Consider the following 55933-nt stretch of genomic DNA (forward strand, 5'->3'; position numbering starts at 1 on the left):
CGCCCAAGTGATTGCCCCGGCGATCAAGCTGGCGGAAAACGGCTTTGACCTGGAGCAGGGCGATATCGACCTGTTGCACACCGCCACCGGTGAGTTCGAAAAAGACCAGGATATGCGTGGCATCTTCCTGCATAACGGCGAGCCGATGCAGGTAGGCCAGAAGCTGGTGCAGAAGGACCTGGCCAAGACCCTCAAGGAAATCTCGGCCAAGGGCACCGACGGTTTCTATAAAGGCTGGGTCGCCAAGGCGGTGGTGGATTCCAGCCAGGCCGGCAAAGGCATCATCACCCAGGCTGACCTCGACGCCTACAAAACCCGCGAACTGGCCCCCATCGAGTGCGACTACCGTGGCTACCATGTGGTCTCGGCGCCGCCACCCAGCTCGGGCGGTGTGGTGATCTGCCAGATCATGAATATCCTCGAAGGCTACCCGATGGCCGATCTGGGCTATCACTCGGCCCAGGGCCTGCACTACCAGATCGAAGCGATGCGCCACGCCTACGTGGACCGCAACAGCTATCTCGGCGACCCGGACTTCGTGAAGAACCCCATTGAGCACCTGCTGGACAAAAACTACGCGGCCAAGCTGCGCGCGGCGATCGAACCGCAGAAGGCCGGTGACTCCCAGGCGATCAAGCCAGGTGTATCGCCCCATGAAGGCAATAACACCACCCACTATTCCATCGTCGACCAATGGGGCAACGCGGTCTCGGTGACCTATACCCTCAACGACTGGTTTGGCGCCGGGGTGATGGCGAGCAAGACCGGGGTGATCCTCAACGATGAAATGGACGACTTCACCGTCAAGGTCGGCGTACCGAATATGTATGGGCTGGTGCAGGGCGAAGCCAACGCCATCGCACCGGGCAAGGCGCCGCTGTCGTCGATGAGCCCGACCATCGTCACCAAGGACGGCAAGGCGGTGATGGTGGTCGGTACACCGGGGGGCAGTCGCATCATCACTGCGACTTTGCTGACCATCCTGAATGTCATCGACTACAAGATGAATATCCAGGAAGCCGTGGACGCGCCGCGTTTCCACCAGCAGTGGATGCCTGAGACCACCAACCTTGAGACGTTTGCCGTGAGCCCGGATACCCAGAAGATTCTCGAGAGCTGGGGCCATAAGTTTGCAGGTCCCCAAGATGCCAACCATTTGGCCGCGATCCTGGTCGGTGCGCCTTCTCTGGATGGCAAGCCGGTGGGTAACAACCGCTTCTATGGGGCCAATGACCCGCGACGCAATACGGGGTTGTCGTTGGGCTACTGAAGCCTGGTACGGTAAAAAAATGTGGGAGCGGGCTTGCCCGCGAAAGCGGTGGGTCAGTCTATGCATGTGCTAGCTGATACAGAGCATTCGCGAGCAAGCCCGCTCCCACAGGGGGCAGTGTGTCAGGGCTTGAGCAGCTGGGTTACTGCGGCAAATGCCGCCTGGCGCCGTTGTTCCCAGTCTCCACCAATCACCACCCGTGGCTGTCGATGCTCCTGCATCCACTCCAGGCTGGCCTGAAAAAACGCCCGGCGATCCGCCAGTTCCGGCTGGCAGCGCTGGCCGTCGGCACTCCATTCCACGTCTTCGGGGGAGAGCAGCAGGTGCAGGTCGTAATGCCGCGCCAGGAGTTCGTCATCAAGCCAGCCGGGGTAATCGCCGAACAGGGTCTGGCTCCAGAGTTTGTTGGTCAGCAGGTGGGTGTCGAGGATCAGCAACGCGGGGCATTTGGCGCGGGCGGCATCCTCCCAAGCCAACTGGCCTTCGGCGATGGCCGGGATATCCGCCAGGGTGGTGTCGCGCTGATGCTGATCGATGAAGTACCGCACATATTCCCCCACCATCAACCCGCCGAAGTGCGCGTGCAACTGCGCCGCCAGCCAGCTCTTGCCGCTGGATTCGGGGCCCGCCAATACCACCACTTTCATGTGCGCAACGCCGGGTCGGCGCGCCACTCGCGCCAACCTTGCACGGCAATCACGGTAAACAGCGCGTAGAGCGCGGCGGTGAGGTAGAGGTCTTTGTAAAGGAACAGGCCGACGAAGATCACATCGACCACGATCCATAATGCCCAGCACTGCACGCGTTTTTGCGCCATCCACATCTGCGCCACCAGGCTGAAACCGGTGAGCGCGGCGTCCAGCCAGGGCTGGGCGGCGTCGGTCCAGTGGGCCATGGCGGCACCCAGCAACAGGCTGCCGACGGCGCCAACAGCCAGGCTGGCCATGATCGCCGGCACGCCCAGGCTAGTGACCTGGCGGCCCTGCTTGACCTCGCCGGCGCGGGTCCACTGCCACCAGCCGTAGACCTGCAAGGCCGCATAGACCAATTGCAGGAGCATGTCGGAGTAGAGCTTGACCTCAAAGAAAACCCAGGTGTAGAGCAACACCATCACCAGGCCGATGGGCCAGCACCAGGGGTTTTGTTTGACCGTCAGCCAAACGGCGATCACCCCCAGGGCGGCGGCAAACAGTTCAAGCCCGGACATGGCGGATCCTTGGGGGAGTGGGAGAGGGCGGTGATTGTACCTAGAGCCCAGCGATCTTCAAACGTGCACCACCGACACTAAGGCAAGCCCCCGCCCATCGGGGTATACCGGCTTCAGTTATCCATTGCACTCAAGATCGCATAAGCCACTTTCACCCGTTCGGCATTCGGGTAGTTCTTGTTGGCGAGGATTACCACACCCATGTCCTTGCTGGGTACATACGCCACATAAGCGCCAAAGCCGCCGGTGGAGCCGGTTTTGTTGTAGAGCACGTTGGCGGGCTGCGGCTGGGCGGGTTTGAGCCAGTTAACCTTGTGCGGCTCCATCGCCATCGGTGTGGAGTTGCCGTCAAGCAACGCTTGCAGGGCGATGGGGTAGGGGTAGCGTTCCCAGCCCAGGCCCTGGGTCATGCCGTTGACGGTGTAGTAGCCGGCGTGAGTGGTGGCAAGGGCCTGCTGCACCGGTTGCTCCAGGGTTTGCGGGTGCATGTTCGCGATCACGTAGCGGGCCAGGTCCTGGCTGCTGCTCTTGAGGCCATAGGCTTCGAAGTCCAGGGCGCCGGGGTTGACACGTACCGGCTTCTGCTGGCTGTCATAGCCCTGGGCGTACTGGCCGGCCTTGTCGGCGGGGACGCGAGTGTAGGTATTGGTCAAGCCCAGCTTGGGCAGCAGGGTTTTTTCCATGGCGACGGTGAACGGCTGGCCCAGGCTTTTTGCGGTCACGTAACCGAACAGGCCAATGCTGGGGTTGGAATACAGGCGTTGTTCCCCCGGTGCGTAAGTGGGTTTCCACTGCCGGAAATAATCCATCATGGTGGTTGCACTGTCGGCGGCATCCGGAAACTGCAGCGTCAGGCCGCCGGCGGTATAGGTGGCCAGTTGCAGCAGGCTGATGCGATCGAACGCGCTGCCAGCCAAAACGGGCAGATGTTGGCTGGTCATGTCCGACAGCTTGAGCTTGCCGATGGCCTGGGCATACCCGCCGAGGGTGGCGTTGAAGGTTTTGCTCACTGAGCCGATTTCGAACAGGGTGTTTTCAGTGACGGGTGCCTGGGTGTCTTTGGCGGCGACGCCGTAGTTAAAGTATTGCACTTTGCCGTGCTGGACGACCGCGACCGTCAGGCCCGGGATGCCTTGCTGTTTCATCAGAGGGGTGACGTGGCTGTCCACGACCTGGCGCATGTCGGTGGCGGCCATGCAGCTGCCGGCGCCCAGCAACAGGGCTGAAACCGCATATTTTTTCAGGGTGTGTTTCATGGTTCGCTTCCATGTAAATAAGGCAGTGGCGATGGTGGCCTGCGCAGGCGTGGCAAATGTAGGTGGATTTCCCGACGTGGGCAAACGATGATATCTCGCACCAGCCATTAGAAAAATTTGGGTCATGTCATGCTGCGTTCCCACCTGCCGCTCAATGCCTTGCGCGCCTTCGAAGCGTCGGCGCGTCATTTGAGCTTTACCCGTGCGGCCATTGAGCTGTGCGTGACCCAAGCGGCAGTCAGTCATCAGGTCAAAAGTCTCGAAGCGCAACTCAACGTCACGCTGTTCAAGCGCCTGCCTCGGGGCTTGATGCTCACCAGCGAAGGCGAATCCCTGCTGCCCGTGCTGCGTGACGCCTTCGACCGTATCGCCCTGACCTTGGATCAGTTTGAAGGCGGCCATTACCGTGAAGTCCTGACGGTGGGGGCGGTCGGTACCTTTGCGGTGGGCTGGTTGCTGCCACGCCTGGCGGATTTTCATAGCCGCTACCCGTTGATCGACTTGCGCTTGTCCACCCACAACAACCGCGTGGATGTCGCCGCCGAGGGCCTGGATTATGCCATCCGCTTTGGCGCCGGCGCGTGGCACGGCACCGATGCGTGCCCTTTGCTTGAGGCACCGTTGACGGTGTTGTGCGTGCCGCAGATTGCCGAACAACTGCGCAGCCCGGCTGACGTGTTGAAGCATACCTTGCTGCGTTCCTACCGTGCCGATGAGTGGAACCTGTGGTTCCAGGCCGCCGGTTTGCCCAGCGATACCCGGGTGCCGCGCAGCGTGGTGTTCGACTCCTCGCTGGCAATGATGGAGGCCGCGCTGCAAGGTGCCGGCGTGGCACTGGCGCCAGCTCGTATGTTTTCGCGGCAATTGGAGAACGATGTGATCCGCCAGCCGTTCGAGATGGGGATCACCACCGGCAGCTATTGGTTGACGCGCTTGCAGTCGCGGGCTGAGACACCCGCGATGGTGGCGTTCAAAGGGTGGTTACAGGCGAGTGTTGCCTGAGCTGACGCCGATCAGTCTAGCGAACGCAATGCCCAAAGCAATGAAGATCAAAGGTGGCAGCTGGCTTGCCTGCGAAAGCGGTTGTGCAGTCACAGGTGCAGCGACTGACACACTGCCTTCGCGGGCAAGCCCGCTCCCACCGTCAGCGCTTGGCTAGGCGAGGTATTGGCGGAACCATCCCAGGGTGCGTTCCCAGGCAAGGTTCGCCGCTGCTTCGTCATAGCGCGGTGTCGAATCATTATGGAATCCGTGGTTGGCGCCCTTGTAGATAAACGCCTCATACCTCGTCCCCGCGGCCTTCAATGCCTGTTCATACGCCGGCCAGCCTTCATTGATGCGCGTATCCAGTTCACCGAAATGCAACAGGATCGGCGCCTTGATGCGCGGTACGTCCTTGGCGTCGGGTTGGCGCCCGTAGAAAGACACTGCCGCGCCCAGTTCCGGGTAGGCCACCGCCGCTGCATTGGTCACGCCACCGCCATAACAGAACCCGGTGATGCCGACTTTGCCCGTGCTGCTGTCGTGGTGCATCAGCCATTCGATGGCGGCGAAGAAGTCGTTCATCAGTTTGGTCGGGTCGACGGTCTGTTGCAGTGCCACGCCTTTTTCATCATTGCCAGGGTAGCCGCCCACCGAGGTCAGGCCGTCCGGGGCCAAGGCGATAAAGCCGGACTTGGCCAGGCGTCGGGCGACGTCTTCGATATAAGGGTTCAGGCCCCGGTTTTCATGCACCACCACCACGGCTGGCAGTTTGCCTGCGGCCTTGGCTGGGCGTACCAAGTAGCCGCGCACGGTGCCGTTGCCTTTGGGCGAGGGGTAGGTGATGTAGTCGGCGACGATATCCGGGTCGGTGAATTTCACCTGTTCGGCCAGGGCGTAATTGGGGCTCAGGGCCGCGAGCAATGCCGAAGCGGTGAGGCCACCGAGGGTGAACAGCGCGGCGCGGTCGAGAAATTCGCGGCGGTTGATCTTGCCGTGGGCATAGCCGTCGTAGAGTTCCAGCAGTTCGGGAGCAAAGTCTTTCGCGGTCAGACGAGTCATCGGTGCAGTCCTCGATTAGCGGTTGCCGTCACTGTAGACCAGGATCAAACCTCGCGGCCATGGGCAGCGGCGGCCAGTTGCCCGGTGTCGACGCGCACGAACACCGAGTCGCCGACGGCGGTGAGCACGCTGCCTGCATACACTTCGCAGACCACACGGCTTTTGCGGCCGATTTCGCCTTCGACCCGAGCCCGCAGGACCAGGGGCACCCCCATGGGCGTGGGTTTGATGAATTTGATCCCCAGATTACCGGTGACGCAGTCGATGCGCGGCAGGCTGCCGGGTTCACGCTGTTCGGCGCGGTAGTGGTAGGCCATGGCGGTCCAGTTGGAATGGCAGTCCACCAGCATGGCGATCAGCCCACCGTAGACCAGATCCGGCCAGCCGCTGTATTTGGCCTCGGGTTGGTGCTCGGCAATGACGTGCACGCCATCGTCATCCCAGCGGCTCTTGATGTGCAGGCCATGGGGGTTGCTGCTGCCGCAGCCGTAACAGATGCCGTCCGGCGCCGTGGTGTCCTGGAGAGAAGCGCTGTGCATGCAGAGTCCTTGTTATTTTTGGGGCGATGCCTCTATTTAGCAGGCCAGGGGTCAGCGAGCAAACTTCTTCGCCCCGGCCACGCAGCCGATCACCGCCACCGTCACCAGCACCATGCCCAGGCTGACCTGTTCATGCAGCAAACCCGCTGCCAGCGCCAGGCCGAAGAACGGTTGCAGCAACTGCAACTGGCCGACCGCGGCAATCCCGCCCTGGGCCAGGCCTCGGTACCAGAACACAAAGCCGATCAACATGCTGAACAACGCCACATAGCCCAGGCTCAGCCATGCCGGCAAGCTGATACCGCTGAGGGTGGACGGCGCCAACAACAGGCTCAAGGGCGCCACCACCGGCAGCGACACCACCAGCGCCCAGCAGATCACCTGCCAGCCGCCCAGGTTGCGCGACAGCTTGGCGCCTTCGGCATACCCCAGGCCGCATGCCAGCACGGCCAACAGCATCAACACATCGCCCGCGGGTGCGGCGCTCAAGCCTTGAGCAATGGCATATCCCATCACCAACAGGCTGCCCAGGACCGAAAACAACCAGAACACCGGCCTCGGCCGTTCACCGCCGCGCAGCACACCGAACACCGCCGTAGCCAGTGGCAGCAGGCCGATAAAGACGATGGAGTGGGCCGAGGTCACGTACTGCAGGGCCAGGGCCGTCAGCAGTGGAAAGCCGATCACCACGCCAAGCGCGACGATAACCAGCGGTGCCCATTGCTGGCGTGTGGGGCGTTTTTCCTTGAATACCCCCAATAGGCACAACCCCAATAGTGCCGCGAGGGTGGCGCGGATCATGGTCAGGAACACCGGATCGAATTCCATCACCGCCAGGCGCGTGGCTGGCAGCGAGCCGCTGAAAATCACCACGCCGATAAAACCGTTGATCCAACCCTGGGTGCTGCTGTCCAGAGTGCCGAGAGGAGAAGTGCGTTCCATGGGGGACCTGTCCGAAAATGGCAGTTGCGTGCTGGGCATCCTAGGATTGAAGATTAAGACAATCAAAAAATTGTCATGGATACAACCCTATGCCCCGTGCTCGCTACAAGACGCTGGTCGATACCTTCGCCGAGGCCATCCGCAGCGGCCAATTGCAGCCCGGCACGCGCTTGCCTACCCATCGGCAATTGGCCGCCGAGCATGGCCTGGCACTGGTCACCGCCAGCCGGGTGTACAGCGAGTTGGAAGCCATGGGCCTGGTCAGCGGCGAAACCGGGCGCGGCACCTTCGTGCGTGAAATCGCGTTGCCGCCAGGGCAGGGCAGCGGGCAGATGACGGTTACGGCGGGTGTGCTCGATCTGAATTTCAACTACCCGTCCTTGCCGGGCCAGGCCGAGCTGTTGCGCACGGCGTTGCGCCAGCTCGCCCTGTCTGGCGATCTGGAGGCGCTGCTGCGCTACCAGCCCCATGCCGGGCGTGTGCACGAGCGCGCCGCCGTGGCCCGGCACTTGTTGAACCGAGGGTTGGCGGTGCAAGCCGAGCAGGTGCTTGTCGTCAGCGGCGCCCAGCATGGCCTGGCGGTGAGCATGATGACCTTGCTCAAGCCTGGGGATGTGGTGGCGGTGGATGCATTGACCTATTCGGGGTTCAAGGTACTGGCCGAAACCCTGCACCTGGAACTGGTCGCCATCCCAGTCACCGCCAGCGGCCCGGACCTGGACCACCTGCACAGCTTGTGTCGCCAGCGCCCGGTGCGAGCGGTGTACAGCATGCCGACCCTGCATAACCCGCTGGGCTGGGTGATGAGCCTGGCGCAGCGCGAGCGTTTGGTGGCAGTCGCCCGGCAGCACAACCTGATGATCATCGAGGATGGCGCCTATGCGTTTCTCGCCGAAGAAGCGCCGCCGCCCTTGGCGACCCTCGCACCCGAGCGCACGGTGTATATCGGCGGGCTGTCCAAAAGTGTTGCCACCGGGTTGCGTGTGGGCTTTATCGCTGCGCCTATGGCGTGGGTAAGCGGGTTGGAACGCACGATCATGGCCACTACCTGGAACGTGCCGGGGGTGATGAGCGCGATTGCGGTGGGCTGGCTCGACGACGGTACGGTGGCGCAACTGGAGGCGCAAAAGCGCGCCGATGCCCAGGCCCGCCAGGCGTTGGCAGCACAGGTGCTGAGGGGTGTGAAGACCATCAGCCACCCGTCATCCTACTTTCTGTGGCTACCGTTGGCGGAAGACGCCCGCGCCGATCAGGTCGCCATGACCTTGCAGCGGGCGGGCATCTCGGTTTCAACCGCCGAACCGTTCGCGGTCTCGGCCCAGGTGCCCCACGCGCTGCGCCTGGCCCTGGGTTCGGTGCCGATGGCGGCGTTGCGTGAGGCGCTGGTGAAGGTGCGCAAGGTGGTGGCGTGGTGAGCGATCTTCAGTACTTGTAAGCCTGGCGACCAATCAGCAGCCATTTGCCATGCTGTTTTTGCCAGACCTGGAAGTTATCGATATCGGTTGGTGTGTCCACACCGCTGTTCACTGCCAGGGCGTGGAAGTGGTTGCGCACCAGGGCGGTATCGCCATTGAGGGTGATGGTCTGGTTTTGCATCTCCAGGGTTTTGAATGCGCTGGTATGGGTTTCCAGGTCGGCAATGAATTGCGCCTTGTTCTGCACCTTGCCGCTGGAGTGGCCGTAGGTGAGCTTGTCGGACGTCAGTGCATGAAGCTGCTTGAGGTCCAGGTGCAGCATGGCTTGGGTCAATTGATCGACTGCCTGGGCTACATCCTTCTCGGCTGCGCCGGGCGCGGCGGCGACGTAGCCGCAGAACAGGCACAGAAATCCGATCAGCACTTTGAAGTTGGGCATGGGGGTTTTCCTTATTGTTGTTGGGAAATACGACGAGGTATGTCGTCGTACAACCATGCAATATTCTCAAGGGGGAAGGAAAGTGAAATTTGCAGGAGCTTGAGGTGAGGAGGCGCTAGAGTGTTAATCACCATCCGCGCAGCCGAGGTACATCATGGATTTTGACTGGCACAGCGACGTCATCACCCGTGCTACACCCGTCACCCCTAGCTACAAAAACACCCAGAACGTGCGCCGCTTTATGCTTGAGCAGTGCGGCCCGGCGTTCAAGTTCAACCGTCCATTCATGGCGTGGATTCGTAATGGCGCACCCAAGACCTTGGGGGAAGTGGTGGAGGAGTGGCAGCGTCGCAACGAGGTTCTTCGGTCGTCGCACCACGGTGTTTGAACTGAAATATGAACAAAAAGTGTGGGAGCGGGCTTGCTGTGGCGAGGGAGCTTGCTCCCGCTCGACAGCGCAGCTGGAGCCGGCTTTTTTGGGGCGCTACGCACCCCAGCGCAAGCAAGCTTGCTCGCCACAGCAAGCCCGCATTTGAATGAGGAGCCCAGCTAGATAGCCGCCAGCGGTGGCGTACGCGGCGGGATCATCCGTTTGCTGCCGGTGGCTTCGAACGCCGAGGCAAAGCGCAACAGCGCCGAATCGTCATAGGCACGCCCGGCGAAGGTCAGCCCCACCGGCATGCCAATGTCCGCCATCACGCCCATCGGCACGGTGACGGTGGGTACGCCCAGGTGGCGGATGGCGAGGTTGCCGTTGGCGACCCATACGCCGTTGCTCCAGGCGATATCGGCAGACGCTTCGTTCACATCGGCATCGGCCGGTCCTACGTCGGCCACGGTGGGGAACAGCACGGCGTCAAGCCCCAGGGTGTCCATCCAGTCTTCCAGGTCCAGGCGCCGGGTTTGCTCCAGGCCGCGCAGGCCATCGGGCACGGTGCTGATCTGGTCCCATGAGGTGATGCCGCGTTGGGCCATGCGCACGTATTCGTCCATGCCGGCGGCCAGGTCGTCTTCACGGTTGGGCAGGGTGCCGGGGTCGTGGGGGAAGATGTTCGGCCCGTCCACATCGGCCAGGCGGTTCAGGTGCGGGTCGCCGTTGGCGCGCAGGAAGTCATCGAAGGCCCAGGCTGACAGTTCCCACAGTTCGTCGTGGAGGAACTCTTTAGAGACCAGGCCACGGGTAAACACCGTCGGTGCGCCGGGGCGGTCGCCTTCGCAGTTGGACACCAGCGGGAAATCCACTTCGATCACTTCGGCACCCGCCGCTTCCAATGCCTGGCGCGTGGCTTGCCACAGTTCAATCACCGTGGCGCGGGTGTGGATTTTTTGCCCGGTCGGGCCGCCGATACCGGGTTTTTCGCTGGTGCCAGCCTCCGGGTCGGCGTTGATGTACATGCGCGGCACGCCAAAGCGCTTGCCGGCCAGGCTTTCGCTGTTGACTGCCAGCGCCGCGTAGGACTCCGGGCGCACCGAGGTGACGCTGGGGATTGGCACCCAGGGTTGCAGGCGCCACAGGTCGCCTCGTGTGTCCGGGTCTTCGGCCACCACGACGTCGAGCACTTCCAGCAGGTCGGCCATGGTGCGAGCGTAGGGCACTACCACGTCCATGGTCGGGGTCAGCGGCCAGTTGCCGCGCACGGAAATCACCCCGCGTGAAGGCGTGTAGGCACACAGGCCATTGTTGGAGGCCGGGCCGCGACCGCTGGACCAGGTTTCTTCAGCCAGCCCGAACGCGGCAAAGCTGGCGGCGGTGGCGGTGCCGGCACCGTTGGAGGAACCCGACGCAAACGGCGCGGTGAGGTAGTCGGCGTTGTAGGGGCTTTCGGCGCGACCGTACACGCCACGCTGCATACCGCCATTGGCCATCGGCGGCATGTTGGTCTTGCCCAGGCAGATAGCGCCACCGGCACGCAGACGCTCAATGGTGAAGGCATCGCGCTGGGCCACCAGCTTGGCAAACGCCGGGCTGCCGGATGCAGCCGTCAACCCCTTGACCAGGTAACTGTCCTTGGCCGTGTAGGGGATACCATCCAGTGGCCCCAGGGTTTGCCCCTTGGCGCGGCGTGCATCAGACGCCTGGGCTTCTTTGAGCGCATCGGGGTTGCGTACCACCACGGCGTTCAGTGCAGTGGCCGTCTGCGGGCCATCGTAGGCATCGATCCGCGCCAGGTACGCCTGCACCAGTTCAACTGCCGTGGTCTGGCCGGCTTCAAGCGCAGCGCGCAATTGGGCAATGGAGACTTCAGTAACTTGCATCACGTTTTTTTCGCCGCCTTCAAGTGGGGGTATGGCGGCAGTCTACGTACAGATATTTCACAAAACCAGCGCGGCATACTTCGTGTGGGCGGCGCGCAGGACATCTCGAGAAAGACGTCAGCAACATTGCGAGCGGCAGTCTCTTGTCGCTAAGGTGGCCGCGTTGATTAACGTTGCACTTCAAGGAAGAGACCATGCAAAAACCTTATATCGCCCTGGCGGCCTTGCTGGGATTTACCGTCTATACCGTGGCGACCATGCTCACGGCCGAGCAATCACTGCTGGCATTTGGATGGGAACTGATGTCCAGACCCGATACGGCACAGGTGGTGATTGACCTGTATCTGATGGCGGTGCTGGCGTGTGTGTGGATGTACCGGGATGCGCGTGGGCGAGGGCGGTCGATGGCCTCAGTGCTGCCGTATTTTTTACTGACGGCAGTGTTTGTGTCGGTAGGGCCGCTGCTCTATATCGTGGTTAATGGGTTTTCTCGCCGGGCCATGAAGTGAGGCTTGTTGCTCCCGTGACGACCTGCCAGCGACGCTGATCTGACTGACACACGACGATCCAAAGTGTGAGCTGGCTTGCCTGCGATGGCGGCCTGACAGTTGACGCTTCTATACCTGAAGCACCGCGATCCCACTGTGGGAGCGGGCTTGCTCGCGAAGGCGGCCTGGCAGTCAACACAGTTGGATTGTGGACATATCCATAGCAGATCAAGAGCGGCTCGCTTCGCATCGTGGTTACCGTTGAGCGCTACGGAATTGTGTCGATACCTATGGTCATCGCACGCAAGCCACTCACATCTGGATCGTGGGGGTGTCAGGTAGATAGGCTTCGGCTAGCAGGCCGCCATCGCAGGCAAGCCAGCTCCCACATTTGGATCTAGTGGTGTCAGATAAATATGCGTCGGCTGGCAGGCCGTCACGGGAGCAAGCTCCCTCGCCACAGGTCCCGCGTCGCCCCAAAGTTGTAGATAACTACGGCTATGGGGCGACGTGATCGATCAAACGCCTTTGGTCGACGGCAACAGTACCGTGAGGATGCCCACCAGCGGCAGGAACGAGCACAGCTTGTACACGTATTCGATGCCGTGATGATCAGCGAGCATCCCGAGCAGCGCCGCGCCGATCCCGCTGAAGCCGAACATCAGGCCGAAGAATATCCCGGCGATCATGCCCACATTGCCCGGCACCAGTTCCTGGGCAAACACCACGATGGCCGAGAACGCCGAGGCGATGATAAAGCCGATGACCACGCTGAGTACGGCGGTCCAGAACAGGTCGACGTAGGGCAGGGCCAGGGTGAACGGTGCGGCGCCGAGGATCGAGAACCAGATGACTTTCTTGCGGCCGATCTTGTCGCCGATCGGGCCACCGGCAAAGGTGCCCACGGCCACTGCGCCGAGGAACAGGAACAGGTACATCTGCGAGCTGGCTACCGACAGCTGGAATTTTTCGATCAGGTAGAACGTGAAGTAACTGGTCAGGCTGGTCATGTACCAGTATTTCGAAAACACCAGCACAGCCAATACCACCAGGGCGAAGGTCACGCGGCCTTTGGACAAACCGTGGGTGGCCTGGCTGCCTTGCTTGAGCTTGAACAGGTTGAGGTGGTGGCGGTACCAGCGGCTCAAGCCGTACAGCACCAGGATGGCGAACACCGCAAACAGGCCGAACCAGGCAATGTGGCTTTGGCCGTAGGGAATGATGATCGCCGCCGCCAGCAACGGGCCGAAAGCGCTGCCGGTGTTGCCGCCGACCTGGAAGGTCGATTGCGCCAGGCCGTAGCGCCCACCGGAAGCCAGGCGTGCGACGCGGGAGGTTTCCGGGTGGAAGGTCGATGAGCCCACACCTACCAGCGCTGCCGCGAGCAATATCGCTGGGAAGTTGCCGACAAAGGCCAGCATCAAGATGCCGATCAAGGTGCACACCATGCCCGCCGGCAATAGCCAGGGTTTGGGGTGGCGGTCGGTGTGGTAGCCGATCCACGGTTGCAGCAGGGAGGCGGTCAACTGGAAGGTCAGGGTGATCAGGCCGACCTGGGTAAAGCTCAGGCCGTAGTTGGCCTTGAGCATCGGGTAGATCGACGGCAGTACCGCCTGGATCAAGTCATTGATCAGGTGCGCCAGGGCACAGGCGCCCAGGACGCGCATGACTAAGGGGCTTACTTGCGAGCTGGTCGAAGGTGCGGCGGGTGACGCTGTGACTGTGGACATGCGGGCATTCCGTACAAGGCAACTGACAGGCGTGGAGGCGGGCGGCGGTGATGTGAACCGCCACTCCATCTGGACTCGGCGTTTATGCTAGATTCGGCGCCAATGCCTGTCTCGCGCAATTCGGGCAGAAACCATCGCAAAAAGGGCGAAATGATCAAATCACTGGATAAATTTCTGCGAGAAATCGATGAGGGCGATTGGGCCGTCATCAGCTCGGCCACTGATTACCCCGAAAACTGGGTGATCCCCGAACACAGCCACAACAAGCACCAACTGCTGTACGCCATTGGCGGTGTGATGGTGGTGTACTCGGCCCTGAGGCAATGGACGGTGCCGCCCAATCGTGGCTTCTGGATGCCTTGCGGTCAAGTTCACTCACTGCGCTGCGTAGGTACGCTGAAGATGCGCAGCGTGTTCGTGCGCCCGGACAGCTTCCCCAACTTGCCGGCCGAGCCCAAGACGGTGACGGTCTCGCCGCTGCTGAGCGAACTGATCAAGGCCTCGGTGAGCTTGAAACCGCCGTATGCCGAGGACTCACGGGACGCGCGGATCATGCACCTGATTCTTGATGAACTGGCCATCCTGCCGGCTTTGCCGCTGTCTTTGCCGCAGCCTGCGGACCCGCGCCTGAGCCCGATCTGCCTGGCGTTGCAGGATGAACCGAGTGATGCCTCCACCGTCGCCGACTGGAGTGCGCGGTTGGGATTGGACCAGACCACCATCCAGCGCCTGTTCCGTAAGGAAACCGGCATGACCTTCGGCCAATGGCGCCAGCAGGCGCGGTTGCTGCTGGCGCTGGAGCGCATTGCGGTGGGGGAGAAGATCATCGATGTGGCGTTTGAGTTGGGCTACGAAAGCCCCAGCGCTTTTACCAGCATGTTCAAGAAACAGTTTGGCAAAACGCCGAGTCATTTTTTCAAATAGCGTCGCTCGCCATGCGCGCGTTCGCAGGGCGCCGGGATGCCAGGTAAGCCAGCAGTGTGGCGACTACCAGCAAGGCGGCGCTCAACTCGAAGGTGGCCTGATAACCGCTCAAGTCGAATGCCACACCACCGACGGTGGCACCGGCGGCAATCGCCAACTGGATGATGGCGACCATCAACCCCCCGCCGGCCTCAGCGTCGTCGGGCACGGTGCGCGCCAGCCATGTCCACCAGCCAACCGGTGCAGCTGTCGCTACCAGGCCCCAGCAGCCCAACAGCAGAGTGGTGACAATCGCTGAACCGCCGAACCCCACCAGCGCAAGGGCAATGCCGGCCATGATCAACGGAATGGCAATCAGCGTCGGGTACAGGTGACGCTTGAGCAAATGCTCAATCAACACCGTACCCGCCAGGCCGGCCAGGCCGAGCACCAGCAGCATCAGCGACAGGGTGGACACCTCGACCCGGGTCACGCCTTCCAGGAACGGCCGCAGGTAAGTGAACAGCATGAACTGGCCCATGAAGAACAGGCTGACGGCGCACATGCCCACGGCCACCTTGGAGTTTTTCAGCAGGCGCAGCGCATTGCCGGTGTTCGCTGCGCCGCTGTGCTTGAGCGCAGGCAAGCTCAGCCACAGCCAGGCCAGCGCAATCACGGCCACCGGCACCACGCAAAAGAATGCGCCGCGCCAGCCAATCAGGCCGCCAAGAAAGCTGCCCAGCGGCGCCGCGATCACCGTCGCCAGGGCGTTGCCACCGTTGACGATGGCCAAGGCCCGTGGCACTTGGGCGGGCTCGACCAGGCGCATTGCCGTGGCCGCCGACAGCGACCAGAAACCGCCAATCGCCACCCCAATCAATGCGCGCCCGAACATGAACACCGCGTAATTCGGTGCGAACGCCACCACGCTGCCAGAGACGATCATCAGCAGGGTCAGGGCCATCAGCAGGCGCTTGCGATCCATCCTCGCGGCAACCACCGCGATCACCAGGCTGGTGAGCAAGGCAAACACCCCGGACACGGAAATGCCCTGGCCGGCCTGGCCTTCAGTGATGTGCAAGTCAGCGGCCAGCGGTGTGAGCAGGCTGACCGGCATGAACTCGGAGGCGACCAAGGCAAACGCCGCGAGCGACATCGCCAGCACCGCGCCCCAGCGTTGCGGTTGAGGGATAACGGAACTCACTGCAAGTGGCTCTGGAAGAAGGTGGTGAGCGTGTCAAACGGGATCAGTTCGACGCGGTCGTACAGGTCTACATGGCCGGCGTTGGGGATGACCAGCAATTGCTTGGGCTCGGCGGCGCGTTGGTAGGCGTCTTCACTGAATTCACGGGAGTGCGCGTCGGCCCCGGTAATCAGCAGCAGTGGGCGCGGCGAGATCGTCTCGATATCGTTGAAGGGGTAGAAGTTCATGAACTTGACGTTGCTGGTCAGCGTCGGGCGGGTGGTGGTCTGCGATGAGGCGCCTGCCGGGGTGACTTCGCCGCGCGGGGTGCGGTAGAAGTCGTAGAACTCGTCGCCGACCGGGTCGCCGGTAAGGCTGTGCGGCGTGCCACCGGTGTAGAGGGTCTCGCCGCCCTGGAACTCTACATAGCGCTGGTTGGCGGCCTGGCGCAGGATCTGCTGGCGCTGTTGCAAGGTCATGCCGTGCTTGAGGCCATTGCGGTTGGCCGCGCCCATGTCGTACATGCTGACGGTGGCGATTGCCTTGAGACGCGGATCGATCTTCGCAGCACTGATCACAAAACTGCCGCTGCCACAAATGCCGATGGCACCGATGCGTTCCCGGTCGACCTGTGGGCGAGTGCCGAGAAAGTCCACGGCGGCGCTGAAGTCTTCCACGTAGAGGTCGGGCAACACCGCGTTGCGCGGCGTACCGGCGCTTTGGCCCCAGAACGACAGGTCCAGGGACAGGGTCACGAAACCCTGTTCAGCCATTTTGGTGGCGTAGAGGTTGGCGCTTTGCTCTTTGACGGCGCCCATCGGGTGGCCGACGACCAGGGCTGCGTGCTTTGAGCCTGGGGCCAGGTGTTTGGGCACAAACAGCGTGCCTGCCACCTGCATGCCGTATTGATTGTTGAAGGTGACAGGTTCGGCCGTCACTGTGTCGCTGCTGTAAAAGTTATCCGCACCGTTAGACATATCGGCTCCAAATGAAGAAAGAGAAGTCACCAGCAAACCCAGGGCGAGCAAGAGGCGTTTCATAGGGATGTTCCTTGTGAAGTGTCCGCACATTTTCCGGGTGACGGCAGGGCTTCTGTAGTGCATTTGAGTGGATTACTTGCCTGATCCTCTGAGTTTCAGCGCCAGATGACGACGCCCGTGACTTGCGCGGGTAAAGTGCAATGAAGCATTGAAAGGGTCTGTTATGACGTCCACTCCCACCCCCCTGAACGCGCTGATCCAGTCGATTGGTTCGCGCACCCCGTCGCCCGGCGACTACGCGATGCCGATCCCCGGCCTGGGCTTTTATCGGCGTGAGCAACCCGCTGCGCCGGTGGTGTGCATGGTTGAGCCGTGCATCGTGCTGGTGGCCCAGGGCGAGAAGCAGTTGTGGGTCGGCGGCGAGGGCTACCCCTACGACACGTCCCGGTTCCTGGTGACGTCGCTGGACATTCCGGCCAATTCCGAGGTGCTGGCCGCCAGCCCCGAGCAGCCGTGCCTGGGGCTGACGTTCAAGCTGGACCTGCGCATGCTCGCGGAGCTGATCGCCCAGGGTGGCTTGCCGCCGGTGCGTGAGCGCGCAGTCATGAAGGGCGTGGGGATCGGCACGGTCACCGACGGCATGCTGGCCGCATTCGCGCGCCTGGTGGCGTTGCTGGACGAACCCGAGGCTATCCCGGTACTCGCGCCATTGATCCAGCGCGAGATTCATTACCGGCTATTGAAAAGCGACCAGGCCGGCCGACTGCGCCAGATCTGCTCGGTGGACGGGCAGGGCTATCGAATTGCCAAGGCGATCGACTGGCTGAAGTTGAATTTCGACGGGGCCCTGCGTGTGGAAGAGCTGGCAGCGCGGGTGCAAATGAGCGCGGCGACCTTTCACCATCACTTCCGGCAACTGACCGCGATGAGCCCGCTGCAATACCAGAAATGGCTGCGTCTGAATGAAGCACGACGATTGATGTTGAACGAGCACCAGGATGTCTCCAGTGCCGCGTTCAAAGTCGGGTATGAGAGCCCGTCGCAATTCAGCCGTGAGTACAGCCGGCTGTTCGGGGTGCCGCCCAAGCGTGATATGGCAGCACTGCGGGGCCGGGCGGGTGTCAGTGATCCGCCGGGGTCAGATTAGCGTAGAAGATGCAGCCGATAAGCCGTGCGAACAGGCTCAGGGTTTCCGGCAGGTTCGGGTCGTCGAACAGCATGGCCCGTGAGTCCAGCGCACACAGCGCCCCGAACAGGCGGCCATCGGGCAGAAAGATCGGCGCACCGGCGTAGCTTTCGATGGCGTATTGCTTGACCACCGGGCGTGACGCGAAACGGCCGTTCTGGCTGATCTGGGGGACGAACAGGGTGTGTGGGTTGATGCAGAACTCACTGCACAGGGTGGTTTCCAGGTCGAGTACGTCGTCGACGTTGATGCCCATTTGTAGCGGGTCGTAGGCCGAACACACCACCCATTCCTGGTCGGTGAACTTGGCGATGCCGGCGAATCTCATCCCGGTCAGACGAGTGACCAGCTTGAGGATATTGGTGGTTGCTTCAATTTCGGCAATGGCGGCGCGCTCGTCTGCGCTGAGTAACCTGTGTGCGGCGGTGACGCTTGAAACCATGCTGAACGCTCCAATGGCGTGGTCGCAGGCCGCGACCACGCACAGTCAGGTTATTAGTTGATGCGCGGGTGTTGCTGTACCAGGTTTTCCCGCTTGGTTTGCAGCGCGGCAATCTCGGCATCGATGTCTTCGATTTTCTGCTCGATATTGTCGTGATGCTCCTGCAGCAGCTCCTTGGCTTCTTCCATGTCGGAAGCCGCCGGGGCCGCGCCACGCAGGGGCTTGTTGGCGGTTTCCTTCATGGTCAGGCCCGTGATCAGGCCAACCACCGCAAACACCATCAGGTAATAGGCGGGCATGTACAGGTCGTTGGTGCTCTCCACCAGCCAGGCCACGGCGGTCGGCGTAACACCGGCGATCAGTACCGAGACGTTGAAGGCGCTAGCCAGGGCGCTGTAGCGCAGGTGGGTGGGGAACATTGCCGGCAAGGTCGACGCCATCACACCGATAAAGAAGTTCAGCACCACCGCCAGAATCAACAGACCGCCGAAAATCAGGCCGGTCTTGCCACTGGTGATCAGCATGAAGGCCGGGATCGACAGGAACAGCAGGCCAATGCTGCCGGCGATGATGAAGGGCTTGCGGCCGATCTTGTCGCTGACAAAACCAATGAACGGTTGCACGAACAACATGCCGACCATGATCGCGATGATGATCAGCACGCCGCTGTTTTCGGCATAGTGCAGGTTGTGGGACAGGTAGCTCGGCATGTAGGTGAGTAGCATGTAGTAGGTCACGTTGGTGGCCGCGACGATACCGATGCAGGTCAGCAGGCTGCGCCAGTGCTTGGTGGCGATTTCCTTGAACGAGACTTTAGGGCCGTGGCTCAGGCCTTCGCGGTCACCCTGTTCGAGTTTGTCGACATGCTGTTGAAACGCTGGGGTCTCTTCCAGTGCGTGGCGCAGGTACAGGCCGATGATGCCCAGGGGCAGGGCGAGGAAGAACGGCAAGCGCCAGCCCCAGGCCTCGAATTCTGCTTCACCGAGCACGGTGGAGATCAACACCACCACACCCGCGCCGAGCACGAAACCGGCGATGGAGCCGAAGTCCAGCCAACTGCCAAGGAAACCGCGCTTGCGGTCCGGAGCATATTCAGCCACGAAAATCGACGCGCCGGTGTACTCGCCGCCCACCGAGAAACCCTGGGCCATTTTGCACAGCAGCAACAGGATCGGGGCCCAGATGCCAATGGAGGCATAGCCGGGGATCAAGCCGATGGCGAACGTGCTCAGAGACATGATCACGATGGTGGCGGCCAGGACTTTTTGCCGCCCGTACTTATCGCCCAGTGCGCCGAAGAACAGGCCGCCCAACGGGCGAATCAGGAAAGGTACTGAGAAGGTGGCCAGCGCTGCGATCATCTGCACGCTGGGGGAAGCGTCAGGGAAGAACACCTTGCCCAGCACATAGGCGACAAAGCCATAGACGCCAAAGTCGAACCATTCCATGGCATTGCCAAGTGCGGCGGCGGTGATCGCCTTGCGCATCTTGTTGTCGTCGACAATGGTGATGTCTTTCAATCCGATGGGTTTGACGCGTTTTTTACGTAGTTTCATGCGGGCCACTCAAAAGCTGAACAGGGGAGGTGCCATCGCTACGATGGCACCGCTCTGTCAGTTCAGATACAAGTGGACACGAAATAATTCACCGCTTTGTGTATTTTTTCTCACGGGGGTAAAAATGCCGGGTTCTGGAGGCCGAAGCATGGCTATTGGCAAAACAGATCAAATGTGGGAGCTGGCTTGCCTGCGAAAGCGGTGGTTCAGTCAAAGATTCAGTGACTGACACACCGCCTTCGCGAGCAAGCCCGCTCCCACAGGGGATCTGGGCCAGGCGCAGATTTTGTGGGTAGTACATGACCCATGTGGGAGCTGGCTTGCCTGCGAAAGCGGTGGTTCAGTCGAAGATTCAGTGACTGACACACCGCCTTCGCGAGCAAGCCCGCTCCCACAGGGGATCTGGGCCAGGCGCAGATTTTGTGGGTAGTACATGACCCATGTGGGAGCTGGCTTGCCTGCGAAAGCGGTGGTTCAGTCGAAGATTCAGTGACTGGCACTCCGCTTTCGCGGGCAAGCCCGCACAGGGGATCTGGGCCAGGCGCAGATTTTGTGGGTAGTACATGACCCATGTGGGAGCTGGCTTGCCTGCGAAAGCGGTGGTTCAGTCGAAGATTCAGTGACTGACACACCGCCTTCGCAGGCAAGCCCGCTCCCACAGGGGATCTGTGCCAGGCGCAGGTTTTGTGGGTAGTACATGACCCATGTGGGAGCTGGCTTGCCTGCGAAAGCGGTGGTTCAGTCGAAGATTCAGTGACTGGCACTCCGCTTTCGCGGGCAAGCCCGCACAGGGGATCTGGGCCAGGCGCAGATTTTGTGGGTAGTACATGACCCATGTGGGAGCTGGCTTGCCTGCGAAAGCGGTGGTTCAGTCAAAGATTCAGTGACTGACACACCGCCTTCGCGGGCAAGCCCGCTCCCACAGGGGATTTGTGCCAGGCGCATAACCGATGTGGGAGTTGTCGAGCCCCGGCGAGGCTACGAAGGCGGCGGTACTGTTGGCAGTTGTGTTGCCTGAACTGTCGCCATCGCGGCCTCGCTAAAGCTCGAGCGCTCCCACAGGGGAATTGTCATTGTTAGTCAGGCAAAGCAGGGAAGTCATGTAAATGCCAAGCAGTCATTCACGCCTTACCTACCGCCAACCACGGGCCGCAGACGTTCAGCGATTGTTCGCGATCTTCGGCGATCCACAGACCAACTTGTTCAATCCTGCCGGCCCGCTGCCCAACCTAAATGCGGCACAACGGCTATTGGATCACTGGATTCAACAGTGGGCGTCCCACGGTTACGGCTGGTGGGCGATTGCCTGCAAAGAGAGCCCCGAGCACATCATCGGGTTTGGCGGCATTGCGCCACTTAACTACCTGACGCAGCAGCGCATCAACCTTGGCTATCGCCTGGCCGTCGAGGCCTGGGGGCAGGGGTATGCCACTGAACTGGGGCGGGATGCCCTGGCGCTGGCGTTTGACACGCTATCTCTACCGGAAGTCTTCGGGTTAGTGCGACCCGATCATGCTGCGTCGATCCGCGTATTGGAGAAGCTCGGCATGCAACGTTTTGGCCTGCTGGATGATGTACCCGGCCAAGCGCCCAGCCTGGTGCTCAGGGTTTGTCATCCTACAACTGCACAAGCCTGACATTTTCCTATTCCGCGTAAATCCTCGATAAGCGGCAATCTTTGCGATTGACACTGCGTGGGCGTCTCGTTATAAAACTCGTAGTTGTACGACGACATATGACGTTACATATGTCCTACCTAACAAAAATAAAAAGTGATGCCATGAATCTGAACGAGCCCATCAGTGCCCTTCGTGTCGGCCAGGCGGTCGGCAGCTATCGCTGGACGATCTGCGCGATGTTGTTTTTCGCGACCACGGTCAATTACCTCGACCGCCAGGTGCTCAGCCTGTTGGCACCACAACTGTCGACGCAGTTTGGCTGGAGCAACACCGACTACGCCAACATCGCGGCGGTGTTCCAGTTCGTCTACGCCATTTCCATGCTGTTTGCCGGGCGCTTCGTCGACAGGATCGGCACCAAGGCCGCCTATGTGGTAGCCATTGGTATCTGGTCCACCGGCGCGATCATGCATGCGTTTGCGGTGCCGATGGGCGAGGGTATCGCAGCCGTCAGTGGTGCCATTGGCCTGGCGGTGATCCCGGTGTCCATTGCCGGTTTCATGCTGTCGCGGGCGGTGTTGGCGATTGGCGAAGCGGGTAACTTCCCGATCGCGATCAAGGCCACTGCCGAATATTTCCCCAAGAAAGAACGCTCCCTGGCCACCGGTATCTTCAATTCCGGCGCCAACGTCGGCGCGATCCTGGCGCCGATCTGTGTCCCTCTGATTGCCGGCCTGTGGGGTTGGGAGGCGGCGTTTATGGTCATCGGCATGCTGGGTTTTGTCTGGGTAGCCGTGTGGGCCGCCGTTTACGAAAAACCGGAACAGCAAAAACGCCTGTCACCTGAGGAGCTGGCCTACATCCGCAGCGACCAGACCGTACAACCGTTTACCCCGGCACCGACGGGCACCGCAGGGAAGAAAGTCTCCTGGTTCAAACTGTTGACCTACCGCCAGACCTGGGCGTTTGCCTTTGGCAAGTTCATGACTGACGGCGTGTGGTGGTTTTTCCTGTTCTGGCTGCCGACCTACCTGTCTGCCCAATACGGCATGAAAGGCGCCGATATCGTGATGCCGCTGGCGGTGCTGTACAGCATGACCATGGTCGGCAGTATTGGCGGCGGCTGGTTCCCCAGCTACTTCATGGCGCGCGGCGATGCCCCCTATGACGGGCGCATGAAAGCCATGCTGGTGATTGCGCTGTTCCCGCTCGTGGTGTTGCTGGCGCAGCCGTTGGGTTACCTCAGCTTCTGGGTGCCGGTGCTGCTGATCGGTGTGGGCGCTTCGGCACACCAGGCGTGGTCATGCAACATTTTTACCACCGTGTCCGACATGTTCCCGCAGAAAACCGTGGCCTCGGTGGTCGGCATTGGCGGCATGGCCGGTGGCCTGGGCGGCGTGCTCATGACCAAGATCGGCGGCTGGGTGTTCGACTATTACAAGTCCATCAACGACATCCATACCGGCTACATGATCATGTTTGCCATCTGCGCCCTGGCTTACCTGGTGGCCTGGAGCGTGATGAAGACGCTGGTGCCGCGCCACAAGGAAATCACTGATCTGTGACGCTAGCTAGAAAGGTCATCAAGGCAGCGACGATGACCTCGGGCGCGTCCTCTTGCACCAGATGCCCCGCACGCGGGACGCGCAGGTAGCGTGCACCTAATCTACCTGCGAGCGCGTCGCCCTGTGCCACGTTGATCCATTGGTCTTCTTCGCCCCAGAGCAGTTGCACCGGGCAACGCAGCTCGGCGAGCCGCTCTTCAATCTGGTCGGTATAGCGCTGGTCCATCTGTGCAATCTGGCGATAGAAGGCGGGCTGGCCTACCTCGCCTGTCCAGGGCGTGACATAGGCGTGCAGCACCTCGGCAGGCAGCGGCGTGAAGGCGGCGCCCTGTAGATAGGCACGCACAATCGCCTCATGGATATAGGCCGGCGCGTCGCTGAAGGCCTGTTCATGGCGGCGCACATGCTGCACCAGCGGCGAACCCCAGGGCGCCATGGCGACGGGGTCGATCAAGGTCAGGCTGGCATAGTCGCAGCCATCAAGCAGATGCGTGCGCAGGGCCGTGGCGCCGCCAAAATCATGGGCGAGCACATGGGGGCGTTCCAGGCCCCAATGGTGTAGCAGGGCGGCGAGCAACAGGTTTTGCACGCCCAGAGACACGTCCTGGCCCGGCGCCTGTTCAGACTGGCCATAGCCAAGCAGGTCGTAATAGAACACGCGGTACTGCTGGGTAAACAAGGGCGCGATACGCCGCCACACATGGGAAGAGAACGGCGTGCCATGCACCATCACCAGCGCCGGCCCCTGGGTACCCAGCTGGCCCCAGCGCACAGTTTGATTGCGAAAGTCAAAGGTGTGGGGCAGTGCCAGTGCGTCGTTTGAATGGGTCATGGTTGAATCTCCCCGAAGGTCTGATGGGTTGTGGCGGGTTTTGCCTGCGCCAGGAGGGTACGAACCGCCATGACCACACCGACGAGCACGGCAGCCAGGCCCACGGCTTCCATTGGCGTCGGCCAGCGCCGGTGAAAGCCTAGACCGAGCAGGCTGGCGAAGAGTGATTCCAGGGCAATCAATTGGCCACTCAGTACCATGGGCAGGCGCCGCGTTGCCGCGTTCCAGGCCCAGGCGCCGACCACCGTGGACATCACCGCGATGCCCAGGCTCCAGGCATACAGCGGCCATGCCTGGTTCCAGCCCGCGCCAAGGGTCGGCAGCCGGAACAAGCCCAGCGTGTATAGCCACGGCATCAGGCACAGCGCCGCGCCCCCTGCGCCTACCAGCATCAAGGCGGTCCACAGGCCGGTTGCGCGGGCAGGCAGGCGTGCCAGTTGCTGTTGATTGATGACGCTGAACCCCAGCCACAAGGCCACTGCGCCCAAGGAGAAACATAACCCCGCCAGCCAGGAACCGGTGCCGGAGGCGGGCAGGTGGAGGCTGCTGACTGTCGCCAGCAACAGCCCCACAGTGAGGCAGGACAACGGCATCACCAACTGGCGCCATTGCAGGGTCTTGTGACTGGCGTTGCCTATCAACGCCAGTAGCACCGGGACCATGCCGACAAACGCTGGCGTCAGCACCGGGCCGCCGAACATCACACCGCCAGCAATGCACACGCCATAACCGAGGCAACCCAGTGCGCCCAGTGCTGCCGCCAGTACGCACTGGCCGGTGCTGAGTACACTCAATTGCGCCCTGCACACCATGATCCAGACGAGACCCAGCCCACCGGCCATCAGAAACCGTACGGCCATCAAGTCGTAGAGGCTGTAGACGCCGGTGACGTAGGGCGCAATGAAGTTCAGCGCCCAGCCCAGGGTGGCGACAACGGCCAATATCACACCGGTAAAGAGTGAGGCGCGGGCGGTGGCCATCAGGCTGATCCATGAAGTGAGGGATTCATGGTGCCCAGCGCGGCGGGTGTGCTACAAACGAGTTTTCAGCCTTGGATGCATAACCACAGATTATGAATGCACTTGGCAAAACCTTACCGCCGCTGGCCAGTTTGTTGCCTTTTGAAGCGGCGGCGCGCCTGGAGAGTTTCTCCAAGGCGGCCGATGAATTGCACATTACTCAGGCGGCTGTCAGTCGGCAGATTCGCGGGCTGGAAGACAACCTGGGGGTCAAGCTGTTTTGTCGGCGCAACCGTGGGGTGTTCCTGACGCAAGAAGGGCGTGAGCTGGGGCGGGTGGTCAGCCAGGCCTTGCAGAGCATCAGTGAGGGCGCGGTCAGCCTGAGAACATCGCCCCAGCGCAATCGCGTGGTACTGCTATGCCAGCTATGCGAGGCGTTCTATTGGTTGATGCCGCGTCTGGCGACCTTCCACCAGCAATACCCGCAGATCGAGATCCAGGTGGTGACCTGTACGCGGCCGATCACCCAGTTCGACGGGCATTTCGATGTGGCCCTGCAAAGTACCCGGCGCGCCAGTGGCAGCCATACGTTGATGTTCACCGCCTCCGACGAGGTGTTCCCGGTGTGCAGCCCCGGCTACCTCTGCCCGGAAAAGCCGTTAGCGCTGACTGAATTACAGCCCTGTACATTTCTGCACCACAGCTCCGAGCCGCCGCACTTGATGGAATGGGATGAGTGGCTGCAGATGTTCGGCCACACGTTGCCCAGGGATGCGCGCAGTGCCACCTTCGACAGTTACCCGCTGATGTTGCAAGCTGCCGTGGAAGGGCACGGTATCGCCATGGGTTGGCGTCGTACCGCAAGCCGGCTGATAGAGAGTGGGGCGCTGGTGCGGCCCTGCGCAGAAAGCGTGTTTTTGCCCGAGGCTATTTCGGTCTACAGGCAGCAAGGGGCGGGCAGTCGGGAGGAGGTCACGGCGTTGTTGGCCTGGCTTGACGCACAATTGCAAAGTGACGGCTGACAGGGGCGTCGCTGCCCCTGTCATCTGCGGTTATTGGTTACGCGTGACGCGCCAAATCGTATTGGCCAGGTCGTCGGCAATGATCAGCGCGCCTTTCGGGTCTACCGTCACCCCCACTGGACGCCCACGGGTCTTGCCATCGTCGCCGCGAAAGCCGGTGGCAAAGTCGATGGGCTCGCCCGCCGGTTTGCCGTTGCTGAACGGCACGAAGATCACCTTGTAGCCCACTGGGTTGTCACGGTTCCAACTGCCGTGCTCGCCGACAAACGCGCCGTCAGCGAATTTTTCACCCATGGCGGGGATGGAAAAATCCACGCCCAACGCGGCCACATGGGAGCCCAGGCTGTAATCGGGTTTGATCGCGGCAGCCACCTTGGCCGGGTTCTGCGGTTGTGCGCGGGGGTCGACGTTCTGGCCCCAGTAGCTGTAGGGCCAGCCGTAGAAGGCACCTTCACGCACCGACGTCAGGTAGTCTGGCACCAGGTCGGGGCCGAGTTCATCGCGCTCGTTGACCACGGTCCACAGTTGCCCTGAGCCCGGTTGGATGGTCAGCGCCGTCGGATTGCGCAGGCCCGTAGCGTAGGGCTTATGCGCACCGGTGGCGGCATCGATCTGCCAGACCATTGCGCGGTCGATCTCCACTTCCATGCCGCGTTCGGTGATGTTGCTGTTGGAACCGATGCCCACATACAGCTGACGCCCGTCGTCACTCACGGCCAATGACTTGGTCCAGTGATGGTTGATCTGCGCCGGCAGGTCGGTGACTTTGACGGGCGGGGCGCTGGCCTTGGTCTGGCCGTCGGCGTAGTCAAAGCGCACCAGTGCGTCCTGGTTGGCCACATACAGTTTGCCGTCGGCGAATGCCAGCCCGTAGGGAGCGTTGAGGTTGTCGGCGAATACCGTCTTGAGTTCATAGGTGCCGTCACCGTCGGCGTCACGCAGCAGCGTAATGCGGTTGCCGCCCTTGACCTTGGTGTTGCCCTGGGCCTTGATCACACTGGCGATCACGTCCTTGGGCTTGAGCTTGGCCGCACTGCCGCCACGGCCTTCGGCCACCAGGATATCGCCGTTGGGCAGCACCAGGGTCTGGCGCGGGATCGCAAGGTCGGTGGCGATGGCGGTGACGCTGTAGCCTTCGGGCACCTTGGGCTTTTGATCGCCCCACGGCGTGGGCTCGGCAATCTTCATGCTCGGCAACAGGCTGCTTTGTTGTTCGGGCAGCTTGGGGTCAGGGCCGCGTGCCTGGGTCTTGTCACCTTCGCCGCCACAGGCACTCAGCAACAGGGCGGCGCTGAGCAGGGTCAGTGTGTTGAGTGGTTTCATCGGGCAGCTCCTGAGCGCAGGTTGGTCAAGCCGATCCAGGTGGCGACAATCGCCAGCACGGTGACGATCGCCGACAGCACCAAGCCAGCAGGCATCATGGCGTAGGCATCCTTGGCATGTTGAAAGGCGTTCACCAGCCCCAGCACCCAAGTGCCCAGCAACAGCAGGAAGTACGCCACCGGGCGCCCGCCCTTGTGTTCGGCGCGCACCAGGTTGACCAGTGCAAACAGCAGGGCAAAACCACAGAACACCAGCGCCCCGGCGATCAGCCAGGAGGCAAAATTGGCCCATTGGATCTGGTAGGTCTGGCCGTAGGCGATATCACTGAGCAAGGCCCCGAGAAACAACGGCACGGTGCCGGCAAGCAAAGTCCCGTGCAACGGCCCAGGCCTGACGACGGGGTAAGTGGAGAGGGTAGTCATGTTGGTGGCGGCTCCTTATCGTTCTGCACCCTGGGCTCAGGGCGCGCTGACTTCGCATAGGAAAGGAGCATGGCATTTGCAAGAAAGTTCACTGGGAGGGCGTGTCGAGGTGTGTTTCGATCCGGCGTTCCCCTGCATATGCATAGGTATCTACACAATTTTGGTGCGACGCTGAACCTGTGGCGAGGGAGCTTGCTCCCGTGACGGCCTGACAGCCGACATCTATCTACCTGACACCCCACCATCCAACTGTGGGAGCTGGCTTGCCTGCGAAGGCGGCCTAACAGTCAACACAGTTGGACCGGGTACATATCCGTTATTTAGGTAACGGCCACCTAGGGTTCCGCCCTGACGGCGGCTCACTTTTGAAAAGCGCAAAAGTAAGCAAAACGCTCTTGCCCCACCACTCGGCACCTCGCCTAGGCTCGGTGTGCCCGTAATCCGCCAGTGATTTGGGGGGCCGCCGCCACGCGCCCTCCATGGCGCGGGGCGGCTAAACCGGCATCCCTGCCGGTTTACCCCCCAAATCCCTGTCGAATTCCGGCCAGCGTGGTTTAACGGGGCGCCTGAGATCAAGATCACAAGCAGATCAAGAGCGGCTCGCTTCGCATCGTGGTTACCGTCTGCTGCTACCGCCTACAAAGTTACGTAGATACCTATGCCTGCTTATGTTTACCACAGCGGCTATATGACTCATCCTTCCTGGCCCGACATGAGGAATAGCGTTATGCCCACCCTGCATCTGCTCTGCGGCAAGATCGCATCCGGTAAGTCCACACTCGCCAAAACCCTGGCCGCCGAGCAGGGGGCCATCGTGCTCAGCGAAGACCAGTGGCTGGCCAATCTCTATCCCGGCGAAATCCAGAGCATTGCCGACTACCTGCGCTGTGCCCTGCGGGTTCGTGGGGTACTTGAGCCGCTGGTGATCGATCTGTTGGCGTGCGGCGTCAATGTGGTGCTGGATTTTCCGGCCAATACCCTCGCCAATCGTCAATGGTTACTCGGCCTGGCCCAGGCAGCCAAGGTGCCGCACTGCCTGCATTACCTGAAGCTGGACGATGCCACCTGTCGTGCGCGCCTGCATGCGCGTAACGCCCGGGGTGAGCATGATTTTGCCGCCACCGATACCGAGTTTGACCTGATCACTCGCCATTTCAGTGTGCCGAGTGAAGAGGAAGGGTTGGTGATTGAGGTGCATCACCCGTGACCACCCAAAAACCTGCTGGTATCGATGCCGACGGCTATATCCTCAACGTCGCCGATGGGCCTATACAACCCGAGTTCCAGCGCCTGCTGACGGACATTTGCGCTACCTTGTCCCGGCCGGAGCTCGGGCTGCACGGGATTTACCTGTATGGCAGCATCGCACGGGGCGAAGCTGAGATCGGGATGTCTGATCTTGACCTTTCCCTGATACTGGTGGAACCACCGAATGCGCCGGTGCTTGAACAATTGGAGTCGGCCCGACTCGCTTTGGAGCAACGGCATCCGAGCGTCACCAAGATCGACTTCGACATCGGCCACCGCGCCCAGGTGTTGGCGCCCGAAAACCGAAACAGTTGGGGCTTCTGGCTCAAACATCATTGCCGCTGTCTCTGGGGCGAAGACCTGTCACTGCACGTCGAACCGTTTCGCCCGTCCCGCGCCATCGCCCTGGCGGTCAATGGTGATTTTGAACAGGCGCTCACGACTTACCTGGTGCGCATTGAACAGGCCAGCCCTGAACACACGCGGCTTGGCCTGCAGCGGGAAGCATCACGGGCCTTGATCCGCGCCACCCACATCCTGCGAGCGGAAGATGCGCAAACCTGGCCGCAAACCCTGGAAGACTACGTCGGGCTGTTTGTTCATCATTACCCGACCATGCGCGTGCAAATCGCCTACTTCCTGTTTGAAGCACGCAACCCGAGCGCCGAGTGCGAGGCATTTACGACACGCCTACGGGCGTTTCTGAGCTGGATGGTTTCGGCTTTTATAGAAAGGAATCAATCAGATGCGTGAACGCAAAGCCGCACGATTACTGGTCATAAACCCTGCGCAGCAAGTGTTGCTGTTTCGCTTCGTGCATAAAGACGGCGCCCTGGCCGGCCAGGATTACTGGGCCACGCCGGGCGGTGGCGTGGAGGCCGGGGAGAGCTTCCACAGCGCCGCGATTCGTGAGTTGCGCGAAGAGACTGGGATCACGGTGAGCAGCGTCGGGGAATGTGTAGCAGAGCGCGACGTGACCTTGATGCTGCCCTGCGGCGAAACGGTGCTGGCGGTTGAGCGGTACTTCGTTGTGCATGCGCCCAGCGAGGCGTTATCCAGGGCCGAGTGGACGCTACAGGAGACCCAAGTGATGGCGGATCATCGCTGGTGGTCGGCAGAAGCGTTGCGCGCCACGAGCGATACGGTATGGCCGCAGGCGTTACCGCAAATGCTGGAGGATGCCGGGGTGTTTTAACCGTCCAGGCCGGCAAGCGGTCGCCATCGTGCGTTTGCCCTGATGCATGTCTGCATTGCTCATTAATGACTGGCCAGGATTTCACTCGTTTGGAACACCCTTGCATAGTCCATCGCCAAGTTACTGAGCGACAGTGCATGCACATCCTCTGCGGCCCACAGCCGCCCCGACAAGTCGGTTTGATCGAAGGTAAAACACGCATCCGCCGCCACGATCACGTCGAACCCCAGGTTGCCGCCCGAGCGTGCGGTGGATTCCACTGAATTGTTGGTGATGACCCCGACGATTACCAACTGCTGGATCGAGCGCAGGTGCAGCCAGCGCTCCAGGCCCGTGGCGCTGAACGCATCTGGTACGTTTTTTTCAACCACATGCTCCTGGGCCAGGGGGTGCAGCGCATCCTGGAACTCACAGCCGGGCTGGCCTGGCCGGAACACTGAAGCGGCAGAGCGGGAGATATGCCGCACATGAATGATCGGGCGTTGCGCCTGGCGCCAGGCATTGAGCAATTGCTGTATGCGCAGCTCGGCGTCTGGGTTGTTGCGGCGGCCAAGGGTGGGATCGGCCATGCCTTTTTGCATATCGATGATCAACAATGCGGCGTTAGTCGCTATCGGTTCCATGGCCTGTCCTGGCAGAGGTGAACATTATCTAACTGGTTGGAAGTTAGCACCGATCGGCAGCCCATACGCAAATCCCTGAGACTTCCCGGCGAAACGCTTCATAATGGCGGCCAATTTGTTTAGCTCGTTATTCTGGTGTGCCCGCATGGAAATTAAGGTCAACTTTCTCGACAACCTTCGGCTTGAAGCCAAGTTCGATGACTTCACGGTCATTGCCGACCAGCCCATCCGCTACAAGGGCGATGGTTCGGCACCGGGGCCATTCGACTACTTCCTGGCTTCGTCGGCGTTGTGTGCGGCGTACTTTGTGAAGTTGTACTGCCAGACGCGCAATATTCCCACCGAGAATATTCGCCTGTCGCAGAACAACATCGTCGACCCGGAAAACCGCTACAACCAGATTTTCAAGATTCAGGTCGAATTGCCCGCAGACATCTCCGACAAGGACCGCCAAGGCATCCTGCGTTCCATCGACCGCTGCACCGTGAAGAAGGTGGTGCAGGCCGGGCCGGAATTCGTGATTGAGGAAGTCGACAACCTCGACGCCGATGCCCAGGCGTTGTTGATGCCCAACTCCACGTCCGCAGCGGGCACCTACATTGCCGGCAAGGACCTGCCGCTGGAGCAGACCATCGCCAACATGTCGGCGATTCTCGCGGGCCTGGGCATGAAGATCGAGATTGCCTCGTGGCGCAATATCGTGCCCAACGTGTGGTCGCTGCATATCCGCGACGCCCATTCGCCGATGTGCTTTACCAACGGCAAAGGCGCGACAAAAGAGGGCGCGTTGGCGTCGGCGCTGGGTGAGTTCATCGAGCGCCTGAACTGCAACTTCTTTTACAACGACCAGTTCTGGGGTGAGGATCTGGCCAACGCGCCGTTCGTGCATTACCCGGACGAGCGTTGGTTCCAGCCGGGCCCCAACGATGAGCTGCCGAGTGAAATCCTCGATGCCTACTGCCTGAAAGTCTACAACCGCGAGGGCGAGCTGCGCGGTTCACACCTGTTCGACACCAACTCCGGCAACGAAGCCCGTGGCATTGTCTCCCTGCCGTTCGTGCGTCAGTCCGATGGCGAGGTGGTGTATTTTCCGTCCAACCTGATCGAAAACCTCTACCTGAGCAACGGCATGAGCGCGGGTAACACCTTGGCCGAAGCCCAGGTACAGTGCCTATCGGAGATTTTCGAGCGGGCGGTGAAGCGCGAAATCATCGAAGGCGAATTTGCCCTGCCGGACGTACCGGCCGAAGTGCTGGCCAAGTACCCGGGCATCCTGGCGGGTATCGAAGGCCTGGAAGCCCAGGGCTTTCCGGTGCTGGTCAAGGATGCCTCCCTGGGCGGTGAATTCCCGGTGATGTGCGTGACTTTGATGAACCCGCGCACCGGCGGCGTGTTCGCCTCGTTCGGCGCGCACCCGAGCCTGGAAGTGGCGCTGGAACGCAGCCTCACCGAGCTGCTGCAAGGCCGTAGCTTCGAAGGCTTGAACGACCTCCCGCAGCCGACCTTCGAAGGCCAGGCGGTCACCGAACCTAACAACTTCGTCGAGCACTTTATCGATTCCAGCGGCGTGGTGTCGTGGCGCTTCTTCAGTGCTCAGTCGGATTATGAATTCGTCGAGTGGGACTTCTCCGGCCAGGGCGAAGACTCCAACGCCCAGGAAGCCGCCACGCTGTTCGGCATCCTCGAAGGCATGGGCAAAGAGTCGTACATGGCGGTGTATGAGCACTTGGGCGCTACCGCCTGCCGCATCCTGGTGCCGGACTACTCGGAAATCTACCCGGTGGATGACCTGATCTGGGACAACACCAACAAGGCGCTGTTTTTCCGCGAAGACATCCTCAACCTGCACCGCCTCAGCGAGGATGAGCTGCAGGCGTTGGTCGAGCGTCTGATAGAAAGCGAACTGGACGACTACACCGATATCACTACGCTGATTGGCATTGAGTTCGATGACAACACCGCGTGGGGCCAGTTGACCATCCTGGAGCTGAAACTGCTGATATTCCTGGCGCTGAAGCAGTATGAAGAGGCCAAGGAATGCGTAGAGATGTTCCTGCAGTACAACGACAACACCGTTGAGCGCGGCCTGTTTTACCAGGCGATGAACGCGGTGCTGGAGATGGAACTGGATGAGGACCTGGAACTGGCTGACTACGAGGCCAACTTCCGGCGCATGTTTGGCAACGAGCGCATGGACGCGGTGATCGGCTCGGTCGACGGCAGTGTGCGCTTTTATGGGCTCACGCCGACGAGCATGAAGCTGGAAGGCCTGGACCGGCATTTACGCTTGATCGATAGCTACAAGAAGCTGCATGCGGCGCGGGCCAACATTACCCAAGCCTGATACACACTGATCGTTCCCACGCTCTGCGTGGGAATGCAGCCAGGGACGCTCTGCGTTCCCAAGCGTGACGCAGAGCGTCACCGAATGCGTTCCCACGCAGAGCGTGGGAACGATCATGGCGGTTAAATGTGGGTCAAGGCCTGAGCCAGATCGGCGCGCAAATCCTCCACATCCTCAACCCCCACCGACAACCGCACCAGCCCATCGCCAATCCCCAATTGCGCTCGCGTCGCCGCCGGGATGCTGGCATGGGTCATGATCGCCGGGTGCTCGATCAGGCTTTCCACGCCCCCCAGGCTCTCGGCCAGGGCGAAGATCTTCACGTTTTCCAGAAAGCGCGTCGCGCCGGCCAGGTCGCTGTTCAAGTCCACTGAAATCATCCCGCCAAAGCCGCGCATTTGCTGCTTGGCCAGGTCGTGCTGTGGGTGGGATTGCAAGCCCGGGTAGTGAACCCGCGACACTTGTGGCTGTTGTTCCAGCCAGGTGGCCAGGTCCAGGGCATTGCTGCAATGGCGCTCCATGCGCAGCGCCAGGGTTTTTACCCCGCGCAGGGTCAGGAAGGCATCGAACGGCCCGGCGATGGCGCCGATGGAGTTTTGCAGGAAGCCCAGGCGTTCGGCCAATTCAGCGTTATCACCGACAACAGCGATACCACCGATCACATCAGAATGCCCATTGAGGTATTTGGTGGTGGAGTGCACCACGATGTCGAAGCCCAACTCCAGCGGGCGCTGGATCCAGGGGCTGGCAAAGGTATTGTCGGCCACGCAGATAATCCCGCGGGCACGGCAGATGCGGGCCACGGCGCGCAGGTCGGTCAGGCTCAGCAGCGGGTTGCTTGGGGTTTCGACCCAGACCATGCGCGTGTCGTCCTGCAATGACGCTTCAAACGCCGACAAGTCGCTGAGGTCGACATAGCTGAAACGGTGCCCGGCACTGCGCTGGCGCACTTTGTCGAACAGCCGGAAAGTGCCGCCGTACAGGTCATTGCCCGAGACGATATGCGCGCCAGCATCCAGCAGTTCGAGCACGGTGGAGATCGCCGCCAGCCCCGAGGCAAATGCAAATGCCTGGCTGCCGCCTTCAAGGTCGGCCACGCAGCGTTCCAGGGCGAAACGCGTGGGGTTATGGGAGCGGCCATAGTCAAACCCCTTGTGCACGCCGGGGCTGTCTTGCAGGTAGGTGGAGTTGGCGTAGATCGGCGGCATCAGCGCGCCCGTGGTCGGGTCGGGTGACTGCCCGGCGTGGATCACACGGGTGGCAAACGCGCTTTTATCGGGCTGGCTCATGCAAGGGATCTCCGTAGGTGGTTAAGCAGGTCGACGCGGGTGATCAGGCCATGAAAGCCTGCGGCGTCGGCAATGATGGCGACCAGGCCGCGATCCAGTTCAGCCTGCAGTTCGGCCAGGCTGGCGTTGGGGGCCAGGGTGTGCAGGGTGTTGGTCATGGCGCTGGCGACGGTCATGGAAAAATCTGCGGCGTCGTGGTGCAGGCCCAGCAGGATGTCGGACTCGTCGATGACGCCCACCAGGGTCTGGCCATCGACCAGCACCGGCAGTTGCGACACGTCCGCCAGGCGCATGCGCTGGAAGGCGGTGAGCAGGGTGTCGTCGGGGCTTACGCTGATCACGCGGCCGTCTTCGAAGCGGCGCGCGATCAGATCGCGCAGGTCGCCGTAGTGTTTGTACTGCAACAGGCCCGCGTCGTTCATCCACTGGTCGTTGTAAACCTTGGACAGATAGCGCGTACCGGTGTCGCAAACAAAGGTCACCACGCGCTTGGGCTCGGTTTGCTCGCGGCAGTAGCGCAAGGCCGCGGCGAGCAGGGTGCCGGTGGATGAGCCGCCGAGGATGCCTTCGGCCTTTAGCAGTTGGCGGGCGTGGTCGAAGCTGTCGGCATCGCTGATGGAGTAGGCGTGGCGCACGCTGGACAGGTCGGCGATCGAGGGGATGAAGTCCTCGCCTATCCCTTCCACGGCCCAGGAACCGGGAGTTTCCAGGGTGCGGCTGCGGCTGTATTCGGCCATTACCGAACCGACCGGGTCGGCCAGCACCATGGCCAGTTCGGGTTGCACGCGCTTGAAGAAACGCGTGAGGCCGGTGAGGGTGCCGGCCGAGCCGACGCCCACCACAATCGCGTCCACGTCGTGCTGGGTCTGCGCCCAGATCTCCGGCGCGGTGCTGGTCTCGTGGGCCAAGGGGTTGGCCGGGTTATTGAACTGGTCGGCGAAGAACGAGCCTGGAATATCTTTGGCCAAGCGTGCCGCCACGTCCTGGTAATACTCGGGATGGCCCTTGCCCACATCGGAGCGGGTGATATGCACCTCGGCGCCCATGGCCTTGAGGTGCAGCACCTTTTCCGTGGACATCTTGTCGGGCACCACCAACACCACCCGGTAACCCTTGGCCCGGCCCACCAGCGCCAGGCCCAGGCCGGTATTGCCGGCGGTGGCTTCAATGATGGTACCGCCCGGGCGCAAGCGACCGTCGCGTTCAGCGGCGTCGATCATCGCCAGGCCGATGCGGTCCTTGATGGAACCACCGGGGTTTTGCGATTCAAGCTTGAGAAACAGCGTGCAGGGGCCGGTATCGAAGCGGCTGACCTTGACCAGCGGGGTGTTGCCGATCAGTTCAAGTACGGCAGGGCGTGAAGGCGTGGGCATGTCGTCTCCTGGTTACGGGATGGACGTAGGGCGGGGGGCAGCAAAAAAACAGCATGGCTTGGAACATAGGCCGGTATCGCCCGTGTCGCAACCGGGCGTCCGTTGTATGACTTTTTTTGCCGCATGGGAGAGGGCGCGCAATCCAGATGTGGGAGCTGGCTTGCCTGCGATGGCGGTGGTGCAGTTGGCATTTGCGCTGCCTGACCCACCGCCATCGCGGCCTCGCTAGGGCTCGAGCGCTCCCACCGTTCAGTTCCCGGCAATGGCGGCTTCGATGGCAGCGATGTCGATCTTGGTCATGGTCATCATCGCTTCAAATGCACGCTTGGCGACGGCAGGATCTTTACTGGTAACCGCATCGACCAACACCCGCGGCGAGATCTGCCACGACAGCCCCCACTTGTCCTTGCACCAACCGCAAGCGCTCGCCTGCCCACCGTTGTCGATGATGGCATGCCACAACCGGTCGGTTTCCTCCTGATCCTCGGTAGACACCTGAAAGGAAAACGCCTCACTGTGCTTGAACAGGGGGCCGCCATTGAGGCCCACGCAGGGGATACCCAGTACGGTGAATTCCACAGTCAACTCATCACCCTGCTTGCCGGATGGGTAGTCGCCAGGCGCACGGTGTACGGCCTTTACTTCGCTGTTGGGGAAGGTCTGCGCGTAGAAGGTCGCTGCCTCCAGGGCATCGCCGTTGTACCAGAGGCAAATCGTATTCTTGTTGTTCATCGCAAGGCTCCTCGGGTTGAAAGGTGCATGAAGTCTAGACGAACAACCTGCAACGCTACTCAGGCTTGCACCGCCTCCCGGCCAGCGCGTGCGTCGGCCCGCCGCGAACGCCAGCTCAGCCCCAATACCATCAGCAAGCCCAGGCCCGCCATCAGTGCGCCTGCCAGGGAAATGGCCGGGTAGCCCAGCCCGGCATTGATCACCGCGCCACCCAATGCCGCACCAATCGCATTGCCAAAATTGAACGCACCGATGTTCATCGCCGAAGCCAGGTTAGGCGCGTCTTTGGCGGCCTCCATCACCCGCATCTGCAGCGGCGGCACCAGGGCAAAGCTGGCAGCGCCCCACAGCAGGATCGACAACGCGGCGGGCAGCGGCCATTGCATAAGCACCGAAAAGGCCAACAGCACGGCAATCAACACCACCAGCGAGATGATCAAAGTGCGGTCCACTGAGCGGTCCGCAGATTTGCCACCCCACACATTGCCCAGGGTGAGCCCGATTCCGAACAGCACCAGCATCCCGGTGACGAAGTTGGTCGAAGCATGGGTGACATCCCGCAGAATCGGCGCGATGTAGGTGAATACCGTAAACATCGCACTCGAGCCCACCACGGTCAGGGCCAGCGCCGCCAGCACCGGCCCGCGCCCCAGCACACGGATTTCCGCCATCAGGCCGCCACCCTTGGGCGCGGGAGTATTGGGCAGGGCCCGCCACAGCGCCGCCATGACCACCGCGCCAAGCCCACTGATGCCCCAGAACGCAGTACGCCAACCAAAATTTTCGCCAAACCAGGTCGCCAGGGGCACGCCGCCAATAGTTGCCAGGGTCAGCCCCATGAACATCGCCGCCACAGCCCCCGCGCGCTTCTCGGGCGCCACCAGGCTTGCGGCCACAATTGAGCCAATCCCAAAGAACGCTCCGTGATTGAGCGACGTCACCAGCCTGGCGATCATCAGCGTCTGGTAGTTGCTGGCCAACGCCGACAGCAAATTACCCAGGGTAAAAATCGCCATCAGCCCGATCAGCAGATAACGGCGGGGCACCCTGGCCGTCGCCAGGGTCATGATCGGCGCGCCAATCAACACGCCCATGGCGTAGGCGCTTACCAACAGCCCCGCAGCGGGAATGGAGACATCAAGATCAGCGGCGATACCGGGCAACATGCCCATAGGGGCAAACTCTGTGACCCCGATGCCAAAGGCACCGACGGACAATGCTACAAGGGGGGGATTGATACGCATGGGTGACTCCTCATCTGTGAGTCAAATGCTACAATCCTGCCTTTTGCAGCAGTAGCCCTTGGTTGGGAACTACAGCTTTGCGCAGGAGGCACAAATGGACATCGGCGGGCGTTCGGGAGAGATGGAAGTGTTCACCATGGTCGCCGAGCACGGCAGCCTGTCGGGCGCGGCCAGGGCGTTGGGGCTGACCCCATCGGCCATCAGCCGCATCATCACCCGCACCGAACAGCGCATCGGCACCCGCCTGCTACTGCGCACCACCCGCGCCATCACCTTCACCGCCGAAGGCGAAGCCTACCTGCGCGGCGCCCGACGCATCCTCGCCGACATGGCCGAAGTCGAAGACGCCATCACCGACCAGGGCGCCCCACGCGGACGCCTGCGCGTCAGCGCCGCACTGGCCCACGGCCGCATGACCATCGTCCCCCTGATCGCCGCCTTCAGCGCCCGCTATCCCGCCATCGTCGTCGACCTGATGCTCGGCGACGAAGTCGTGGACATCCTCGGCGGCCAAGCCGACGTTGCCATCCGCTTCGGCCCCCTCGCCGACAGCCCCCTGACCGCTCGCCTTATCGGCTCTACCGGGCAGGTTATCGTTGCTTCACCGGAGTACCTGGCACGGCATGGCACCCCCGTGACGCCGCAGGATTTACTGCAACACAACTGCCTGCGCTTCAACTTCCGTAGGGCGGCGCCGGATTGGCCGTTTCGGGTGGAGGGGCGGGAGTTTTCGTTGAAGGTGGCGGGGACGATTGAGGGGAATAGTGGTGAGGCATTGGCGCAGTTGGCGAAGCTGGGGGCGGGGGTGGCGAGAATAGGGGCGTTTAGTGTGGTGGAGGAGGTGAGGCGGGGGGAGTTGGTGGTGTTGCTGGAGGAATTTAATCCTGGGGATGTGGAACCGATTCATGCGGTGTTTGTGGGGGGAGGGGCGATGCCGGCGCGGGTTAGGGCGTTTGTGGATTTTTTGGTTGAGAGGTGTGGGGGTTGAGGGGCGGGATTTTTGGGGAGGAGGGGGCTGACCGGCGGATTTCGGCCCAACGCTGCCCCTCACCACGGGCCACAATCGGCCAAAACGAAACGACCTTGAAAACTCCATGAGTCTTAAAATTTGAACAACTAATTTTTGGCTAGTCATTTTTTCTCCTACCGAAATAAGCGCTTGAGAAATTAGCCAGATACCAGTAAGTCAGCGCAAACCCATACCCCAAAAATATAGATATCCCAGTGGAATAGATCACTTGAATGAACGTTGACTCATAGATGCACATCCTCGTGCAATTGGGCTCGGTCGGAGGCGTAAAGGTAAAGAAAAATAGTCCAACGCAAATCATCACCACTCCTGGTAATGCTTTCAGATGACGCCTCCACCCGGTAAGTGAACCAACATACATTTCCTGGTAGGGCTTCCATCGCGCGATAAGAAAGGCGTAATAAAAGCTAAACATCCATGCCAGTAAAAATATTAATTGTGTGGCTTGAGGAAATGACGATTTTTCGGACCAAACGTTAATCGACGAAATAGTGGCTCCGGCGATCGTGGCAAGCTCCGCCACCCATTGAACCCCCATAACGTCCCCACTGTATCCTCCAAAAACTATTACAGACGTGAACAATAATGGAACCCAAACCATCCACCTTTGGTAAAAAGCATCTCGGGCAATTTCCCGTACAAGCTTCGATGTTGATGGATTATGCATACGCCCTCCTTGGCCGCCTTATCAATGTTCTCGGTCGTCGCGTAGGTGTTCGTTCATTTCGCTGCCAAAAGCGCAAGGGCAGAGAGGTTAATGCTAGCCTGTGCCTGGGCAACGAGTGCGGACATTCTTATGAGAGGGTATTTCAGCAGACACTGTATTTGAAAATTCGACGAGCGCTGTAAACACGACAGTGGCAGAAAAACCCTTTTCATTTTCCAGCTCCATCACAAAGAAAAAAGTATTTCTTCAGCGTAGTTTCCTCCCGAAGGTAGCGCCACTTCGTGACCCCTATACGGCGGGTGGTTTGAGCGCGACGGGACTTTGAATACCCTCGTTGAGCAAGCACGAATCATGCAGGCTTTTTAGGGGCCACGATGGACCGCTTTTGGCCGTTTGCAGCCAATGAGTCAACGCAAGGTTGTAACTGGCACGGATGGACCAAAGCTCATACACCGCCCACTCGCGTTTTCGTTCCAGCCTGCCCGCAAGCGCATTGCCTTGACCTCCTTACCTGTTCCACCTTGTTCATGACCTTTTCCCACACTGTCGCGTGTTTTAAGCTTGCTGAAACGTTTCATCGAGTTTATAAATCGCAAACAACTCCAATAAAGGCCACCGCCATGACCCCACTAAAACTCCTCGTTGCCCTCAGCGCATTCTCTGCCGCCTCCCACGCCATGGCCTGGGATTACGTGCTGCTGGACACCGACAAAGCCGCCCAGAACTGGCAGGTCACCAGCCAGCAACTCGGCATCCAAACCGATAAGCCCTTCAGCGTTACCCTGCGCACCCTGCACGGTGGTCGGCAGGAGGGCGTGAGCATCGTCGATATCGATAACGGCACGATGAAGCTCTCGGTAGTGCCGACACGTGGCATGAACGTGTTGCAGGCGTCGGTCGGCGATGTGCGCATGGGCTGGGATTCGCCGGTCAAGGAAGTGGTGAATCCGTCCTTTATCGAACTCAATGGCCGTGGTGGTCTGGGTTGGCTGGAAGGTTTCAATGAGCTGGTTACTCGCTGCGGCTACGAATGGGTCGGGCACCCTGGTATCGACAACGGTGAGCTGCTGACCCTGCACGGTCGGGCCGCGAATATTCCTGCGAATAAAGTCACCCTGCATATCGATGAAAAGCCGCCGTACGCCATCACCCTGCGCGGCGAGCTGAAAGAGCAGGCGTTCAAGAAGGTCGATTTTTCTGTTGCGACCGAACTGGTCACCGAGCCCGGCAGTGTGGTGTTCGCTCTCAACGACACGCTGACCAACAATGGCGATTATCCGAAGGAATATCAGGCGCTGTATCACAGTAACTTCAGCACCCCGTTCCTGGAGCAGGGCGCGCGTTTCGTTGCGCCGGTGAAGCAGGTGTCGCCGTTCAATGACAAGGCCAAGGGCGAACTGGCCGACTGGCAAACCTATCGCGCACCGACCAAGGACTATGACGAAACGGTTTACAACGTGGTGCCGTATGCCGATGCCAAGGGCGATACATTGACCGTGCTGCATAACAAGGCCGGCAGCCTGGGGGTTTCGGTGGGTTTCAATACGCAGACACTGCCGGTGTTTTCGCTGTGGAAGAACACTGATACCCAAGGGCAGGGCTATGTCACGGGGTTGGAGCCGGGGACGAGTTTTTCCTATAACCGTCGTTATCAGCGGCCACTGAACCTGGTGCCTACGATCGGGGCGAAGGAACATAAGCAGTTCCGTATCAGCTACAGCTTGTTGGCGGATAAGGCGGCTGTTGAAAAGGCCTTGAAGCAGGTCAGCGAGATTCAGGGTGGGCGGGAGACTGAGGTGCGGCAGACGCCTTTGGTGGATCTGACCAAGGAGTGACATGGGCTGGAGCCTTCGCGCGGGCCCCGGCGTTCTTCATCGACGCCGGAACCCGCGCCCTGCAACTGTCATCGATGGGCATGCATACTGAAATAACCGTGTTTCAGGAGCCTATCCGTGATTCGCAGAGCATTACCCGCCGACGCAAAGGCCATTGCCCAGGTGCATATCAGCAGTTGGCAAGACGCCTACCGTGACCTGATGCCCGCCCAGTTCTTGAGCGGATTGCAAGTAACGCTTGCTCGGCGCGAAGCCCATTGGGCTCGCTCGCTTGCCTCGGGTGAGTCAACGGTATGGGTCGCCGAGGTGGGCCAGCAGATTGTCGGCTGGATATCCGTTGGCGCCAGCCGTGACGAAGACGCCGTGCAGGCCAATGCAGGTGAGGTCATGGCCATCTACGTGCTCGCCGAGCATTGGCACTCCGGCGTCGGGCTGGCCTTGTGGAATGCCGGCCTGCAAGACCTGTTGGCGCAAGGCTATGAGCGTTTAACGCTGTGGGTCTTGGCCGGTAATGAACGGGCTATTCGATTTTATCGCCGGGCGGGGTGTGTCGAGGAGGCCGGGACAGAGCGCCATCTTGAGAGGGGCGGTGTGGCGCTGGTGGAGGTGAGGTATGGTTTGCCGTTGAGATAGCATAGGTATCTACGCAACTTGGGCATCAGTTGAATCGTCGTCGGCTGCCCGGCCGCCTTCGCGAGCAAGCCCGCTCCCACATTGGTCATGCATTGCCGTCAAAATCAGTGCCTGGCACAGATCCCCTGTGGGAGCGGGCTTGCCCGCGAAGGCGATGTGTCAGTCACTGAATTTTCAACTGAACCACCGTCATCGCAGGCAAGCCAGCTCCCACATTTGATCGCGGGGCACAGCTCGATCGGCGTCGGCTGCCAGGGGCGCTCCCACCGCGGTTACGCCCTGCGCGCAGTCAACAATACCGCCGCGGCCGCTGACAACAAACCTGCGCAGCAGCGATTGAACAGGCGCTTGCCCTTCGGCTCGGCAAACCAGCGACGCATATGCAGGCCCATATAGGCGTAGGCACTGATGGCGACCCATTCCAGGGCCAGGAACATCACACCCAGCAGGGCAAATTGCGCGGTGATGGGTTGGCCGGGCACCACGAATTGTGGCAGGAAGGCGGTGAAAATCAGGATCGCTTTGGGGTTGCCCGCCGCCACCAGAAACTCCTGCCGCGCCAAGGCCCACAGGCCCACCTTCCTCGTTGCGGTGTTCACCGGCTGCTGCGGGTCTGCGCGCCATAGCTGATACGCCAGGTAAAACAGATACGCCGCGCCGAGAATCTTGATCCCGTAGAACAACAACTCCGAGGTTTGCAGTACCACCGCCAAGCCAGCGGATGCGAGGGCGATCATGCCGGCGAAGGCCAGCAGGCGGCCGAGACCGGCGAGGCAGGAGGTGCGGTAGCCATAGCGGGTAGCGTTGCTCACGGATAGCAGGTTATTGGGGCCGGGGGCCATATTCAGGGCGAAGCAGGCGGGGAGGAAGAGGGCGAGGGTGGCGAGGTCCATGGCGGCTCCGGGTTGGCAGGTCGGGGAGTCTTGAGGATAAACAGATGAAGCGCGGTTTAACACTCCGTGGCCGGGCTTCTGGCCCCGCGAGCGCTTCAGGTGTCCGGATTGGATGAACGCTTGGCCTCAGGGGTTGCGGCAAATAACCGATCGGCGATTTGCCGGCCCCGTTCCAAGCCTTCCTGCGTCAGCCAAATGGACTTGTTTTTGTTCACCGGATTACTGATAAAACCTTGCTCGTGAAGCCGGTTCATTATTTGAAAGTCGTGGCCTTTCCATGAGTTGCCGTTATCAAAGCTGAAGGTGGTCAGCAGGGCAAGTACGACTTCCTCAATCAGTTTTTCGTCGTATTCCATAATGGGTACTCCGCTTGGATTACACAGACCCTGTCGAGCCTCGGGGCCTTGCGGTTCAAGAATGCATGCAGTCACGTACTTGAGCGATTGCAAAAGCTTTTTTAGCCGACTTGCCGACACCTATCAATAACCCTCAAGTTTTTAACAAAGGTTTACACCGGTCACTGCGTCTATTCGGTATGTTTTTCAGTGACTTGCACAACTTGGTAGAACGTCGATGCAGTTCCTTGAACACCCACTGGACCCGCAGCTCATCAACATCCGCCGGCTGTTTCCAAGCCCATTGGCCAGCATTCAGTTTCCCGACGCGAAAAGGCTGAATACTGAGCTCAAGGCCCAGATTGCCCAGCGCATGGCAGACGACGTTTACGGCACGCAGCGCAGCAATGCCGGAGGTTGGCAGTCGGCCGGTGATTTTGCGCAGTGGGGCGGGGAGGCCTGTGAAGCCCTGGTGAGGTTTGCCACGCAGTTCGCCACCCAAATGACCGTCGTGCACAGCGAGCAATATGGGTTCATCGAGCCCGGCTTCGAGTGGAAGGTCAACGCCTGGGTCAACGTGAATGAGGCGGGCCACAGCAATGCACTTCACGGCCACCCTGGGGCGTTTTGGTCCGGTGTTTATTGGGTCGATGCCGGTGGCCGCGAGGATGACCCGGCGGTGGGCGGCGACCTGGAGTTCCTGGACCCGCGCGGCATGGTGGCTTCGACCTATAACCCGGCCCTGCGCATGCGAGTAGAAGACTGCCTGACTGCTGGGTTCAGCAGCACCTGCGCCGCCGCCACGGGCACATTCGTGATGTTTCCGTCGTGGTTGATGCATTCGGTACGCCGCTTTGAAGGCACACGGCCGCGAATCTCCATTGCCTTCAATTTTGGTGCCTGAACGCTCAAGTCAGCGATGCAACACTCCACACCGCTAACTCATACCCATCCGGATCGGTGAAGTGGAACCGGCTGCCACCGGGAAACGAAAACGTCTGGCGGGTTATCACCGCACCCAGCTGTTGAAGCCGCTGCTGCACACTGTCCAAGTTATCTGCGTACTTTTCATTCACCGATAGGGCCTTTGTGATTAGGCAATATCTCTGGACACTGCATCCAGCCAAGGTGTGCTTATCTTTGTCGAGGGTCACTCTAGAATGGCGGCGTACTTCTCCCAATTAAAGGAATGTTGTCATGCCTAATCATTCAATCAACGGCAAGGTTGCACTGATCGCGGGTGGTGCGAAGAACCTCGGAGGGTTGATCGCCCGCGATCTGGCCAAGCATGGCGCCAAGGCTGTGGTCGTGCACTACAACAGCGCCTCCAGCCAGGCTGACGCGAACACAACCGTTGCCGCAATCGAGGCGCTAGGCGCGAAGGCTGTCGCTTTGCAAGCGGACTTGACCACGGCGGGGGCGATGGAAAAACTCTTCAATGATGCCGTCGCGGCAGTTGGCAGGCCGGACATCGCGATCAATACCGTGGGCAAGGTGCTGAAAAAGCCAATGGCTGAAATCACGGAGGCGGAGTACGACGAGATGATGGCCGTCAATTCCAAGACTGCGTTCTTTTTTATCAAGGAAGCCGGCAAGCACCTCAATGACAATGGCAAGATCTGCACTATCGTCACTTCATTGCTGGGCGCTTTCACCCCCTTCTACGCGGCGTATGCCGGCAGCAAGGCTCCGGTAGAGCAATTCACGCGGGCGGCGGCGAAGGAGCTGGGCGTTCGAGGTATTTCGGTCACGGCAGTAGGGCCGGGGCCGATGGACACGCCGTTCTTCTACCCGGCCGAAGGTGAGGATGCGGTCAGTTACCACAAGACGGCTGCCGCGCTGTCGCCGTTCTCGCGCACGGGCCTGACAGATATCGAGGATGTGGTCCCGTTCATCTGTAACCTGGTGAGTGACGGCTGGTGGGTGACTGGCCAGACAATTTTGATCAATGGCGGCTACACCACCAAGTAAACGGTCAACGCGCAGGCGCAGACGTGGTGAGCGCCGATCGATCCGTGCCCCCCGAGCATTGAGAGCCCATGGATAGAATCGAACAGTACCGCGTCTTCGTTCAGGTCGCAGAGCTTGGCAGTTTCATACAAGCGGCACGGCTGATGAGGCTGCCACGCGCGAGCGTGTCGGCCGCCATTCAACAGCTGGAGGCCAATGCTGGCACTCGACTGCTGCACCGGACAACCCGCAAGGTCTCCCTGACCGCCGATGGCACCCAGTTACTGCTGAAGGCGCGCCAGGTCTTGCTGGACATCGATGATATCGACCAACTGTTTAACCGCCATCAGGAACAGGTCATGGGCCGTCTGGAAGTGGACGTGCCCAGCCGCATAGCGCGGCGCCTGGTGATGCCTGCGTTGGCCGAGTTTCTCCACCGCTACCCTGGGCTCCAACTCGGCCTGGGCTCCACCGATCGCGCCATTGATCTGGTACAGGAAGGCGTTGACTGTGTCATTCGTTTTGGCACCCCGCAGAACAGCAGCCTGGTGGTGAAACCTTTGGGTAAGGTGTTGCTGGTCAATTGCGCGAGCCCCGCCTACTTGGCGGAATTCGGGGTGCCCACACAGCCTGGCGATTTGCAAAATCGGCATGTCTGTATCGGCTACAGCACGAGCGCAGGCGGTCAGGAAACGGCGTGGGAATATTGCGTCGATGGCACCGCGCAGGCTGTCATGATGCCGAGCCGCGTGGTGGTCAACAATGCCGAAAGCTATATCGCAGGATGCTGTGCAGGGCTTGGCTTGATTCAGGTGCCGTTGTTCGATGTTCAGCATTTATTGGACAGCGGCGAATTGGTTGAGGTGATGACGGCCTATCGGCCGGCCCCCATGTGCGTTTCAGCCCTGTACCCGACTCGCCGCCAACGCTCTCGTCGCCTTGGCGCGTTCATCGATTGGTTTGCCGCTTTGATGGCTCCGCATCTGGAACCTTGATGCACTCCAGCGGTATATCCACCTATACTCTTTGACTCGCCGTGTTTCGGATTGGGTTCAAGGATGAAACCTGCGCCCCAACGCATCCAGCCGCACCGCGATCGGTGGCAGGCGTTCGCTGCTGCGGGCGAGTGTCTCGACGTCGTCGGCGGTGTTCTGGGCGATGCTTTGCACCGACTGCAAGCGCTCGACGATCTCCAGGTTGGCCGAGGTCTGCTCGCGGGTGGTGGTGACGATGTGGCCGTTGAGTTGGTCGATGTGCGCGATGTCCTCGCCCACCGCCCGTAGCATGTCCACCGCCTCTTGGCTGTCTGCCACGCAGCGCTCTACGCCTTCGCGGCTGGCGTGCATGGCTTCGACGGCTTGGCGGCTGCCGTGTTGCAGGCCCTCGATGATGCTCTTGATTTCCTGGGTGGAGAGGGCGGTGCGCTGGGCCAGGCTGCGCACTTCATCGGCTACCACGGCAAAGCCACGGCCTTGCTCGCCGGCGCGGGCGGCCTCGATGGCGGCGTTGAGGGCCAGCAGGTTGGTCTGGTTGGCGATGCTGCTGATCACTTCCAGCACCGAGCCGATTTGCTCTGCCTGCACCGCCAGGGATTCCACGGTCGACTCCGTGCCGTTGATACGCGAAGCCAGTTGGCTGATTTCATGCTGGGCGCGGCCGACGCTTTCCTGGCCGCGCACAATCTGCTGGCTGGCCTGGCCTGCATGTTCCACTGCCTGTTCGACCTGCACCGTAATGTGGCCCATGGCGTCTTCCATGCGCTGCATCGAACCGGTCATTTCGCCGATCTGCGCCAGTTGATGCCGTGCGCCTTTTTCCAGGGTGCCGCTCGCGCTGGCCAGTTCCTGGCCGAGCTGGCCCAGGCCATGGGAGTCGCGGGCGACGCCGTCGATCAGATGGGTGAGTTGCTGCAGGAAGTGGTCGAACCGCTTGGCGAGGGATACGTGGGCCTTGCCTTCACCTTGGGCGGTTTCCACCGTGAACTGCGAGGTGACGGCGAGCATTTTCTCAAGCATTTCCTGGCTCTCCACCGCTTCGGCCTGGCTATGGACGGCCAGGTAGAGCAGGGCGACGGTCTCCATCACCACATAGAAGGCGTGGACGAACACCATCGTCCAGCCGCCGTGATGCTCCATCACAAACACCGGCAAGCCCTGGTGTTGCAAGGCATGGAACACCACGTGATGCACCGCGATGGTCAGTGCCGCCACCAGGATCGGCAGCCAGTCACGGTAGAAGGTCAGCACCGCCAACAGCGCGAAAATACCGAAGTGGGATTCGATCACCCCGTGTGCCTGGTTGATGTGCAACGCCGCCATCACCATCAAGCCGGCGCCCAGTGCACAGCGCATCACCCGGGTGCCGCCAATGACGCGATACAGCGCCGTGAGCACCACGCCGGTGCCGCCACCGACGATCACGGCCTGCATGAGGGTGTCGTGCCAGAACGCCAGGCCGAGGGAGAACAGGCACATCAGCCAGATCAATGCCAGCATGATGCGGTCGGCCTTGCGATAGTGCTCGAGAAAACGGACGGGCATTCACTCTTACTCCATGAGAGGGGGCGTCGAGGTCAAGCAAGCACGCGGTGTGCCATACAGGCGCGCCGCTGTGGAGTGAAGCAGATGTTCAGGATTGTTGCCGGTTACCCACGCGTTATCGGCACGCGGGCGCGGGACTTTAAGAACGGCTGCCCGAGCGGGCAGCCGAGGTGGGCATGAGGCTCAGAAACTGTACTTGGCAGTCAACATCATGTTGCGGGGGCTGCCATAGGAGTCGCCGCCATAAGTCACTGAGTTGGAGATGGACTGGTAGTAGTGGCGATCAAAGATGTTGTTGGCGTTGAGTTGCAAATCCAGGTGCTGATTGACCCGGTAGCCTGCCATCAAGTCAGTGACGGCGTAGCCGCCTTGCTGGAGCCGGTAGTTGCTGCCATCCGCTAGCTTGATGTCGTTGTACATGCGGCTCTGCCAGGAGATATTGCCGCCGACGCGGAGTTTTTCCAGCGGGCCCTGGAAGTTATAGCGGGTGGTCACTTTGAACAGATGTTCCGGGATGTCGGTATCGAACTGCTTGTTGACCTTCTGCGGGTTGGCGTCGTCCTTGATGGTGTGGGTGCGCGCATAGGTATAGCCGCCGCCGACCTGCCAGTTTTCGGTCAAGGCGCCTTGCAGTTCGAAGTCGATACCCTGGCTGCGGATTTCGCCCGAGGCCTCGGCACAGGACGCCTGCGGGCAGTTGGGCACCACCACGGCCACGGCGCGGTTTTCCTGGTCGACACGGAACAGCGCTACGCTGGCATTCAACGTGCCACCGAAGTATTCGCCTTTGACGCCCACCTCATAATTTTTACCGAAGATGGGTTTGAGCGGAGTGCCGGCTGTGCTCTTGTCTTTTTGCGGCGTGAAGATGTCGCTGTAGCTCACATAAACCGAATGCTGGTCGTCCAGATCGTAGATCAGGCCGGCGTAGCGGGTGAGGTTGCGGGTGACCTTGTAGTCGCCAGCGGCATCACGGTTGTCGTAGTCGTACCAGTCCAGGCGAGCGCCGAGGATCAGCTTCAGCGGGTCGGCCAGGCTCAGGCGGCTGGTCAGGTAGAAACCGTCCTGGGTGGTGACTTCGCGAACGTTGTTGGTGCGGGTGAAGTTCGGTTTGCCCGCATTGATCGGCCAGTTGAGGTCGTACGGGCTGTAGTTGTGGGTGGTCATGTCGTAGATGCGCTTGCTGGCGCCCACCACCAGTTCATGGGTGCGGCCGAACGCCTCGAAGGGGCCGCTGGCAAAGGCGTCGAGCCCGGCCTGGTTTTCATCGTAGGTGGCCTGGTACACCGTGCGGGCCAGGGTGTCGTTGGTCCAGCGCGATTGGTAGGAGCCGGAGAACAAGGCGTTCTGTTCGGCGTAGTTGGCGTTGACCTGCAGGCTCCAGTCGTTGGCCAGGCGCTGGCGCAGCTCTGCGAACACGGTGTTGATTTCCTGGTCCTTGTTTTCCCAGTCGGTGCCTGGGTTGTAAGAGCGCGACAGGCCCAGGTGGCGTCCATCCAGGCCGACCATCGAAGCGCCCCAGAAGTAGTTGGTCTTGTCCTTCTGGTTCGAGTAACCGAGGGTCAGGGTGGTGTCTTCGCTCAGGTCGGCTTCGGTGACGGCATAGAAAAGGCCATGATCCTGCTCGGCCTTGTCGATAAAACTGTTGGCATCGCGGTAAGAGGTGACGACACGGCCGCGCCAGGTGCCACTGTCATTGAGTGGGCTGGAGGCGTCGAGCTCGCCACGGTAGTCGTCCCAGCTGCCGACGGCGCCGGTGAGCGTGACTTTCTGCTCATCCAGTGGCCGCTTGCGGATCAGGTTGATGGCGGCCGAAGGGTTGCCTGCGCCGGTCACCAGGCCGGTAGCGCCGCGTACCACTTCGACGCGGTCGAACATCGCCAGGTTCGGCTGGGCGCCTACCGACGCACCGTTGTAGCCGCTGGGGATACCGTCATACATGAGGTTGTCGATATCGAAACCGCGTGCGGTAAAGCCTTGTCGCCCAGGGCCGTTGGAGTAATTGAGGAACAGCCCCGGCGTGGCGTTGACCACGTCGTTGATGCTGGTCATGGCCTGGTCATCCATGCGCTGGCGCGTGATCACGGTGACGGCCTGCGGGGTTTCGCGCAGGGTCAGCGGCAGTTTGGTTGCGGTCTTCATCGAGCCGGTGGTGTACGACTCGCTGCCTTCGGTGGTTGCGCCAAGCTGTTGGCCCGAAACCTCGGTAGCGCCCAGCTCGATGGTGGCCGGTGCCCCGGCGGCAATGGCCGCATTGGAGGTTGCTAAAGCGATAGTGATTGCCATCAGACTGCGTGTAAAAACGTTGCCGCCGCGTTGTTGCACAAACATGAAAGTAGGGCTCCCCAAGTGCCTTCCTTGGCGAATAGTAAATCTGTTGATAATTATTCGCATCAGTTTGGCAGATTGAGTCTGTAGGGAAAAGCCCAACGTTTGTAGGAGCGCGATTGCTCGCGAAAGACGCGCAAGCGCCGCGTTAATTCAGTAAGCCCGCGTTATCGTTGAGGTTTTTCGCGAGCAAGCTCGCTCCTACAGGGTGGTGGTCAGGTGAACAGGATTTCGTAGGGCTCGCGCATGCGCTCTAGCAATATCTGCGCGAGCATCGGTGGTAAGCCGATCTGCGGGTCACCCACCAATTGGCTGGCGTAGGCGTGGGCGGCGTGCAGCTTGCGCGCGACGGTCCAGGTATCCAGGCGGACCTTGCGTGCACGCTGCCAGGGCATTACCGCGCTTTCCCGGGCCGGCCAATGCCAAGCCCAGATCGGCAGTTCATATAGTTGGGCACCTACTAGGCTGCACGCCCTGGCACTCGCGCGGCCGACGGCATCGTGGTCGTCATTGCCGTCGTTGCGCCAGGTGGTAAACACCACGTCGCCGGGTTGCAGGTAGCGCGCGATGAATTGGCTCATCGGCGATTCACGGGCGGCCAGGGCGTCGTCACAAAATCCGCCACGAATCCATTTCAGGCTGTGCAAGGGCATGCCCAGTCGGCGCAGGGCCTCGGCGCTTTCCTGGGGGCGCACCACGCTCAAACGGCTGGCCGGCCATACTTGAGAGCCGGGATGGCTGGCGCTGCCGTCGGTGATGGAGATCAATTGCAGCGGATGCTCGTGGGTGCTGAGCAGTTGCAGCAAACCGCCGCACGCCAGCACTTCATCGCCAGGATGGGGTGCGATTACCACGACGCGAGCGCCGGGCGGTACCAGGGTGTTCAGGGAGATGATGGGGGTTTGCGCCAACTGCGGCGCAGTGTTCCAGATTTGCGCGGGGCCGCGACGGCCTTCGCTTAAGGAGGCAGGCTTCATGGGGTGTCACATCCTTGTCGGTTGATACCGGGTCGTGCTCCGTTGACGGAACGACGCTCTTGTCTTCACCGCAGGCTCCGCTGAGGTGAGTGCGTGGCATGCCAATACTGGAATGCTGTGCGAGGCGTTAGGAGCATAGACAGGCATGGGTATCTGCACAACTTTGATGCGATGTTTGCTGGGCTGACGTCATCGCAGGCAAGCCAGCTCCCACAGAGGGTCTATGTTGCCCACAAAATCTGCGCCTGGCATGGGTCCCTGTGGGAGCTGGCTTGCCTGCGATTTTGTTTTTACCCAGCCCGCATCAAGCTCTTCAAGTAATCACCAAACCCACCCTCAGCCCGGCAATCCAGTCGCGCACTGGTCACCACTTGCGGTGCATGGCTCCAGGCAATGGATGCACCGCAACGCTCCAATTCACGTACCAGTTGTACATCCTCGTGGCATTCCAGCGGTTCAAACCCACCGGCCTCTACGTAGGCGCGGGCACTCACGCCCAGGTTGGCACCGTGGATATGCCGATGCCCGTCGCGGGCCTGGTAGGCCTGCTGATAGCGAATCTGCGCGGCCGGGTCGAAGCCTTCGCTCCAGGCGTCCACGGTGACTGTGCCGCACACCGCGTCGCAACCTTGGGCCAGTTGGGCCACCAACCAGTCAGGGGCGACACGGCTGTCGGCGTCGGTGCAGGAAATCCACCGCGCGCCTTGCTCCAGCAAGTACCCTGCACCCACGCCGCGGGCGTGCCCGACGTTGCGGGCCTGCACGTGCAGGCAATGCACCTCGTGGGCCTGGGCAATGGCCGCGCTGGCATCGCTGCAACTGTCGAGTACTACCAGAATCTGTACCGCTTCACCCAGCAAGCCCGGGTGGTTGGCGGCGATCCGCGCAGCTCTCAGGCAATCATCCAATAGGGCTTCTTCGTTATGTGCCGGGATCAGAATACCGATCATCGTAAACCCTCGTGGCGAGCGACCGAGGTGCCATCGAGGCTCCACAGGTTGAGCAGGAAATCCGGGTCCTGGTACTGCACCAATGGTGCTACACCCAGACGCTGTTGGAGCACGGCGTGCACCTGTTCGGCGGTTTGCGGGCAACCGTCAATGGGCACTCGCCAATGACAGGCCAGAATTTGCCCGTCAGCGGTCAAGGCGGCGAGGGCGCAATCGATCAGACGATTAAAATCATCGACATCAAGGTAATAACAAAGCTCACTCAATACGATCAGTTCGAATTGCCCGCCGGGCCATTGTTCTGGCAGGCGACGCTGCTCCACGCGGGCATGAGGAAAATGCTCCAGCCGCGCCTGTGCCAGACGCACCGCAGCGGTGGCGGTGTCGCAACACAGCAGGCGGTCGCAACGCGGCGCGAGCTCGGCACTCAGTTCGCCGTTGGCACAACCCGGCTCGAATATCGACGCATAGCGCAGCCGCGTCAGCACGGCCAAGGTCAGGGCGCGCTTGCGTTGTTCGTACCAGCGCTGACGAAAAGCCCAAGGGTCGTCATTACCCGCAAACAACTGGTCGAAGTAGGGGGTTGCCACACTCATACGAATACCATCTCGAAAGGTTGCAGCAAGCGCTCCACCACATAGGGCGCCAGCACCGGTGGCAGGCCGATTTGCGGGTCGCCCTCCAATTGGCTGGCAAAGGCGTGGATCGCATGGCGTTTGCGCGCCACTTGCTCGGCGGTCAGCGGGATCTTGCGCGCCCGATGCCAGGGCACCTTGTGGTCTTCGGCAGTGGCCCAGTGCCAGGTCCATACCGGCAGTTCACACAACACTGCGCCGACGGCCTTGGCTGCCTTGGCGCTGGCGCGGCCCACGGCCTCATGGTCGCAATGCCCGTCCTCGCACCATGTGGCGAACACCACGTCGTTGGGCTTGAGGTGGCGCTGGATAAACTCGCAAAGCTGGGCTTCGCGCTCGGCCACATGGCTGTCGGCGAACCCGCCGCGCAGCCATTTCAAACTGTGCAGCGGCAAGCCAAGGCGATGCAGGGCCTGGGCTGATTCCTGCGGGCGCACTACGCTCAGGCGCTCCACGGGCCAGCGCCGGGAGCCAGGGTGGCTGGCGCTGCCGTCGGTGACGGAGATCAACTGGATGGGGCGATCCAGCGCAGCCAACCCTTGCAGCAAGCCGCCGCTGCCCAGCACTTCATCATCCGGGTGCGGGGCGACGATCACCGCTCGATGCCCTGGGGGCACTAACTGCGCCACGCTGATGTGGGGCAACTCGGCCAGCCGTTCAGAGTTTTGCCAGTGGCTCAACGGCGTGCCCTGGCCAACAATCGGATTGGGCTTCATAGCGCCCATCTCCCTGTAGGCTCGCCAGCGACTTTTTCGCCCAGGGCGGCCAAGTCGCGTTCGGCGTGGCTTTGCCGCACATACACCGGCAAATCCGCCATTAACTGGGCAAAGTGCGGGTCCTTGCAATACGGCCCGGCGCCGACCGCACGGCCCACATGCTGGATCACTTGCTCCACCGTATCTTCGATACACGCGCGCGTCTGTTGCGCCAGTTGCCGCGCATCGGCGCGTGGCTGGCGGTCGATCTGCGCGGCGCTGGCACGTAACACGCAGGCGGCGCTGTTCAGGGCGCTGTCGACCGCGCCGAGGTGGGCCAGCGCATGGGGCTCCGAACGCGTGGCACACTGGGCGCGCAGCACTTCACCCAGTCGTTGCGCCGCGCCGTACCAGCACGCGGCGATGCCGATGCCGCCGTGCCAGAAGCCCGGGCGAGACAGGTAGTCGCCCGGGCCACCCACGGCAATCCCCCTGGCGGCGCTGAACAGGATGTCGACACTACCAGTCGCCGCCATGCCCACCGCCTTCCAACCTTCATCCGTCACCGTGATGCCGGGCTGATCCATCGCCACGGCCACCAGTTGCTGGCGGTCCTCTTCGTCCCAGGCCGTCAACAAGCCATGGCTGAGCACCGCCGCACCGGAACACCAGGCTTTGCGCCCCTCGACGAGCAATTGCTGCCCGTCGCGACGCACGCGCACCTTGGCGGTCGGCGGCTCGGCCGCCCACATGCCCCAGGTGCTGCCCAGCGGCGGCAAGGGACTGTCGAGTTCTGCAATGATCGCCAGGGCATCGGTATGGCCTTCGAACAACTTGCACAGGCGCAAGTCATGCCCGGCCACCTGGGCCAGTTGGCTCAAGCGGGACAGGGTCTGGCCGCTGCCCGGCAACGGCAGTTGATCAAGGCCTTCTTCTTGAAGGGCCCTCAGGGCATTACCCAGGGCTTGCGTGTCGGCATAGCCTCGGTAGCCCTGAAGGAAACCGTGCAACGCCATTTCACACCTCGCCTTCGTGCTGCAGTTCAAACAGCAGCAGCGAGCGAGCGGTGACCGCGTACTCATGCTCGAAATCAAAGCGTTCCTGGCCACGCACAGCCGGGTCGTTGGTGTCGAGCAGGCATGTCCAGAACTCGCCCTCCGGCACCGGCGGCAGGCGGAAATTGACCTGATCGTGATGGGCGTTGACCACCAGCAGCAGCGTGGCGTCTGCCCCGGCACGACGAATCCCGGTTTCCTGGGCGCGGCCATCCATCAGCATGCCCAGGCAGCGGCCCTGGCTGTCTTCCCATTGCTCGGTGGTCATTTCGTTGCCATCCGGCGCGAGCCAGGTGACGTCCTTCACGCCGATGTCTTCGTTGTAGTCGCCCACCAGGAAACGCCCGCGCCGCAGGATCGGGTACGCCAGGCGCAGCTTGATCAGGCGCTTGACGAACTTGAGCAGGGCCTTGCCGTCATCGTCCAGGTCCCAGTTGACCCAGCCGATCTCGCTGTCCTGGCAATAGGCATTGTTGTTGCCGTGTTGAGTGCGAGCGAACTCGTCCCCGGCGACGATCATTGGCGTGCCTTGGGCGAGCAGCAAAGTGGCGAAGAAGTTGCGCATCTGGCGCAGGCGCAGCGCGTTGATCTCCGGGTCGTCGGTAGGGCCTTCGACACCGTGGTTCCAGGACAGGTTGTTATTGCTGCCGTCCTGGTTGTTCTCGTCGTTGGCTTCGTTGTGTTTGTCGTTGTACGACACCAGGTCGTGCAGGGTGAAGCCGTCGTGGGCGGTGATGAAGTTCACCGAGCTGTACGGCCTGCGCCCGCGGTGGTTGAACATCTCGCCCGAGGCGGTCATGCGCCCGGCGAAATCGGCGAGTTGGCCATCGTCGCCTTTCCAGAACGCACGCACGGTGTCGCGGAAGCGGTCGTTCCATTCCACCCAGCCTGGTGGGAAGTTGCCCACCTGGTAGCCACCGGGGCCGCAGTCCCAGGGTTCGGCGATGAGTTTCAACTGGCGCAGCACCGGGTCCTGGCGGCAAGCCACGAGGAAACTGTGGCGCTCATCGAACCCGTCGCGGTAGCGACCGAGGATGGTCGCCAGGTCGAAGCGGAAGCCGTCCACGTGCATCTCGGTGGCCCAGTAGCGCAGGGAGTCGGTGACCATTTGCAGCACGCAGGGGTGGCTCAGATCCAGGGTATTGCCGGTGCCGGAATCGTTGATGTAGAAACGCTTGTCGTCGGGCATCAGCCGGTAGTAGGAGGCGTTGTCGATGCCGCGCATCGACAGGGTCGGGCCGCGCTCGTTGCCTTCGGCGGTGTGGTTGTAAACCACGTCCAGAATCACTTCCAGCTTCTGCTCATGCAGGTGCGCGACCATCTCCTTGAACTCGGCGATCTTGCCGCTGGCCAGGTAGCGCGGGTCAGGGGCGAAGAACGCAATGCTGTTATAGCCCCAATAGTTGGTCATGCCTTTTTCCAGCAGATGCTGGTCGTTGACGAAGGCGTGCACGGGCAACAGCTCGACCGAGGAAATGCCCAACTGACGGATATGCTTGAGCACGTCATCTTCCATCAAACCGGCGCAGGTCCCCCGCACCGACTCGCCGACCGAAGGATGACGCATGCTGATGCCGCGCAGGTGGGTTTCGTAGATGATCGTGCGGTCCCACGGCACTCGTACCGGTTGGTCGTTGCCCCAGGTGTGCGCCGGGTCGATGACCTTGCACTTGGGCACGAAGGGCGCACTGTCGCGTTCATCGAAACTGAGGTCGTCGTCCGGGTGGCCGATGGTGTAGCCAAACAGCGCTTCGGACCATTTGAGTTCGCCCACCAGTTGCTTGG

Annotated in this window: 52 protein-coding genes and 1 pseudogene (2 of these 53 running past the window's edge); 20 read left to right on the forward strand and 33 right to left on the reverse strand. The window is 61.2% G+C overall.

Translation table 11 applies throughout. The annotated features are described in order from the left end of the window. A protein-coding gene (gene ggt, locus MHH62_RS02150; RefSeq protein ID WP_339232359.1) for a gamma-glutamyltransferase crosses the window boundary here: on the forward strand, nt 1-1270 show its 3' portion. It extends 455 nt beyond the left edge of the window; only the last 1270 of its 1725 coding nucleotides appear in the window; its start codon lies beyond the left edge, outside the window; its stop codon occupies nt 1268-1270. Nucleotides 1271-1392: 122 nt separating this feature from the next. Here ggt and MHH62_RS02155 read toward each other — a convergent pair whose 3' ends face one another. From MHH62_RS02155 to ampC, 3 genes are all read right to left on the reverse strand, one after another. Continuing rightward, complete coding sequence (locus MHH62_RS02155) at nt 1393-1917, reverse strand: AAA family ATPase (RefSeq protein WP_014718660.1); 525 nt, start codon at nt 1915-1917, stop codon at nt 1393-1395. Next, nucleotides 1914-2477 (reverse strand): nicotinamide riboside transporter PnuC, encoded by a 564-nt coding sequence (pnuC, locus tag MHH62_RS02160; protein WP_339232360.1) that lies wholly within the window; start codon nt 2475-2477, stop codon nt 1914-1916. The genes MHH62_RS02155 and pnuC overlap by 4 nt, the downstream gene beginning before the upstream one ends. Nucleotides 2478-2590: 113 nt before the next feature. After that, on the reverse strand, nt 2591-3733 hold the full coding sequence (gene ampC, locus MHH62_RS02165; protein WP_014718658.1) for a class C beta-lactamase: 1143 nt from the start codon (nt 3731-3733) through the stop codon (nt 2591-2593). A 129-nt stretch (nt 3734-3862) separates the two neighbouring features. Between ampC and MHH62_RS02170 the strand changes: the two genes are divergently transcribed. After that, a complete protein-coding gene (locus MHH62_RS02170) occupies nt 3863-4735 on the forward strand; it encodes a LysR family transcriptional regulator (RefSeq protein ID WP_014718657.1) in 873 nt (290 codons plus the stop codon). A 153-nt stretch (nt 4736-4888) separates the two neighbouring features. Here MHH62_RS02170 and yghX read toward each other — a convergent pair whose 3' ends face one another. From yghX to MHH62_RS02185, 3 genes are read right to left on the reverse strand one after another with little or no spacing between them, the layout of a single operon-like run. Continuing rightward, the gene (gene yghX / locus MHH62_RS02175; protein WP_339232363.1) at nt 4889-5776 is read right to left on the reverse strand and encodes a YghX family hydrolase; all 888 of its coding nucleotides are present in this window, start codon (nt 5774-5776) and stop codon (nt 4889-4891) included. Between the two features lie 44 nt (nt 5777-5820). Beyond that, nucleotides 5821-6315, reverse strand: coding sequence for a thioesterase (locus tag MHH62_RS02180; protein WP_003190847.1), 495 nt, complete (start codon nt 6313-6315; stop codon nt 5821-5823). Between the two features lie 51 nt (nt 6316-6366). Then, complete coding sequence (locus tag MHH62_RS02185) at nt 6367-7257, reverse strand: DMT family transporter (protein ID WP_003190848.1); 891 nt, start codon at nt 7255-7257, stop codon at nt 6367-6369. Between the two features lie 89 nt (nt 7258-7346). On the opposite strand from MHH62_RS02185, the gene MHH62_RS02190 reads away from it, so the two are divergent. Then, nucleotides 7347-8672, forward strand: coding sequence for a PLP-dependent aminotransferase family protein (locus tag MHH62_RS02190; RefSeq protein WP_339232365.1), 1326 nt, complete (start codon nt 7347-7349; stop codon nt 8670-8672). Nucleotides 8673-8679: 7 nt separating this feature from the next. On the opposite strand, the gene MHH62_RS02195 is transcribed toward MHH62_RS02190, so the two are convergent. After that, complete coding sequence (locus MHH62_RS02195) at nt 8680-9111, reverse strand: nuclear transport factor 2 family protein (RefSeq protein WP_014718653.1); 432 nt, start codon at nt 9109-9111, stop codon at nt 8680-8682. 154 nt (nt 9112-9265) lie between these two features. On the opposite strand from MHH62_RS02195, the gene MHH62_RS02200 reads away from it, so the two are divergent. Then, a complete protein-coding gene (locus MHH62_RS02200; protein ID WP_014718652.1) occupies nt 9266-9499 on the forward strand; it encodes a DUF6434 domain-containing protein in 234 nt (77 codons plus the stop codon). A 161-nt stretch (nt 9500-9660) separates the two neighbouring features. Here the strand turns inward: MHH62_RS02200 and MHH62_RS02205 are convergent, their stop codons facing one another. Beyond that, on the reverse strand, nt 9661-11370 hold the full coding sequence (locus MHH62_RS02205) for an amidase (protein WP_198833557.1): 1710 nt from the start codon (nt 11368-11370) through the stop codon (nt 9661-9663). 191 nt (nt 11371-11561) lie between these two features. Here MHH62_RS02205 and MHH62_RS02210 point away from each other — a divergent pair, with 191 nt between their 5' ends. Further along, nucleotides 11562-11876, forward strand: coding sequence for a DUF2834 domain-containing protein (locus MHH62_RS02210; RefSeq protein WP_014718650.1), 315 nt, complete (start codon nt 11562-11564; stop codon nt 11874-11876). 497 nt (nt 11877-12373) lie between these two features. Here the strand turns inward: MHH62_RS02210 and MHH62_RS02215 are convergent, their stop codons facing one another. Beyond that, nucleotides 12374-13585 (reverse strand): MFS transporter, encoded by a 1212-nt coding sequence (locus MHH62_RS02215; protein ID WP_032872382.1) that lies wholly within the window; start codon nt 13583-13585, stop codon nt 12374-12376. A 102-nt stretch (nt 13586-13687) separates the two neighbouring features. On the opposite strand from MHH62_RS02215, the gene MHH62_RS02220 reads away from it, so the two are divergent. Further along, nucleotides 13688-14509 (forward strand): helix-turn-helix transcriptional regulator, encoded by an 822-nt coding sequence (locus tag MHH62_RS02220; RefSeq protein WP_014718649.1) that lies wholly within the window; start codon nt 13688-13690, stop codon nt 14507-14509. On the opposite strand, the gene MHH62_RS02225 is transcribed toward MHH62_RS02220, so the two are convergent. After that, nucleotides 14502-15692: an MFS transporter gene (locus MHH62_RS02225; RefSeq protein ID WP_339232367.1), complete on the reverse strand. Its 1191-nt coding sequence runs from the start codon at nt 15690-15692 to the stop codon at nt 14502-14504. The two genes, MHH62_RS02220 and MHH62_RS02225, sit on opposite strands and share 8 nt — an antisense overlap. Further along, nucleotides 15689-16711, reverse strand: coding sequence for an alpha/beta hydrolase (locus tag MHH62_RS02230; RefSeq protein ID WP_019817171.1), 1023 nt, complete (start codon nt 16709-16711; stop codon nt 15689-15691). Before MHH62_RS02230 ends, MHH62_RS02225 begins: the two co-directional genes overlap by 4 nt. A gap of 163 nt (nt 16712-16874) precedes the next feature. Here MHH62_RS02230 and MHH62_RS02235 point away from each other — a divergent pair, with 163 nt between their 5' ends. Continuing rightward, nucleotides 16875-17798 (forward strand): AraC family transcriptional regulator, encoded by a 924-nt coding sequence (locus tag MHH62_RS02235; RefSeq protein ID WP_020302595.1) that lies wholly within the window; start codon nt 16875-16877, stop codon nt 17796-17798. On the opposite strand, the gene MHH62_RS02240 is transcribed toward MHH62_RS02235, so the two are convergent. Both MHH62_RS02240 and proP read right to left on the reverse strand, forming a co-directional pair. After that, the gene (locus MHH62_RS02240; protein WP_014718645.1) at nt 17773-18279 is read right to left on the reverse strand and encodes a GAF domain-containing protein; all 507 of its coding nucleotides are present in this window, start codon (nt 18277-18279) and stop codon (nt 17773-17775) included. The genes MHH62_RS02235 and MHH62_RS02240 overlap by 26 nt on opposite strands. 53 nt (nt 18280-18332) lie before the next feature. Further along, the gene (gene proP / locus MHH62_RS02245; protein WP_014718644.1) at nt 18333-19835 is read right to left on the reverse strand and encodes a glycine betaine/L-proline transporter ProP; all 1503 of its coding nucleotides are present in this window, start codon (nt 19833-19835) and stop codon (nt 18333-18335) included. Nucleotides 19836-20941: 1106 nt separating this feature from the next. On the opposite strand from proP, the gene MHH62_RS02250 reads away from it, so the two are divergent. Further along, a complete protein-coding gene (locus tag MHH62_RS02250; RefSeq protein WP_032872378.1) occupies nt 20942-21472 on the forward strand; it encodes a GNAT family N-acetyltransferase in 531 nt (176 codons plus the stop codon). Nucleotides 21473-21615: 143 nt separating this feature from the next. Continuing rightward, the gene (locus MHH62_RS02255; RefSeq protein ID WP_019817168.1) at nt 21616-23019 is read left to right on the forward strand and encodes an MFS transporter; all 1404 of its coding nucleotides are present in this window, start codon (nt 21616-21618) and stop codon (nt 23017-23019) included. Here the strand turns inward: MHH62_RS02255 and MHH62_RS02260 are convergent. Continuing rightward, a complete protein-coding gene (locus MHH62_RS02260; protein WP_019817167.1) occupies nt 23006-23851 on the reverse strand; it encodes an alpha/beta hydrolase in 846 nt (281 codons plus the stop codon). The two genes, MHH62_RS02255 and MHH62_RS02260, sit on opposite strands and share 14 nt — an antisense overlap. Then, nucleotides 23848-24831, reverse strand: a complete 984-nt coding sequence (locus tag MHH62_RS02265) for a DMT family transporter (protein WP_103452488.1) — start codon at nt 24829-24831, stop codon at nt 23848-23850. The genes MHH62_RS02260 and MHH62_RS02265 overlap by 4 nt, the downstream gene beginning before the upstream one ends. Nucleotides 24832-24923: 92 nt before the next feature. Here MHH62_RS02265 and MHH62_RS02270 point away from each other — a divergent pair, with 92 nt between their 5' ends. Beyond that, entirely contained in the window at nt 24924-25832 is a 909-nt protein-coding gene (locus MHH62_RS02270) for a LysR substrate-binding domain-containing protein (protein ID WP_339232368.1), read from the forward strand. Between the two features lie 30 nt (nt 25833-25862). Here the strand turns inward: MHH62_RS02270 and MHH62_RS02275 are convergent, their stop codons facing one another. Both MHH62_RS02275 and MHH62_RS02280 read right to left on the reverse strand, forming a co-directional pair. After that, on the reverse strand, nt 25863-27155 hold the full coding sequence (locus tag MHH62_RS02275) for a sorbosone dehydrogenase family protein (protein WP_014718638.1): 1293 nt from the start codon (nt 27153-27155) through the stop codon (nt 25863-25865). Further along, nucleotides 27152-27577, reverse strand: coding sequence for a DUF2231 domain-containing protein (locus tag MHH62_RS02280; RefSeq protein WP_054921373.1), 426 nt, complete (start codon nt 27575-27577; stop codon nt 27152-27154). The genes MHH62_RS02275 and MHH62_RS02280 overlap by 4 nt, the downstream gene beginning before the upstream one ends. Before the next feature lie 727 nt (nt 27578-28304). Between MHH62_RS02280 and MHH62_RS02285 the strand changes: the two genes are divergently transcribed. Genes MHH62_RS02285 through MHH62_RS02295 form a run of 3 tightly spaced genes read left to right on the forward strand, consistent with a single transcriptional unit; the run spans nt 28305 to nt 30020 of the window. Next, the gene (locus tag MHH62_RS02285; protein WP_339232369.1) at nt 28305-28784 is read left to right on the forward strand and encodes an ATP-binding protein; all 480 of its coding nucleotides are present in this window, start codon (nt 28305-28307) and stop codon (nt 28782-28784) included. Continuing rightward, entirely contained in the window at nt 28781-29578 is a 798-nt protein-coding gene (locus MHH62_RS02290) for a nucleotidyltransferase domain-containing protein (protein WP_339232370.1), read from the forward strand. The genes MHH62_RS02285 and MHH62_RS02290 overlap by 4 nt, the downstream gene beginning before the upstream one ends. Continuing rightward, the gene (locus tag MHH62_RS02295) at nt 29571-30020 is read left to right on the forward strand and encodes an NUDIX domain-containing protein (protein WP_014718634.1); all 450 of its coding nucleotides are present in this window, start codon (nt 29571-29573) and stop codon (nt 30018-30020) included. Before MHH62_RS02290 ends, MHH62_RS02295 begins: the two co-directional genes overlap by 8 nt. Nucleotides 30021-30082: 62 nt before the next feature. Here the strand turns inward: MHH62_RS02295 and MHH62_RS02300 are convergent, their stop codons facing one another. Next, a complete protein-coding gene (locus MHH62_RS02300) occupies nt 30083-30643 on the reverse strand; it encodes a cysteine hydrolase family protein (RefSeq protein ID WP_014718633.1) in 561 nt (186 codons plus the stop codon). Between the two features lie 145 nt (nt 30644-30788). Here MHH62_RS02300 and MHH62_RS02305 point away from each other — a divergent pair, with 145 nt between their 5' ends. Beyond that, nucleotides 30789-32987 carry an OsmC domain/YcaO domain-containing protein gene (locus MHH62_RS02305; protein ID WP_020302291.1) on the forward strand — a complete coding sequence of 733 codons (2199 nt, stop codon included), beginning with the start codon at nt 30789-30791 and terminating at the stop codon, nt 32985-32987. Between the two features lie 122 nt (nt 32988-33109). Here the strand turns inward: MHH62_RS02305 and MHH62_RS02310 are convergent, their stop codons facing one another. The 4 genes from MHH62_RS02310 to MHH62_RS02325 all read right to left on the reverse strand — a co-directional run bounded on the left by MHH62_RS02310 (nt 33110) and on the right by MHH62_RS02325 (nt 37625). Further along, a complete protein-coding gene (locus tag MHH62_RS02310) occupies nt 33110-34276 on the reverse strand; it encodes a cystathionine gamma-synthase (protein ID WP_339232371.1) in 1167 nt (388 codons plus the stop codon). Continuing rightward, a complete protein-coding gene (locus MHH62_RS02315) occupies nt 34273-35649 on the reverse strand; it encodes a cystathionine beta-synthase (RefSeq protein ID WP_166405671.1) in 1377 nt (458 codons plus the stop codon). The genes MHH62_RS02310 and MHH62_RS02315 overlap by 4 nt, the downstream gene beginning before the upstream one ends. Before the next feature lie 249 nt (nt 35650-35898). Then, nucleotides 35899-36381, reverse strand: coding sequence for a VOC family protein (locus MHH62_RS02320; RefSeq protein ID WP_073452359.1), 483 nt, complete (start codon nt 36379-36381; stop codon nt 35899-35901). Nucleotides 36382-36440: 59 nt separating this feature from the next. Further along, nucleotides 36441-37625 carry an MFS transporter gene (locus MHH62_RS02325; RefSeq protein WP_198833899.1) on the reverse strand — a complete coding sequence of 395 codons (1185 nt, stop codon included), beginning with the start codon at nt 37623-37625 and terminating at the stop codon, nt 36441-36443. Nucleotides 37626-37719: 94 nt separating this feature from the next. On the opposite strand from MHH62_RS02325, the gene MHH62_RS02330 reads away from it, so the two are divergent. From MHH62_RS02330 to MHH62_RS02340, 3 genes are all read left to right on the forward strand, one after another. Beyond that, nucleotides 37720-38613, forward strand: coding sequence for a LysR family transcriptional regulator (locus MHH62_RS02330; RefSeq protein WP_072434645.1), 894 nt, complete (start codon nt 37720-37722; stop codon nt 38611-38613). A 1329-nt stretch (nt 38614-39942) separates the two neighbouring features. Then, nucleotides 39943-41157, forward strand: a complete 1215-nt coding sequence (locus MHH62_RS02335) for an aldose 1-epimerase family protein (protein WP_198833082.1) — start codon at nt 39943-39945, stop codon at nt 41155-41157. Between the two features lie 117 nt (nt 41158-41274). Then, a complete protein-coding gene (locus tag MHH62_RS02340; RefSeq protein WP_020302301.1) occupies nt 41275-41790 on the forward strand; it encodes a GNAT family N-acetyltransferase in 516 nt (171 codons plus the stop codon). A 272-nt stretch (nt 41791-42062) separates the two neighbouring features. On the opposite strand, the gene MHH62_RS02345 is transcribed toward MHH62_RS02340, so the two are convergent. Then, nucleotides 42063-42683: a LysE family translocator gene (locus MHH62_RS02345; protein ID WP_069868536.1), complete on the reverse strand. Its 621-nt coding sequence runs from the start codon at nt 42681-42683 to the stop codon at nt 42063-42065. 95 nt (nt 42684-42778) lie between these two features. Next, on the reverse strand, nt 42779-43039 hold the full coding sequence (locus MHH62_RS02350) for a transposase (RefSeq protein WP_014718621.1): 261 nt from the start codon (nt 43037-43039) through the stop codon (nt 42779-42781). A gap of 217 nt (nt 43040-43256) precedes the next feature. On the opposite strand from MHH62_RS02350, the gene MHH62_RS02355 reads away from it, so the two are divergent. Then, a complete protein-coding gene (locus MHH62_RS02355) occupies nt 43257-43922 on the forward strand; it encodes a TIGR02466 family protein (RefSeq protein ID WP_032902435.1) in 666 nt (221 codons plus the stop codon). 4 nt (nt 43923-43926) lie between these two features. Here the strand turns inward: MHH62_RS02355 and MHH62_RS02360 are convergent. Beyond that, a pseudogene (locus MHH62_RS02360) lies at nt 43927-44082 on the reverse strand (VOC family protein); the annotation flags it as partial. Nucleotides 44083-44215: 133 nt separating this feature from the next. Here MHH62_RS02360 and MHH62_RS02365 point away from each other — a divergent pair. Both MHH62_RS02365 and MHH62_RS02370 read left to right on the forward strand, forming a co-directional pair. Beyond that, complete coding sequence (locus tag MHH62_RS02365; protein WP_339232374.1) at nt 44216-44989, forward strand: SDR family oxidoreductase; 774 nt, start codon at nt 44216-44218, stop codon at nt 44987-44989. A 68-nt stretch (nt 44990-45057) separates the two neighbouring features. Continuing rightward, nucleotides 45058-45963, forward strand: coding sequence for a LysR family transcriptional regulator (locus MHH62_RS02370; protein ID WP_060767730.1), 906 nt, complete (start codon nt 45058-45060; stop codon nt 45961-45963). A gap of 57 nt (nt 45964-46020) precedes the next feature. Here MHH62_RS02370 and MHH62_RS02375 read toward each other — a convergent pair whose 3' ends face one another. The 8 genes from MHH62_RS02375 to glgX all read right to left on the reverse strand — a co-directional run. Then, nucleotides 46021-47508 carry a methyl-accepting chemotaxis protein gene (locus tag MHH62_RS02375; protein WP_103451624.1) on the reverse strand — a complete coding sequence of 496 codons (1488 nt, stop codon included), beginning with the start codon at nt 47506-47508 and terminating at the stop codon, nt 46021-46023. Nucleotides 47509-47691: 183 nt separating this feature from the next. After that, on the reverse strand, nt 47692-49839 hold the full coding sequence (locus tag MHH62_RS02380; RefSeq protein ID WP_339232376.1) for a TonB-dependent siderophore receptor: 2148 nt from the start codon (nt 49837-49839) through the stop codon (nt 47692-47694). A 212-nt stretch (nt 49840-50051) separates the two neighbouring features. Continuing rightward, the gene (locus MHH62_RS02385; RefSeq protein ID WP_014718615.1) at nt 50052-50813 is read right to left on the reverse strand and encodes a PIG-L family deacetylase; all 762 of its coding nucleotides are present in this window, start codon (nt 50811-50813) and stop codon (nt 50052-50054) included. 290 nt (nt 50814-51103) lie between these two features. After that, entirely contained in the window at nt 51104-51763 is a 660-nt protein-coding gene (locus MHH62_RS02390) for a glycosyltransferase (RefSeq protein WP_020302308.1), read from the reverse strand. Further along, entirely contained in the window at nt 51760-52359 is a 600-nt protein-coding gene (locus MHH62_RS02395) for an SAM-dependent methyltransferase (RefSeq protein ID WP_014718613.1), read from the reverse strand. The genes MHH62_RS02390 and MHH62_RS02395 overlap by 4 nt, the downstream gene beginning before the upstream one ends. Then, on the reverse strand, nt 52356-53114 hold the full coding sequence (locus MHH62_RS02400; RefSeq protein WP_020302309.1) for a PIG-L family deacetylase: 759 nt from the start codon (nt 53112-53114) through the stop codon (nt 52356-52358). The genes MHH62_RS02395 and MHH62_RS02400 overlap by 4 nt, the downstream gene beginning before the upstream one ends. Then, nucleotides 53111-54109 carry an acyl-CoA dehydrogenase family protein gene (locus tag MHH62_RS02405; protein WP_103451621.1) on the reverse strand — a complete coding sequence of 333 codons (999 nt, stop codon included), beginning with the start codon at nt 54107-54109 and terminating at the stop codon, nt 53111-53113. The genes MHH62_RS02400 and MHH62_RS02405 overlap by 4 nt, the downstream gene beginning before the upstream one ends. Nucleotide 54110: 1 nt before the next feature. Further along, nucleotides 54111-55933, reverse strand: partial view of a glycogen debranching protein GlgX gene (gene glgX / locus MHH62_RS02410; protein WP_014718610.1) — the 3' portion only. Its footprint extends 337 nt past the window's final position; only the last 1823 of its 2160 coding nucleotides appear in the window; its start codon lies off the right edge, out of view — the gene reads right to left on this strand; the stop codon is at nt 54111-54113.

The organism is Pseudomonas sp. FSL L8-0168 (genome assembly GCF_037976155.1).
In the GTDB taxonomy this organism is placed as follows: Bacteria; Pseudomonadota; Gammaproteobacteria; order Pseudomonadales; family Pseudomonadaceae; genus Aquipseudomonas; species Aquipseudomonas paracarnis.

Bases quoted from the DNA above. Each gene is read 5' to 3' on its own strand.
- MHH62_RS02220 (WP_014718649.1), top strand. From the start codon at position 13,688: ATGCCTGTCTCGCGCAATTCGGGCAGAAACCATCGCAAAAAGGGCGAA.
- MHH62_RS02330 (WP_072434645.1), top strand. From the start codon at position 37,720: ATGGACATCGGCGGGCGTTCGGGAGAGATGGAAGTGTTCACCATGGTC.
- MHH62_RS02170 (WP_014718657.1), top strand. From the start codon at position 3,863: ATGCTGCGTTCCCACCTGCCGCTCAATGCCTTGCGCGCCTTCGAAGCG.
- MHH62_RS02200 (WP_014718652.1), top strand. From the start codon at position 9,266: ATGGATTTTGACTGGCACAGCGACGTCATCACCCGTGCTACACCCGTC.
- MHH62_RS02325 (WP_198833899.1), bottom strand. From the start codon at position 37,625: ATGCGTATCAATCCCCCCCTTGTAGCATTGTCCGTCGGTGCCTTTGGC.
- MHH62_RS02265 (WP_103452488.1), bottom strand. From the start codon at position 24,831: ATGGCCACCGCCCGCGCCTCACTCTTTACCGGTGTGATATTGGCCGTT.
- MHH62_RS02375 (WP_103451624.1), bottom strand. From the start codon at position 47,508: ATGCCCGTCCGTTTTCTCGAGCACTATCGCAAGGCCGACCGCATCATG.
- MHH62_RS02270 (WP_339232368.1), top strand. From the start codon at position 24,924: ATGAATGCACTTGGCAAAACCTTACCGCCGCTGGCCAGTTTGTTGCCT.
- MHH62_RS02405 (WP_103451621.1), bottom strand. From the start codon at position 54,109: ATGGCGTTGCACGGTTTCCTTCAGGGCTACCGAGGCTATGCCGACACG.
- MHH62_RS02350 (WP_014718621.1), bottom strand. From the start codon at position 43,039: ATGGAATACGACGAAAAACTGATTGAGGAAGTCGTACTTGCCCTGCTG.
- MHH62_RS02185 (WP_003190848.1), bottom strand. From the start codon at position 7,257: ATGGAACGCACTTCTCCTCTCGGCACTCTGGACAGCAGCACCCAGGGT.
- MHH62_RS02240 (WP_014718645.1), bottom strand. From the start codon at position 18,279: ATGGTTTCAAGCGTCACCGCCGCACACAGGTTACTCAGCGCAGACGAG.
- yghX (WP_339232363.1), bottom strand. From the start codon at position 5,776: ATGACTCGTCTGACCGCGAAAGACTTTGCTCCCGAACTGCTGGAACTC.
- MHH62_RS02230 (WP_019817171.1), bottom strand. From the start codon at position 16,711: ATGAAACGCCTCTTGCTCGCCCTGGGTTTGCTGGTGACTTCTCTTTCT.
- MHH62_RS02210 (WP_014718650.1), top strand. From the start codon at position 11,562: ATGCAAAAACCTTATATCGCCCTGGCGGCCTTGCTGGGATTTACCGTC.
- MHH62_RS02365 (WP_339232374.1), top strand. From the start codon at position 44,216: ATGCCTAATCATTCAATCAACGGCAAGGTTGCACTGATCGCGGGTGGT.
- pnuC (WP_339232360.1), bottom strand. From the start codon at position 2,477: ATGTCCGGGCTTGAACTGTTTGCCGCCGCCCTGGGGGTGATCGCCGTT.
- MHH62_RS02390 (WP_020302308.1), bottom strand. From the start codon at position 51,763: ATGATCGGTATTCTGATCCCGGCACATAACGAAGAAGCCCTATTGGAT.
- MHH62_RS02400 (WP_020302309.1), bottom strand. From the start codon at position 53,114: ATGAAGCCCAATCCGATTGTTGGCCAGGGCACGCCGTTGAGCCACTGG.
- proP (WP_014718644.1), bottom strand. From the start codon at position 19,835: ATGAAACTACGTAAAAAACGCGTCAAACCCATCGGATTGAAAGACATC.
- MHH62_RS02190 (WP_339232365.1), top strand. From the start codon at position 7,347: ATGCCCCGTGCTCGCTACAAGACGCTGGTCGATACCTTCGCCGAGGCC.
- MHH62_RS02395 (WP_014718613.1), bottom strand. From the start codon at position 52,359: ATGAGTGTGGCAACCCCCTACTTCGACCAGTTGTTTGCGGGTAATGAC.
- MHH62_RS02295 (WP_014718634.1), top strand. From the start codon at position 29,571: ATGCGTGAACGCAAAGCCGCACGATTACTGGTCATAAACCCTGCGCAG.
- MHH62_RS02315 (WP_166405671.1), bottom strand. From the start codon at position 35,649: ATGCCCACGCCTTCACGCCCTGCCGTACTTGAACTGATCGGCAACACC.
- MHH62_RS02180 (WP_003190847.1), bottom strand. From the start codon at position 6,315: ATGCACAGCGCTTCTCTCCAGGACACCACGGCGCCGGACGGCATCTGT.
- MHH62_RS02260 (WP_019817167.1), bottom strand. From the start codon at position 23,851: ATGACCCATTCAAACGACGCACTGGCACTGCCCCACACCTTTGACTTT.
- MHH62_RS02280 (WP_054921373.1), bottom strand. From the start codon at position 27,577: ATGACTACCCTCTCCACTTACCCCGTCGTCAGGCCTGGGCCGTTGCAC.
- MHH62_RS02335 (WP_198833082.1), top strand. From the start codon at position 39,943: ATGACCCCACTAAAACTCCTCGTTGCCCTCAGCGCATTCTCTGCCGCC.
- MHH62_RS02380 (WP_339232376.1), bottom strand. From the start codon at position 49,839: ATGTTTGTGCAACAACGCGGCGGCAACGTTTTTACACGCAGTCTGATG.
- MHH62_RS02235 (WP_020302595.1), top strand. From the start codon at position 16,875: ATGACGTCCACTCCCACCCCCCTGAACGCGCTGATCCAGTCGATTGGT.
- MHH62_RS02155 (WP_014718660.1), bottom strand. From the start codon at position 1,917: ATGAAAGTGGTGGTATTGGCGGGCCCCGAATCCAGCGGCAAGAGCTGG.
- MHH62_RS02195 (WP_014718653.1), bottom strand. From the start codon at position 9,111: ATGCCCAACTTCAAAGTGCTGATCGGATTTCTGTGCCTGTTCTGCGGC.
- MHH62_RS02285 (WP_339232369.1), top strand. From the start codon at position 28,305: ATGCCCACCCTGCATCTGCTCTGCGGCAAGATCGCATCCGGTAAGTCC.
- ampC (WP_014718658.1), bottom strand. From the start codon at position 3,733: ATGAAACACACCCTGAAAAAATATGCGGTTTCAGCCCTGTTGCTGGGC.
- MHH62_RS02310 (WP_339232371.1), bottom strand. From the start codon at position 34,276: ATGAGCCAGCCCGATAAAAGCGCGTTTGCCACCCGTGTGATCCACGCC.
- MHH62_RS02305 (WP_020302291.1), top strand. From the start codon at position 30,789: ATGGAAATTAAGGTCAACTTTCTCGACAACCTTCGGCTTGAAGCCAAG.
- MHH62_RS02385 (WP_014718615.1), bottom strand. From the start codon at position 50,813: ATGAAGCCTGCCTCCTTAAGCGAAGGCCGTCGCGGCCCCGCGCAAATC.
- MHH62_RS02300 (WP_014718633.1), bottom strand. From the start codon at position 30,643: ATGGAACCGATAGCGACTAACGCCGCATTGTTGATCATCGATATGCAA.
- MHH62_RS02370 (WP_060767730.1), top strand. From the start codon at position 45,058: ATGGATAGAATCGAACAGTACCGCGTCTTCGTTCAGGTCGCAGAGCTT.
- MHH62_RS02255 (WP_019817168.1), top strand. From the start codon at position 21,616: ATGAATCTGAACGAGCCCATCAGTGCCCTTCGTGTCGGCCAGGCGGTC.
- MHH62_RS02250 (WP_032872378.1), top strand. From the start codon at position 20,942: ATGCCAAGCAGTCATTCACGCCTTACCTACCGCCAACCACGGGCCGCA.
- MHH62_RS02275 (WP_014718638.1), bottom strand. From the start codon at position 27,155: ATGAAACCACTCAACACACTGACCCTGCTCAGCGCCGCCCTGTTGCTG.
- MHH62_RS02215 (WP_032872382.1), bottom strand. From the start codon at position 13,585: ATGTCCACAGTCACAGCGTCACCCGCCGCACCTTCGACCAGCTCGCAA.
- MHH62_RS02320 (WP_073452359.1), bottom strand. From the start codon at position 36,381: ATGAACAACAAGAATACGATTTGCCTCTGGTACAACGGCGATGCCCTG.
- MHH62_RS02345 (WP_069868536.1), bottom strand. From the start codon at position 42,683: ATGGACCTCGCCACCCTCGCCCTCTTCCTCCCCGCCTGCTTCGCCCTG.
- MHH62_RS02355 (WP_032902435.1), top strand. From the start codon at position 43,257: ATGCAGTTCCTTGAACACCCACTGGACCCGCAGCTCATCAACATCCGC.